Origin of the sequence: Nonomuraea sp. B5E05, from assembly GCF_039880665.1 — a bacterium.
GTDB lineage: Bacteria > Actinomycetota > Actinomycetes > Streptosporangiales > Streptosporangiaceae > Nonomuraea.
Genome location: NZ_JBDPMJ010000023.1, coordinates 55,169 through 110,257 on the forward strand (window position 1 = coordinate 55,169; position 55,089 = coordinate 110,257).

The 55,089-nt window shown below is 70.1% G+C and carries 57 protein-coding genes and 1 pseudogene (2 of these 58 only partly in view); 25 read left to right on the plus strand and 33 right to left on the minus strand.

Annotated features, from left to right (window positions below; translation table 11 throughout):
- Together ABGB01_RS33835 and ABGB01_RS33840 are read left to right on the plus strand one after the other, a co-directional pair.
- Positions 1–204: the end of a GNAT family N-acetyltransferase gene (locus tag ABGB01_RS33835; protein WP_347777648.1), read on the plus strand. It extends 264 nt beyond the left edge of the window; 204 of the gene's 468 nt are visible here — the last part of the coding sequence; the start codon falls outside the window, past its left edge; its stop codon occupies positions 202–204.
- Between the two features lie 255 nt (positions 205–459).
- Positions 460–2,166 carry a BCCT family transporter gene (locus tag ABGB01_RS33840; protein WP_347777649.1) on the plus strand — a complete coding sequence of 569 codons (1,707 nt, stop codon included), beginning with the start codon at positions 460–462 and terminating at the stop codon, positions 2,164–2,166.
- A 76-nt stretch (positions 2,167–2,242) separates the two neighbouring features.
- Here the strand turns inward: ABGB01_RS33840 and ABGB01_RS33845 are convergent, their stop codons facing one another.
- The 4 genes from ABGB01_RS33845 to ABGB01_RS33860 form a co-directional block, all read right to left on the minus strand.
- Positions 2,243–4,744: a polysaccharide lyase family 8 super-sandwich domain-containing protein gene (locus tag ABGB01_RS33845; RefSeq protein ID WP_347777650.1), complete on the minus strand. Its 2,502-nt coding sequence runs from the start codon at positions 4,742–4,744 to the stop codon at positions 2,243–2,245.
- A gap of 95 nt (positions 4,745–4,839) precedes the next feature.
- Positions 4,840–5,493, minus strand: coding sequence for a hypothetical protein (locus ABGB01_RS33850; protein WP_347777651.1), 654 nt, complete (start codon positions 5,491–5,493; stop codon positions 4,840–4,842).
- Entirely contained in the window at positions 5,490–7,028 is a 1,539-nt protein-coding gene (locus ABGB01_RS33855; protein WP_347777652.1) for a hypothetical protein, read from the minus strand. Before ABGB01_RS33855 ends, ABGB01_RS33850 begins: the two co-directional genes overlap by 4 nt.
- Positions 7,025–7,342 carry a hypothetical protein gene (locus ABGB01_RS33860; protein WP_347777653.1) on the minus strand — a complete coding sequence of 106 codons (318 nt, stop codon included), beginning with the start codon at positions 7,340–7,342 and terminating at the stop codon, positions 7,025–7,027. Before ABGB01_RS33860 ends, ABGB01_RS33855 begins: the two co-directional genes overlap by 4 nt.
- A 188-nt stretch (positions 7,343–7,530) precedes the next feature.
- Between ABGB01_RS33860 and ABGB01_RS33865 the strand changes: the two are divergent.
- The 3 genes and pseudogenes from ABGB01_RS33865 to ABGB01_RS33875 form a co-directional block, all read left to right on the plus strand.
- Positions 7,531–7,746 (plus strand): annotated as a pseudogene (locus tag ABGB01_RS33865) (zinc ribbon domain-containing protein); the annotation flags it as partial.
- A gap of 86 nt (positions 7,747–7,832) precedes the next feature.
- Positions 7,833–9,629 (plus strand): sugar-binding domain-containing protein, encoded by a 1,797-nt coding sequence (locus ABGB01_RS33870; RefSeq protein WP_347777654.1) that lies wholly within the window; start codon positions 7,833–7,835, stop codon positions 9,627–9,629.
- 52 nt (positions 9,630–9,681) lie between these two features.
- Entirely contained in the window at positions 9,682–9,969 is a 288-nt protein-coding gene (locus ABGB01_RS33875; RefSeq protein WP_347777655.1) for a hypothetical protein, read from the plus strand.
- 15 nt (positions 9,970–9,984) lie between these two features.
- Here the strand turns inward: ABGB01_RS33875 and ABGB01_RS33880 are convergent, their stop codons facing one another.
- The 4 genes from ABGB01_RS33880 to ABGB01_RS33895 are packed head-to-tail and all read right to left on the minus strand — an operon-like array spanning position 9,985 to position 13,237.
- Positions 9,985–10,689 (minus strand): helix-turn-helix domain-containing protein, encoded by a 705-nt coding sequence (locus ABGB01_RS33880; protein ID WP_347777656.1) that lies wholly within the window; start codon positions 10,687–10,689, stop codon positions 9,985–9,987.
- The gene (locus ABGB01_RS33885) at positions 10,686–11,951 is read right to left on the minus strand and encodes a cytochrome P450 (RefSeq protein WP_347777657.1); all 1,266 of its coding nucleotides are present in this window, start codon (positions 11,949–11,951) and stop codon (positions 10,686–10,688) included. Before ABGB01_RS33885 ends, ABGB01_RS33880 begins: the two co-directional genes overlap by 4 nt.
- Positions 11,952–11,973: 22 nt before the next feature.
- Complete coding sequence (locus ABGB01_RS33890) at positions 11,974–12,738, minus strand: alpha/beta hydrolase (protein WP_347777658.1); 765 nt, start codon at positions 12,736–12,738, stop codon at positions 11,974–11,976.
- Positions 12,739–12,748: 10 nt separating this feature from the next.
- Complete coding sequence (locus tag ABGB01_RS33895) at positions 12,749–13,237, minus strand: ATP-binding protein (RefSeq protein WP_347777659.1); 489 nt, start codon at positions 13,235–13,237, stop codon at positions 12,749–12,751.
- Positions 13,238–13,909: 672 nt separating this feature from the next.
- On the opposite strand from ABGB01_RS33895, the gene ABGB01_RS33900 reads away from it, so the two are divergent.
- Positions 13,910–14,329, plus strand: coding sequence for a DoxX family protein (locus ABGB01_RS33900; protein WP_347645710.1), 420 nt, complete (start codon positions 13,910–13,912; stop codon positions 14,327–14,329).
- Positions 14,330–14,457: 128 nt separating this feature from the next.
- Here the strand turns inward: ABGB01_RS33900 and sigJ are convergent, their stop codons facing one another.
- From sigJ to ABGB01_RS33925, 5 genes are all read right to left on the minus strand, one after another.
- A complete protein-coding gene (gene sigJ / locus ABGB01_RS33905; RefSeq protein ID WP_347777660.1) occupies positions 14,458–15,393 on the minus strand; it encodes an RNA polymerase sigma factor SigJ in 936 nt (311 codons plus the stop codon).
- 208 nt (positions 15,394–15,601) lie between these two features.
- On the minus strand, positions 15,602–16,270 hold the full coding sequence (locus ABGB01_RS33910) for a lytic polysaccharide monooxygenase auxiliary activity family 9 protein (RefSeq protein WP_347777661.1): 669 nt from the start codon (positions 16,268–16,270) through the stop codon (positions 15,602–15,604).
- 267 nt (positions 16,271–16,537) lie between these two features.
- Positions 16,538–18,043, minus strand: a complete 1,506-nt coding sequence (locus ABGB01_RS33915) for a tripartite tricarboxylate transporter permease (protein ID WP_347777662.1) — start codon at positions 18,041–18,043, stop codon at positions 16,538–16,540.
- A gap of 20 nt (positions 18,044–18,063) precedes the next feature.
- Positions 18,064–18,525: a tripartite tricarboxylate transporter TctB family protein gene (locus tag ABGB01_RS33920; RefSeq protein WP_347777663.1), complete on the minus strand. Its 462-nt coding sequence runs from the start codon at positions 18,523–18,525 to the stop codon at positions 18,064–18,066.
- Position 18,526: 1 nt separating this feature from the next.
- Positions 18,527–19,549 (minus strand): tripartite tricarboxylate transporter substrate-binding protein, encoded by a 1,023-nt coding sequence (locus ABGB01_RS33925; RefSeq protein WP_347777664.1) that lies wholly within the window; start codon positions 19,547–19,549, stop codon positions 18,527–18,529.
- A 168-nt stretch (positions 19,550–19,717) separates the two neighbouring features.
- Here ABGB01_RS33925 and ABGB01_RS33930 point away from each other — a divergent pair, with 168 nt between their 5' ends.
- Positions 19,718–20,401, plus strand: coding sequence for a response regulator transcription factor (locus tag ABGB01_RS33930; protein ID WP_347777665.1), 684 nt, complete (start codon positions 19,718–19,720; stop codon positions 20,399–20,401).
- 6 nt (positions 20,402–20,407) lie between these two features.
- Entirely contained in the window at positions 20,408–21,937 is a 1,530-nt protein-coding gene (locus ABGB01_RS33935) for a HAMP domain-containing sensor histidine kinase (RefSeq protein WP_347777666.1), read from the plus strand.
- 47 nt (positions 21,938–21,984) lie between these two features.
- Here the strand turns inward: ABGB01_RS33935 and ABGB01_RS33940 are convergent, their stop codons facing one another.
- The 6 genes from ABGB01_RS33940 to ABGB01_RS33965 all read right to left on the minus strand — a co-directional run bounded on the left by ABGB01_RS33940 (position 21,985) and on the right by ABGB01_RS33965 (position 27,153).
- Positions 21,985–22,959: a TAXI family TRAP transporter solute-binding subunit gene (locus ABGB01_RS33940; protein WP_347777667.1), complete on the minus strand. Its 975-nt coding sequence runs from the start codon at positions 22,957–22,959 to the stop codon at positions 21,985–21,987.
- Positions 22,960–23,028: 69 nt separating this feature from the next.
- Positions 23,029–23,199, minus strand: a complete 171-nt coding sequence (locus ABGB01_RS33945; protein WP_347777668.1) for a hypothetical protein — start codon at positions 23,197–23,199, stop codon at positions 23,029–23,031.
- Positions 23,200–23,387: 188 nt separating this feature from the next.
- On the minus strand, positions 23,388–23,567 hold the full coding sequence (locus ABGB01_RS33950; RefSeq protein WP_347777669.1) for a hypothetical protein: 180 nt from the start codon (positions 23,565–23,567) through the stop codon (positions 23,388–23,390).
- A gap of 14 nt (positions 23,568–23,581) precedes the next feature.
- On the minus strand, positions 23,582–24,670 hold the full coding sequence (locus tag ABGB01_RS33955) for a hypothetical protein (RefSeq protein WP_347777670.1): 1,089 nt from the start codon (positions 24,668–24,670) through the stop codon (positions 23,582–23,584).
- A gap of 64 nt (positions 24,671–24,734) precedes the next feature.
- Positions 24,735–25,712: a hypothetical protein gene (locus ABGB01_RS33960; protein ID WP_347777671.1), complete on the minus strand. Its 978-nt coding sequence runs from the start codon at positions 25,710–25,712 to the stop codon at positions 24,735–24,737.
- Between the two features lie 103 nt (positions 25,713–25,815).
- Entirely contained in the window at positions 25,816–27,153 is a 1,338-nt protein-coding gene (locus tag ABGB01_RS33965) for a glutamate-cysteine ligase family protein (protein WP_347777672.1), read from the minus strand.
- Positions 27,154–27,476: 323 nt separating this feature from the next.
- Here ABGB01_RS33965 and ABGB01_RS33970 point away from each other — a divergent pair, with 323 nt between their 5' ends.
- The gene (locus ABGB01_RS33970) at positions 27,477–28,223 is read left to right on the plus strand and encodes an alpha/beta hydrolase (RefSeq protein WP_347777673.1); all 747 of its coding nucleotides are present in this window, start codon (positions 27,477–27,479) and stop codon (positions 28,221–28,223) included.
- A 57-nt stretch (positions 28,224–28,280) separates the two neighbouring features.
- Complete coding sequence (locus ABGB01_RS33975; protein ID WP_347777674.1) at positions 28,281–28,691, plus strand: HIT family protein; 411 nt, start codon at positions 28,281–28,283, stop codon at positions 28,689–28,691.
- Positions 28,692–28,711: 20 nt separating this feature from the next.
- Here ABGB01_RS33975 and ABGB01_RS33980 read toward each other — a convergent pair whose 3' ends face one another.
- Positions 28,712–29,251 carry a sugar nucleotide-binding protein gene (locus ABGB01_RS33980; RefSeq protein ID WP_347777675.1) on the minus strand — a complete coding sequence of 180 codons (540 nt, stop codon included), beginning with the start codon at positions 29,249–29,251 and terminating at the stop codon, positions 28,712–28,714.
- 85 nt (positions 29,252–29,336) lie between these two features.
- Here ABGB01_RS33980 and ABGB01_RS33985 point away from each other — a divergent pair, with 85 nt between their 5' ends.
- Positions 29,337–29,780, plus strand: coding sequence for an SRPBCC domain-containing protein (locus ABGB01_RS33985; RefSeq protein WP_347777676.1), 444 nt, complete (start codon positions 29,337–29,339; stop codon positions 29,778–29,780).
- Between the two features lie 28 nt (positions 29,781–29,808).
- Here the strand turns inward: ABGB01_RS33985 and ABGB01_RS33990 are convergent, their stop codons facing one another.
- Together ABGB01_RS33990 and ABGB01_RS33995 are read right to left on the minus strand one after the other, a co-directional pair.
- A complete protein-coding gene (locus tag ABGB01_RS33990) occupies positions 29,809–30,762 on the minus strand; it encodes a DUF3500 domain-containing protein (RefSeq protein ID WP_347777677.1) in 954 nt (317 codons plus the stop codon).
- A 122-nt stretch (positions 30,763–30,884) separates the two neighbouring features.
- A complete protein-coding gene (locus ABGB01_RS33995) occupies positions 30,885–31,730 on the minus strand; it encodes an alpha/beta fold hydrolase (RefSeq protein WP_347777678.1) in 846 nt (281 codons plus the stop codon).
- 77 nt (positions 31,731–31,807) lie between these two features.
- Between ABGB01_RS33995 and ABGB01_RS34000 the strand changes: the two genes are divergently transcribed.
- Positions 31,808–32,701, plus strand: a complete 894-nt coding sequence (locus ABGB01_RS34000; RefSeq protein ID WP_347777679.1) for a helix-turn-helix domain-containing protein — start codon at positions 31,808–31,810, stop codon at positions 32,699–32,701.
- Between the two features lie 87 nt (positions 32,702–32,788).
- Here ABGB01_RS34000 and ABGB01_RS34005 read toward each other — a convergent pair whose 3' ends face one another.
- The gene (locus tag ABGB01_RS34005; RefSeq protein ID WP_347777680.1) at positions 32,789–33,301 is read right to left on the minus strand and encodes an Lrp/AsnC family transcriptional regulator; all 513 of its coding nucleotides are present in this window, start codon (positions 33,299–33,301) and stop codon (positions 32,789–32,791) included.
- A 106-nt stretch (positions 33,302–33,407) separates the two neighbouring features.
- On the opposite strand from ABGB01_RS34005, the gene ABGB01_RS34010 reads away from it, so the two are divergent.
- Positions 33,408–34,586, plus strand: coding sequence for an MFS transporter (locus tag ABGB01_RS34010; protein ID WP_347777681.1), 1,179 nt, complete (start codon positions 33,408–33,410; stop codon positions 34,584–34,586).
- A 21-nt stretch (positions 34,587–34,607) separates the two neighbouring features.
- Here the strand turns inward: ABGB01_RS34010 and ABGB01_RS34015 are convergent, their stop codons facing one another.
- Positions 34,608–34,928, minus strand: coding sequence for a hypothetical protein (locus ABGB01_RS34015; RefSeq protein ID WP_347777682.1), 321 nt, complete (start codon positions 34,926–34,928; stop codon positions 34,608–34,610).
- Between the two features lie 34 nt (positions 34,929–34,962).
- Positions 34,963–36,162, minus strand: coding sequence for a hypothetical protein (locus tag ABGB01_RS34020; protein WP_347777683.1), 1,200 nt, complete (start codon positions 36,160–36,162; stop codon positions 34,963–34,965).
- Positions 36,163–36,345: 183 nt separating this feature from the next.
- Here ABGB01_RS34020 and ABGB01_RS34025 point away from each other — a divergent pair, with 183 nt between their 5' ends.
- From ABGB01_RS34025 to ABGB01_RS34055, 7 genes are all read left to right on the plus strand, one after another.
- A complete protein-coding gene (locus tag ABGB01_RS34025) occupies positions 36,346–37,155 on the plus strand; it encodes a trypsin-like peptidase domain-containing protein (protein WP_347777684.1) in 810 nt (269 codons plus the stop codon).
- 25 nt (positions 37,156–37,180) lie between these two features.
- Positions 37,181–38,170, plus strand: a complete 990-nt coding sequence (locus ABGB01_RS34030; protein WP_347777685.1) for a MoxR family ATPase — start codon at positions 37,181–37,183, stop codon at positions 38,168–38,170.
- Between the two features lie 3 nt (positions 38,171–38,173).
- Positions 38,174–39,058, plus strand: a complete 885-nt coding sequence (locus tag ABGB01_RS34035) for a DUF58 domain-containing protein (protein WP_347777686.1) — start codon at positions 38,174–38,176, stop codon at positions 39,056–39,058.
- Between the two features lie 43 nt (positions 39,059–39,101).
- On the plus strand, positions 39,102–40,052 hold the full coding sequence (locus tag ABGB01_RS34040) for a VWA domain-containing protein (protein ID WP_347777687.1): 951 nt from the start codon (positions 39,102–39,104) through the stop codon (positions 40,050–40,052).
- Positions 40,053–41,111: a VWA domain-containing protein gene (locus tag ABGB01_RS34045; RefSeq protein ID WP_347777688.1), complete on the plus strand. Its 1,059-nt coding sequence runs from the start codon at positions 40,053–40,055 to the stop codon at positions 41,109–41,111.
- Between the two features lie 40 nt (positions 41,112–41,151).
- Positions 41,152–41,415, plus strand: a complete 264-nt coding sequence (locus ABGB01_RS34050) for a hypothetical protein (RefSeq protein ID WP_347777689.1) — start codon at positions 41,152–41,154, stop codon at positions 41,413–41,415.
- Between the two features lie 430 nt (positions 41,416–41,845).
- A complete protein-coding gene (locus ABGB01_RS34055) occupies positions 41,846–42,670 on the plus strand; it encodes a DUF899 family protein (protein WP_347777690.1) in 825 nt (274 codons plus the stop codon).
- Positions 42,671–42,942: 272 nt separating this feature from the next.
- Here the strand turns inward: ABGB01_RS34055 and ABGB01_RS34060 are convergent, their stop codons facing one another.
- Together ABGB01_RS34060 and ABGB01_RS34065 are read right to left on the minus strand one after the other, a co-directional pair.
- Positions 42,943–43,347 (minus strand): RNA-binding S4 domain-containing protein, encoded by a 405-nt coding sequence (locus ABGB01_RS34060; RefSeq protein ID WP_347623549.1) that lies wholly within the window; start codon positions 43,345–43,347, stop codon positions 42,943–42,945.
- Between the two features lie 38 nt (positions 43,348–43,385).
- Positions 43,386–44,069 carry a DUF899 family protein gene (locus tag ABGB01_RS34065; protein WP_347777691.1) on the minus strand — a complete coding sequence of 228 codons (684 nt, stop codon included), beginning with the start codon at positions 44,067–44,069 and terminating at the stop codon, positions 43,386–43,388.
- Between the two features lie 203 nt (positions 44,070–44,272).
- Here ABGB01_RS34065 and ABGB01_RS34070 point away from each other — a divergent pair, with 203 nt between their 5' ends.
- Both ABGB01_RS34070 and ABGB01_RS34075 read left to right on the plus strand, forming a co-directional pair.
- Complete coding sequence (locus tag ABGB01_RS34070; RefSeq protein WP_347777692.1) at positions 44,273–45,691, plus strand: FAD-dependent oxidoreductase; 1,419 nt, start codon at positions 44,273–44,275, stop codon at positions 45,689–45,691.
- Positions 45,688–46,992: an MFS transporter gene (locus tag ABGB01_RS34075; protein ID WP_347777693.1), complete on the plus strand. Its 1,305-nt coding sequence runs from the start codon at positions 45,688–45,690 to the stop codon at positions 46,990–46,992. The genes ABGB01_RS34070 and ABGB01_RS34075 overlap by 4 nt, the downstream gene beginning before the upstream one ends.
- Here ABGB01_RS34075 and ABGB01_RS34080 read toward each other — a convergent pair.
- Positions 46,958–47,941, minus strand: a complete 984-nt coding sequence (locus ABGB01_RS34080) for a sugar-binding domain-containing protein (protein ID WP_347777694.1) — start codon at positions 47,939–47,941, stop codon at positions 46,958–46,960. The genes ABGB01_RS34075 and ABGB01_RS34080 overlap by 35 nt on opposite strands.
- Positions 47,942–48,053: 112 nt before the next feature.
- Here ABGB01_RS34080 and ABGB01_RS34085 point away from each other — a divergent pair, with 112 nt between their 5' ends.
- Positions 48,054–48,764: a TetR/AcrR family transcriptional regulator gene (locus ABGB01_RS34085; RefSeq protein ID WP_347777695.1), complete on the plus strand. Its 711-nt coding sequence runs from the start codon at positions 48,054–48,056 to the stop codon at positions 48,762–48,764.
- 13 nt (positions 48,765–48,777) lie between these two features.
- Here ABGB01_RS34085 and ABGB01_RS34090 read toward each other — a convergent pair whose 3' ends face one another.
- On the minus strand, positions 48,778–49,641 hold the full coding sequence (locus ABGB01_RS34090; protein WP_347777696.1) for an NmrA family NAD(P)-binding protein: 864 nt from the start codon (positions 49,639–49,641) through the stop codon (positions 48,778–48,780).
- Between the two features lie 109 nt (positions 49,642–49,750).
- Complete coding sequence (locus tag ABGB01_RS34095; RefSeq protein ID WP_347777697.1) at positions 49,751–50,626, minus strand: helix-turn-helix transcriptional regulator; 876 nt, start codon at positions 50,624–50,626, stop codon at positions 49,751–49,753.
- A 177-nt stretch (positions 50,627–50,803) separates the two neighbouring features.
- Between ABGB01_RS34095 and ABGB01_RS34100 the strand changes: the two genes are divergently transcribed.
- Positions 50,804–51,847: an alcohol dehydrogenase gene (locus ABGB01_RS34100; RefSeq protein WP_347777698.1), complete on the plus strand. Its 1,044-nt coding sequence runs from the start codon at positions 50,804–50,806 to the stop codon at positions 51,845–51,847.
- A gap of 222 nt (positions 51,848–52,069) precedes the next feature.
- On the opposite strand, the gene ABGB01_RS34105 is transcribed toward ABGB01_RS34100, so the two are convergent.
- The 3 genes from ABGB01_RS34105 to ABGB01_RS34115 all read right to left on the minus strand — a co-directional run bounded on the left by ABGB01_RS34105 (position 52,070) and on the right by ABGB01_RS34115 (position 54,011).
- Entirely contained in the window at positions 52,070–52,804 is a 735-nt protein-coding gene (locus tag ABGB01_RS34105) for a dienelactone hydrolase family protein (RefSeq protein WP_347777699.1), read from the minus strand.
- Positions 52,801–53,391: a hypothetical protein gene (locus ABGB01_RS34110; protein ID WP_347777700.1), complete on the minus strand. Its 591-nt coding sequence runs from the start codon at positions 53,389–53,391 to the stop codon at positions 52,801–52,803. Before ABGB01_RS34110 ends, ABGB01_RS34105 begins: the two co-directional genes overlap by 4 nt.
- Positions 53,392–53,585: 194 nt before the next feature.
- Complete coding sequence (locus ABGB01_RS34115) at positions 53,586–54,011, minus strand: peptidase inhibitor family I36 protein (RefSeq protein WP_347777701.1); 426 nt, start codon at positions 54,009–54,011, stop codon at positions 53,586–53,588.
- Between the two features lie 250 nt (positions 54,012–54,261).
- Between ABGB01_RS34115 and ABGB01_RS34120 the strand changes: the two genes are divergently transcribed.
- Positions 54,262–55,089 carry the 5' portion of a helix-turn-helix transcriptional regulator gene (locus ABGB01_RS34120; protein WP_347777702.1) on the plus strand. 3 nt of this gene lie beyond the right edge of the window, so the window shows 828 of its 831 coding nt (coding positions 1–828); the start codon lies at positions 54,262–54,264; the stop codon falls past the right edge of the window.

Sequence of the window (55,089 nt, forward strand, 5' to 3'; positions counted from 1 at the left end):
TGGGTGATCGGCACGCCGTGGCAGGGGCGCGGCCTGGCCAAGGAGGCGGCGAAGGCGTTGGTTGACCGGCTGGTGGGGCAGGGGACAGGCACGATTGTCGCGCACATCCATCCCGGCCACGCGGCCTCGGCCGCCGTCGCCACGTCCGCGGGTCTGCGATCGACCGGACGGTGGCACGACGGAGAGATCCGCTGGGAACGCTGAGCGCGCCAGGACGTCCCTAACGAAGGAGTCACGGGCGTAGATCACCGTGATATCAGAGGACGCTTGATCATGAACAAAGGTTTACGGCGTTTGACCGATTGTAATAGTTTTTTTGGTCGTTCGAAGATCATTCGGTAACGTCGTGTAAGCAGTCCGTACGCATCCGAGACGGACGCGTGCTCGAACACGGACGCGTACACGAGAGAAGGCCGAGAGGAACTCGTGGAACAGCAACCACAGGACACCGGAAAAATCATGGATACATCGGGAGGAGTCAAAGCCGCCCTTCCACCCCGTACGGACTGGGTGGTGTTCGGGGTGGCCGCTGCGCTGGCCCTTGCCTTCGTCATCTGGGGAGCGATCGCCACCGACACGCTGGAGGGCGTGTCGACCTCCATGCTCGACTGGACGATGCACAACCTCGGCTGGGCATTCGTGCTCGCCGCCTCGGGCTTCGTGGTGTTCGTGCTCTGGCTGGCGTTCAGCAAGTACGGCAAGATCACACTGGGTCAGGAGGGCGAGGAGCCCGAGTTCAGGACGGTGTCCTGGATCGCGATGATGTTCAGCGCGGGCATGGGCATCGGGTTGATGTTCTATGGGGTGGCCGAGCCTCTCACGCACTTCGCCGAGCCCCCTCCCGGCACGGTCGAGGCCACCGCGGCCCCGGCCACGCGCATGGAGACCTCGCTGGCCACCACGCTCTTCCACTGGACGCTGCATCCCTGGTCGATCTACGCCGTGGTCGGCCTGGCCATCGCCTACGGGTGCTATCGCCGCGGCCGGCGGCAGACGATCAGCGCGGTGTTCACCCCGCTGATCGGCGAGCGGCACGCCAACGGAGCCGTGGGCAAGGTCATCGACATCCTGGCCATCTTCGCTACCCTGTTCGGCTCGGCCGCCTCGCTCGGCCTCGGCGCGCTGCAGATCGGCAGCGGGGTCAAGGAGGTCGGCTGGATGACGGAGGTCGGCGAAGGCCTGCTCATCGTGGTCATCGCGGTGCTGACGGCGGCGTTCGTGTTGTCGGCGGTCTCCGGCGTGGAGAAGGGCATCCAGTGGCTGTCCAACACCAACATGGTGCTGGCGCTGGTGCTGGTCCTGTTCCTCTTCCTGGTCGGCCCGACCGTGCTGATCCTCAACCTCATCCCCACCTCACTCGGCTCGTTCGTCGGTGACCTGGCCCAGATGGCGGCCCGCACCGAGGCCAGCGGCGGTGAAGGGGTCGCCGCCTGGCTGTCGGGCTGGTCGGTGTTCTACTGGGCGTGGTGGATCTCCTGGACGCCCTTCGTCGGCCTGTTCATCGCCCGCATCAGCCGGGGCCGCACCATCCGCCAGTTCGTCGGCGGCGTGATCCTGGTGCCCAGCGTGGTCAGCCTGGTCTGGTTCGCGGTCTTCGGCGGCACGGCGATGAGCCAGGAGGCCGGAGGCGCGGGGCTGACCAGCGAGGCCACCGCGGAGGGTCAGTTGTTCGCGCTGCTCAACGAATATCCCCTCGCGGGCGCCACGACCCTGCTCGTGATGATCCTGGTCGGCATCTTCTTCGTCTCCGGGGCGGACGCCGCCTCGATCGTCATGGGCACGCTCTCGCAGCGCGGGACCATGGAGCCCAGCCGGGCCGTCGTGATCGTCTGGGGCGTGCTGACCGGCGCGGTCGCGGCCATCATGCTGCTGCTCGGGGGCGGCGGCGACGCGGCGCTCACCGGACTGAAAAACCTGACCATTCTGGCCGCGGTGCCGTTCATGGTGGTGATGGCGCTCATGTGCGTGGCGCTCACGCGTGACCTGCGGCACGACCCGCTGATCCTGCGCGGGCAGCGCGGCGAGGAGGCCGTGGAGTCGGCCGTCATCACCGGCCACGAGCTCTACGACGGCGAGTTCGAGCTCGCGATCGTCAGTGCCAACGGCGACGACGCCGAGGGCGCCGAGGACGCCAAGGCCGCCGGCGGCACGCCGAGCGAGAAGTAGGTCCACCGAAGAAACGACGCCTCCCGGTGGCGACCGGGGGGCGTCGTTTTCTCATGGTGATGCGCTGACCACCCCGTCAGCGCAGGGTGGCGGTGAAGGTGCGTCCGTGGGCGTGGCGGGTCGCCGCCCGGACCTGGGTGCCGCCCGGCACGCGGCGCACCGTCACACCCTCGTCGGCGGTGTCCAGGCGGAGAGGCCGGCCGCGCAGGACGACCGTGACGTGGTCGCGTTTCATCGTGGGGTCGGACAGGGCGACGACCGTGCGCTCGCCGCTGCGGACGATGACCGCGGCGGGGCCGTCGATGAGCAGGCGCTCCGCGTGGCGCGGGCCGCCGCCGAAGACGTTGGCGGCGACGATCCCGAGCTGCTTGTGCTTGACCGCCTGCACGTTCCGGTCGTTGGCCAGCACGGTCAGCGGGCCGTCCGCGTAGCCGCGCAGCCGGGCCTCCGTCGCGTTCGGGACGAGGGCGTAGGCGACGGCCGAGACCCCGCCGGCGGCCGGATGGGCGATGGAGGCGGTGAAGACGTTCTTGGTCACACCCGTGTCGGGATTGTTCGCCCGCACGACTCTGCGGCTGCGGGTCACCGTCTCCAGCCCGGCGGCGACGGGCTGCCGGGTGAGGAAGGCGTATCCGACCGACGTGCGGCGGGTGTCGTTGGCGTATCGCAGCCAGCGCGGCGGCGAGGTGTCGCCCGCCCGCCAGGACCCGCCCCGCCAGCCCTCGCCGGTCAGCACGACCGTGTCCCCGGGAGCGGCGATGCGGCTGTCCACGGTGGTCACCGCGGCGCGGCGGTCCTGGCCCGAGACGTCCGCGGCCAGCACCACGATCTCGTCGTCGAACATGAACCACGACTTGGTCGCGCGGGCGTTGCGGTAGACGACGAAGTCGTCGGGCAGGACGCCCTGCTGCTTGGCGGTGTAGGCGGCGTCGTCCGACTGCACCATGCCGGCCACGCCGTACGCGCCGAGCGTGGCGCCGCCGGAGAAGGTGTTGCCCGCCAGGGGGAAGTAGACGTAGGTGTTCTGCGACTCCGAGGAGGAGGTGAAGTTGAGCGGATGGTCCGGGTTCTCGTACCAGAACCGGCCGTACAGGTCGGGGACCGTGCGCCGCTCCTCCTCCGGCGCGGTGATCCCGGCCAGCCGGTACGGCGAGACGGCCGTGTAGTAGTCGACGCCGAAGACCTCGCGCTGGTCCTCGCCCGAGAGGTAGAGGTAGTAGGCGCCGTCGCCCTGGAACCAGGGCATGAGGTTCTCGCCGTTCATGTACTCGTACTTGCTGATCCGGTCGGAGCTGCGCGCCAGCGCGAAGGCGTAACCGGGGCGGCGGTGCACGGTCCTGTCCATCGAGTTGAACGCCACCGAACGCTCGGGCGGGTTCAGATCGGTGGCCGGGATGGCGGAGTCGGCGCGGATGGCCGCGTAGCGGGCGATGCTGACCGGGGAGACGAACGTGCCCGTGTCGGCCTCCGGCAGGAACTTGACGTATTTCTTCAGGGCGAGCGCGCCGTCGCCCTCGACGTGGTCGGCCAGGTCGGCGATGGCCTCCACGATCACCTGGACGTCGGAGTAGCCGGTGTTCGTCCGCGAGACCGCCCGCCCCTTGACGATCTCCATCATCCACCCCTCGAAGATCAGCGGGGCGAAGCCGTCGGAGATCCAGCGGTGGACCACGCCGGCCAGGTCGGAGCCGCCGCTCGTCGCGCCTTCGAGCGTCCTGAGGGTCTGCACCACGCGGGTCAGCAGGGCACGCCCGTAGGAGCCGGTGTAGGCGACGGAGTGGTGCTGGATGAAGGAGCCGTCGTGGTAGTAGCCGTCGGTGACCCCGTGCTGCAGGTCGTAGGGGTCGATCGTGGCGAAGACGGTGGCCTGGTCGGAGATGGCCTTGGAGACGCGGGCGTCGTCGCCGGTGAGCGCGCCCTGCAGGATGCGGTTGCCGGTGATGTCGGCCAGGTTGGCCCCGGTGTGGAAGCGCGAGTCGAGGTCGACGTCGCCGTCCTTGCCGTTGCGCAGGTAGGCGTCCATCGAGGCGATGTACGCGGCCGTCAGGTCGGGGCGTGTTTCCCGTACCCGCTCGTCCAGCAGGACCAGTGTCCTGCTCACGTGGGTGGGGATGCCGATCTCCCAGCTGTGCCAGTTGCCGTAGTAGCCCTTCGACTGGTCGCCGAAGTAGCGCTCGTGCAGCCACTGGAGCCCGTCGACGACCCGGCGCTGGACGGCGGCGTCACCGTCGAACTCGCCGCCGGGGCTGCGGGTCGCGAGCGCGATCTCGTACAGGTACTGGTAGGCCGAGCGCAGGTTGGCGTCGTCGGTGCCGAGCGCCAGGCCGGCGAACAGCTCGCCGTCGCCCGCCTGGTCCATCGCGGCAAGCCGCCGCCTGGCTGTGTCGAGCATCGCCGCCAGCTTGCCGGCGACCTCGGGGCGGGCGTTGACCTCCGCGGTCCCCGCGAAGGTCGCCACGGTGTTGGCGAGCAGCCGTGCGTGATCGGTCGCCGACGCGGCGGCGGCGCGCAAGGGTGCGGCTGCCATCGCGAGCAGGCCGGCGGCCGGGAGGAGGGAGAGGACCTGACGACGGGACATGTGCGGCACTGCGGGCTCCATGCCGTTGGGGGGTATGCCGGGCTCACCCTACATGATCTAGTTTTCCCAGCCCAGACCGCACGCGTGACCGGACGTCACCGTACGTTGCCCGATGGTTCGCGGGCGCTTTCGCCCATGACCACCGGTGGGCCGTCGGTGAGCTTCTTCGACGGGAGGTCGCCGGACTCCACGCAGTTCCGCCCCGCGGGCAGGGCCTGCGGCCGGTCGGGGAACAGGTCGGTGACCGGCTCGTGCGAGCTCGGCGCGCGCATCTCGATGGTCATCTCGACGTCGCCCGGCAACTGCCCGAGCCCCTGGGCGACGGCGAAGTAGGACACGCCGTCCACGACCTTGTAGGCGTGCGCGGCGAACGACCACGCGTCCCAGGCGCCCTCCGTCGGCGGGTCGGGGTCGTCGGACCTGCGTGGCGGCAGGCACACCGTGGCGTAGACCGTCCAGCCGCCGTCACGCAGTTTCCGCATGCCCTTCGCGGCCTGCCGCCGCGCCTCGCCGGCCGGATCCGCGGCCGGGCCGTCGGCCAGTACCACGGTCACCGTGCCCCGGGTGGCGGGCAGGTCGTCCGACTTCTGGAACGCGACCCTGCGGGCCGGCTCCTTGACGGCCTCGCCGACGAACGGCTGCGACAACATGACGTCGAGTTGCGCCTGGTCGGCGCGCGTCGTGGCGTCGGAGGCGGCACATCCGCTCAGCAGCACGCAGATCGGCACCAGCAGGAGCCGCCGGTTCATCGGGGGGTCACCACACCCTGGACGTGGTCGTAGCCCAGGGCCGAGACGTTGCCGTTGCGGAAGTCGTCTTCGCTGACGCGGGTCATCTCCCCGCTCGGGTTGTAGAAGACCAGGTTGCCGCCCTCGTGCCCGACGAGCAGCACGTAGTGGGCCGGGTAGGAGTCGCCGATGAGGACCGGCACGGTGTGACCGGCGTCCACTGCGCCGACGGCGTCGTTGAGCGCCGGGTTGACGGAGCCGGCGTCGGTGTCGTCGACGATCCGCCAGTCGTAGCGCGTGCCGAAGGAGTCGGCGTGCTCGTTCATCTCGTCGCTCAGTCCCCAGGGGGAGGTGCCCAGGCCCTGCGGCCACACGGTGTTGGTGGAGTCGTGGATGCGGTTCTGCTCGTCGGTGAACCTCTCCCGGAGCTCGGCGGCCGACAGCGGGTTGCCCTTGTCGTCCGTGGTCAGGCTCAGCGCGTACAGCGGGTCGTTCATGGCGCGGGCCACCATGATCGAGGTGGAGCCGCAGGTCGCCTGGTTCTGCTGCTCCAACTCGACGCCGTTGACGAGCACCGTGCCGCTGCTCGCCGGGTCGACCAGGCTGAGGTGCTCGCGCAACCAGCTCTCGCTCTTGCCGCGGATGGCCGAGGCGAAGGTGGAGATGTCATCGACCGAGTGGCCGGCCGCGAGCGCCTTCATCAGGTAGGCGCGTTCCGCCTCGGAGCCGGCGTCGTCGAGCAGGCGCTGCATGCGGGCGCGGTCGTCGTCCGACAGCGCCTCCATCTTCTCGGCGGCCCTGGCCAGCTGCGCCGTGCTCAGGATGCCGTTCTCCTCCTGCGCGGTGCCGTCGATGCCAGCGGCCGCCAGCAGCACCGCGTCGAAGGCGTCGATGTGCGGCGACCGGACCGCGCCCGCGCGTGCCTTGCCCTGCACGTCGCGGAGCCCGCGCTGCAGCGTGTCCACCGCGGTCTGCAGGTCTTCGAAGACCCTGATGGCGCCGGTGATGGCCCCGACGGCCCGGCGGATGTCGTCGGCGATGCCGCCGTCGCCGTCGAACGGCCACACGGTGTTCCACATGTTGCGCACGATGTCCTGGGCGCTGTTGAGCTCGCCCACCGCGTCGAGCAGGTCCTGCCGGTGCTCGCCGAGCCTGCGTTTCAGCCGGCGGAGCTCGTCGGCGTATTCCGTCAGCAACGTGTCCGCCTTGCGCATGGCGGGCGCTGCCTGCTGCAGCAGGTCGTCGGTCGCCTTGAGCGCGGCGAGCGCCTCGGTGGCGGCCTCGCCCTTCCACACCGACGGCACCGAGACCTGCGTATGGTCGAGGTCGGTTGCGGCCGTGTCGATGGCGCCAGCCATTCTGCGGAAGGCCCTGCCGAGGTCGTCGATGCCGTCGGGATCGCCGGGCACGTCCCTGAGGACCGAGCTCAGCGTGTTGATGGTGCTGATGACCTCGCCGATCATGGTGACCGGGTTGGCGATCGTCGCGAGGACGCCGACGCCCTGCTTGAGCCGGTTGATCGCGGTCGAGACCTGCAGATAGTCGTCCGAGGTCATGGACGGTCACCGGAGGCGGGCGTCTGCCTGGACCGGAGGTAGTCCTCGACCGACTCGAACCCCTCGGCTGACGCGCGCGTCGCCAGGCACCACTTCTCGAGCACCTCGCGATAGACGGTGAACTCCTTCTCCCAGACCTCGCGCACGCCGGTGATGGCGGCGGCCGGGTCACCGAGCTCGAATTCGGGCTCGGGGGAGTCGACCTTCTCCTTCCAGTCACGGCGGGCGATCCGGAGGTCCTCCGCGGTGTCGCAGACGACTCCGGCTCTCTTCTTGATCCCGCTGTAGGCATACAGGGCACCTGAAGAGCTCATGGTTCCTCCGGAGGTCAGCACCTGTGCGGATGGGAAGAAAACGCACAAATGAGGCATACGTGACCAGGGCTGAGAAATTTTACAGTTCATCTGCCGTCTGCACTATGGCCATGCGTCTCTCCATGTGAGACGCCTGGCCGTGCGGCGCTCTCGTACGGCGAACTGCCCGATAAGTTTGTCCGGCCAAGTCCATGCCGCTGAACGTCCGGTCGTGGGAGTGCCCGTGCGGCGCGGTCCACGACCGGGATGTCAACGCGGCGATCAACATCCTGGCCGCCGGACGGGCGGACAGGCTAAACGCCTGTGGAGCGCGGGTAAGACCGGGGCCTGCCCCGGCACAGCGCGACGAAGCAGGAAGCCTCAGAGGTGCCGCATCCTCACAACGGGGGATGGCCGGATGTTGACTCCGGTCGGCGGGAGTGTGGCACACTCTGCTACGTAGCAAAAAGTTTTGTTTTGTCAGTTTTTGTGTTTTCCGGAAGGTTGACAGATGCCGAGTTCCGCCGTGCCCCGACCGGAATACCCCCGCCCGCAGATGGTGCGGCAGGACTGGCTCACCCTCAACGGACCATGGCAGTTCGAGATCGACGGTGGAGACTCCGGCCTTGAGCGTGGCCTGCGCGAACGTGAGCTCTCCGGGACGATCACCGTCCCCTTCGCGCCGGAGTCGGAGCTGTCCGGCCTCGGGCACACCGACTTCATGGAGGCGGTGTGGTATCGCCGCACCGTGACGATCCCGGCCGCGTGGGCGGGCCGGCGGCCGCTGCTGCACTTCGGCGCCGTCGACCACGACGCCACCGTGTGGGTGAACGGCGTCGAGGTGGCCCGCCACCGCGGCGGCTTCTCCCCGTTCACGGCCGACCTGTCGGCCGTAGCGCGCCCCGGCGAGGACGCCACGATCGTCGTACGCGCCCGCGACCCCCGCGAGGGACCCCAGGCGCGGGGCAAGCAGTCGACCCGGTACGCGAACTACGAGTGCCTCTACACCCGCACGACGGGAATCTGGCAGACCGTGTGGCTGGAGCCCGTCCCCGACGTGCACCTGCGCCGCCCGCGCATCACCCCTGACGTCGCGACCTCCTCCTTCACCGTCGTCACCCCGCTGTCCGGCAACCGCCCCGGCAGCTCGGTCCGCGTGACCGTCGCCGACGAGGACGGCGCCGTCGCCACCGCGACCGCCCGAGCCGACGCGGACCTCGCCCCCTCCCTGCGCCTGGAGATCCCGCAGGACCGGGTACGCCCGTGGGAGCCGGGCGACGGCCACCTCTACGACGTGAAGGTCGAGCTGCTCGACGACGGCGGCGCCGTCACGGACACCGTCGACAGCTACGCAGGGCTGCGCTCCATCGCGATCGACGGCAAGCGCGTCCTCATCAACGGCCGTCCCGTGTTCCAGCGGCTCGTCCTCGACCAGGGCTACTACCCCGACGGCCTCATGACCGCGCCCAGCGACGCCGCGCTGCTGCGGGACATCGAGCTGGCGCTGGCCGCGGGCTTCAACGGGGCGCGCCTGCACCAGAAGGTGTTCGAGGAGCGTTTCCTCTACCACGCCGACCGGCTGGGCTACCTGGTGTGGGGGGAGTTCGGCGACTGGGGCGCCCACGACGGGCGCGAGCAGCGGCCGACCGCGTCCTTCATCACGCAGTGGCTGGAGGTCCTGGAACGGGACGTCTCACACCCGTCGATCATCGGCTGGTGCCCGCTCAACGAGACCCGGCAGCCGATCCACGACCACGTCTCCCAGCTCGACGACGTCACCCACGGTATGTTCCTGGCCACGAAGCTCGCCGACCCCACCCGCCCGGTCATCGACGCGTCCGGCTACAGCCACCGGGTGCCGGAGACCGACATCTACGACTCGCACAACTACGAGCAGGAGCCCGCCGCCTTCGCCGACCTGATGTCCGGCCTGAAGAGGGACGAGCCGTTCGTCAACGACGCCGACGGCCGGCCCATCTCCGTGGCGTACCGGGGGCAGCCGTACTTCGTCAGCGAGTACGGCGGGATCTGGTGGAACCCCGAGCTGGCCGGGACCGATCAGCGGGCGGACCGGCAGACGTCCTGGGGATACGGGCAGCGGGTGCGGACCGAGGACGCGTTCCACGCGCGGTTCGCCGGGCTGACCGAGGTGCTGCTGGATGATCCGGACATGTTCGGATACTGCTACACGCAGCTGACCGACGTGTTCCAGGAGGAGAACGGCATCTACCGGTTCGACCGGACGAACAAGCTGGACGTGGAGCGGGTGCGCGAGGTCCAGACCCGGACCGCCGCCTCCGAACGCTGACCTCAACGCCGGCTCAACACGTCCTCAACGCGCGCGTACGGATACTGCCGTCATGAAGATTCTCCAAGCGGTATCCGTAGCCGTTCTCGGGGCCGGCCTGGTGCTCACCGGGGCCGGGCCGGCCTCCGCCCAGACCGCCGGCACCGCGCCGGCCTGCGTCGGGCGGTCGCACGCCGACCTCGGCGGGTTCGCGTTCGTCAAGAACCGCTCCTGCGGCAGGGCCGTACGCGTGAAGATCGTCATCAGGCTCGGCAAGGACTCGCCCTGCTGGACCCTGCAGCAGGGGCAGATGCGCCGGCACAACTACTGGGGGAAGTACCAGAAGGTCGTCACCTGCTAGTCAGGGCGGCCGGCCTCAGAGGAACCGGGAGATCTCCCTCGCGGCGTTGAGCACGATCGGGGCGATCTCGCCGGCGTCCCGCTCCCCGATGGTCACCATGCCCACACTCGCGTGGGCCGGGCGTCCCGCGACGGAGATCGGGGCGGCGACGCCCCAGGCACCCGGCTGCAACTCGCCTTCGGTGACCGAGTAGCCGGCGGCGCGGGCCTGCGCTATCTCGGGGCGCTCTCCCGGGCGGGGCGGGCGGCCCGCCAGGATCGCGATCCCCGAGGCGGCGCGGTTCGAGGGGTGCCGGGTGCCCGCGCGATAGGTGACGTGGATCTGTGAGGCGCGCGGCTCGGCCACGGTGAGCACGACCGCCTGGCTCTCGTCGATGTCGAGCACCGTGATGAACGCGGTGGCGTTGCAGGTGTCGGCCAGCACCTGCAACGCAGCGGAGGCCGCGCTGCGCAGCCGGTGCTGCACGGCGGCGTTGAGCTCGACGATGCCGAGGCCCAGGGTGAAGCGGTTGCCGACCCGGGCGGCCAGCCGGTGGTTGCCGAGCGCGACGAGGTGACGGGAGACCGCGTTGCGGTGGATCCCGGCCAGCTGCGCGAGCTCGGTGATGGTCAACCCGTCCGGATGGTCCTTCAGGATCTCCAGCAGCCGCAGGCCGGTGTCGATCGTCTTCGACACCGCCGTGCCCGTCGTGCCCGCCGTGCCGGGCTGGTCGGCGGTCATTCGGCGCCCAGCCTGGGTGCGGGGGTGTAGTGCAGCGGCAGGTGCTTGACGCCGCCGATGAAGTTCGACACCAGCCGCTCGGGAGGCCCGGCGAGCCGCACGTCCGGCAGCCGCCAGAGCAGCTCCCGGTAGAACGTGCGCAGTTGCAGCCGGGCGAACCGGGCGCCGAGGCACACGTGCGGCCCGTCCCCGAACGAGACGTGGTCGTTGGGCCGGCGTGCGATGTCGAAACGCATCGGGTCGGGGAAGCGCCGCTCGTCGAAGTTGGCCGCGCCGTGGAAGACGACGACCTTGTCCCCTGCGGAGATGGGCTGCTCGGCCAGCACCACGTCGCGTACGGCGGTGCGGCGGAAGCTGAGCACCGGCGGATGCCAGCGCAACATCTCCTCGACGGCCGTGTCGAGCAGCTCCGGGTCGTCGAGCAGCCGGCGATGCTGGGCCGGATGGCCGAGCAGCGCGGCCAGCCCGCCGGGCAGGGCCGACCGCACGGTGTCGTTGCCCGCGATGACCAGGAGGAAGAAGAACATCGACAGCTCGGGGTCGGTGAGACGTTGCCCGTCCACCTCGGCCGTGGCCAGCGCGGTCATGAGATCGTCCGCCGGCTCCCGGCGCTTGCGGGCGGCGAGCGCGTGGGCGTACTCGAACATGTCCTTGAGCATCGCCGGGGAACGGGGGTTGACCGGTTTGCCGTCCGGGCCGCGCTCGACGGTCGCGTGGTCGGGATCCTGATAGCCGATCACGCGGTTGGTCCACTCCAGGATCAGGCCGCGGTCGGCGAGCGGGATGCCGAGGAGATCCGCGAGGTTGTGGATCGGGTAGTCGTCGGTCACGTCCACCGGCATGTCGCACTCGCCCCGCTCGGCGATCTCGTCGATGAGCAGCCGGGCCCGCGTCGCGATGCCGGCGGCGAAACGTTCGACCCGCCTGGGGGTGAACACGCCGGAGACGATCCGCCGGAGCCGGCCGTGATCCGGCGGATCGAGGTTGAGCATCATCCGCCGGATGAACGACAGGTCGGCCGGGTCGGGGTCGCGGATCTGGGTGGCGCCGAGCCAGGAACTGAACTCGCCGGGCGACCGCAGGACGCGCACGACGTCCGCGTGGCGGGTCACCGCCCAGAACCCGGGCCCGGCCGGCCAGTCGCCGACCTCGTGCTCCTCCTGCCAGTGCACGGGGTGGTGGTCACGTAGCAGGCGGTACGTCTCGTGCGGGATGCCCTGTGCGTAGATACGCGGGTCGAACACGTTGACCGTCGTACTCACGGGCAACCCTCCAAGGGATCGGTCAGGCGGCCAGGAAACGTTCGATGGCCGACACGAGGGCCAGCGGCGTCTCGTCCATCGCGTAGTGGCCGGCGTCGGCGAAGGTCAGCAATTCGGCGTCGGTGTACCACTGCAGCCAGGTGCCCCGCATGACGTCGGCGGAGAGCGCGGGGTCGTGCTCGCCGGCGATGACGAGCACCGGCGTGGCGGAACCGGACACCTCGGTGTGGAAGTCGGTCTTGGCCCATGCGTCGAGGTACGCACGGTAGGCCGTCACCGTGGAGTTGCCCAGCGAGCCGGCCACCATCTGGTCGAGCCACACGCCGGGAAGCCGGTTGCCGGTGGTGAGGTCGATGATGGCGCGGCGGTTGGCGGGCTCCTCGGCGGACCCGGAGAACAGCGCCCAGCTCTGGTCGTCGAACGGCACGCCGGAGGCCGGCACCGGGGAGATGCCGACGAGCTTGCTCACCCGCCCGGGCGCGTCCAGCATCACGCGCTGCATCGCCGTCCCGCCCATCGAGTGACCGACCAGGGAGAACGTCTCCCAGCCCAGCTTGTCGGCGAGCGCGATCACGTCGCCGGAGATCTCGGCGAGGGAGTACTCGCCGGTGAGGTCGCGCGCCTCGCCGTACCCCCGGTAGTCGGGGAAGGCGTAGCTGAACGCGTCGCCGTCCAGGTAGGGCTGGATGTTTTTGAAGGAGGTGCGGTCGCCGAACCAGCCGTGCAACACGATCACGTGGTGCTGCCCGGAGCCGGTGACGTCGTGGGGGAGGACGACGGGGGCCATGGTGTTCTCCTTAGCGTTCGGGGCAACCGGATGGGTCGGCGGGCGGCATCTCGCTCGCGGGCTGGGCGCCGCCGTGGCACTGCAGGCTGAACCAGACGTACTTGCCGTTCTCGTGCTGGACCGCGCCCCACTGGTCGGCCTGCGCCTCCACCAGGAACAGGCCGCGCCCGCTCTCGGCGAAGAAGTCGGGAGCCCGGCGCGTGGGGAGGGTCGGGTCGTGGTCGCAGACCGCCAGCCAGATCGTGGTGGCTCCGGCCCGTACGTTGATCCTGATCCCGGAGGATCCGCACGGTGGCGGGGCGGCGTGCTGGACCGCGTTGGTGACCAGCTCGCTGGTCAGCTCGGCGATCGTCGCCTCGTTCGCGGGGGAGAGCGGCATCTTCCAGGAGGTGAGCATCCCCGCCACCCAGCGGCGGGCGATGGATGAGGCGATCGGCGAGCAGGGCAGATCGCACCAGCGGGAGAGCAGCCGGGTCGTGGAATCGGTGAGCACGTTCACGGCGCGCTCGCTCTCGCCGGCAGCAGATGGCAGGTCAGTGCGCCGCCGATGCGGGCTCCCGGTCCCACGCCGCCCTCCATGGGGCGCTTGGGGGTGCGTCCGGCCTCGGGTTTCAAGGGATCAATCGCGAACACGGCGTGGGCTTCTCCCGGATGCCCAAATAATGGGCGCGGTGGTCAAAAAACGGGCGTGCAGCGAGGAAAGCATCGGCCGGAACAGGGCCGATGTCAATGCGATTGACAGAAAAAGTCGATCATTCGTCACGACGGTTGCGAAAGCTCTGCCGTGATGTCCCCTTTGCGCTGAAATGCCGCATGTCTTCGCCTGGGCCGGGCACACGTCGGGCGCGGAACCGGCCATCGGTCCCGCGCCCGCCTCTGTGCCCCGGCGGCGGCTCACCGCCGCTGGGTGATCTCCTCTGCGGGTTCCTGTACGGGCTCCCGTTCGGGCTCCCCGGCCGTGCGACGGCCGGGCCGGACCCGTGCGCGGATGAAAGTTTCACGGGCCGGAATATTCACGAAGGAAGTGTCCGGCCATTTGGCGCGCATATCGGGCGTTCGCCGGCGGACCCTTCGGCTGGCATGTAGTTGACATTTGTACTGGTTTTTGGAGAACCTATTTGGGAGCGCTCCCACGATTGGTTCCGCACCTTCCTCTTGAAAGGACACATCGGTGGATTCACTGCTCAAGAATCAGGGGCTCTTCCTGGCTCTGTACCGGATCGTGATAGGGCTGCTGTTCGCCTGCCACGGCGCGGCGACACTCTTCGGCGTGCTGGGCGGTCCGCAGGGCGCGGTGCCCGGCATCGGCCAGTGGCCCGGCTGGTGGGCGGCGGCCATCCAGCTGGTCGGCGGCGTACTCGTCATGCTCGGCCTGGGCGCGCGTGCCGCCGCCGTCATCTGCTCAGGCAGCATGGCCTACGCCTACTTCTTCGTCCACCAGCCACAGGCGCTCTTCCCCATCCAGAACGGCGGGGAGAAGGCCGCGCTCTTCTGCTGGGGTTTCCTGCTCGTCGCCGTCCTCGGCCCCGGACGCTGGGCGCTGTCCACGCTGCTGGCCCCCTCGCGCCCTCTCGCACACGAAAAGAGATGACGACGGCGGCCTTGCATACATTCCTATTGTCATTGCCGGCACGGGAGCTATTCCTGGCCGCCGGAATTCCTCGCGCACGCGAAAACCCGTCCGGGTGATTCAGATATTCACCACGACTCGGCCTTCGGTCAGATTTCTGTCCAAGGCCGGAGCTTTTCCGGATTGAGCACGGCCCAGATGCGCTTGATCCGGTCGCCTGCGACGTCGAACGCCATCACCACGACGGTGGCGCCGTCCTGCCGGGCCACCAGCCCGGGCCGGCCGTTGACCGTGCGCTCCAGGATGGTCACGTCGGGCGCCAGACGGGCGATCTCGACGAAGCGCCGTGCGAGGCGCTCGCGGCCCTCGATCGGGCGGAGCACGGCGTTGACGACTCCGCCGCCGTCGGCGGTGCCCGTGACGTCGGGGTCGAGGAGGTTGACGAGGGCGTCGATGTCCTTGGCCTCCCACGCCCGCTTGAAGTCCCTGACGATGCCGGCCTGCCGGGCCGCGGGCGCCGAGGGCGGTTGTGCGGCGCGGATGCGGCGGCGGGCCGAGGTGGCCAGCTGGCGGCAGGCCGCCTCAGTGCGCCCGACGATCCCGGCCACCTCGGCGAAGGAGTAGCGGAAGACGTCGTGCAGGATGAACGCCACCCGCTGGGCGGGAGTCATGGATTCGAGCACGACGAGGAAGGCCATGTTGACCGACTCGTCGAGGGTGACCCGATCGGCCGGGTCGGTCCCGGCGGCGCCCGGCCGGTCGGCGCTCCACTCCGACTGCTCGGGCAGCGGCTCCGGGATCCATTCGCCCACATAGCGCTCGCGCCGGGCCCGCGCCGAGCCGAGCAGGTCGAGGCAGATGCGGCTGGCGACCGTCGTCAGCCAGGCGCCGGGGGAGTCGATGGCGTCCTGCTGCTCCCGGGACATGGCGTACCAGCGGGCGTACGTCTCCTGCACGACGTCCTCCGCGTCGGCCAGGGAGCCGAGGAGCCGGTAGGCGAGATTGATCAGGTGACGCCGCTCGCTCATGATCGCGCTCAGGCCCGGATCGGGCCGGGCGTGTGCCGGCTCGGATGGCGTGGTCATGGTGCCGCGGCTCCCTCGTTCGCATCTGTCCTTACCCGTTCGACGAGACACGGCACCGAACTGTGAGGGTGACGCGCCACCTTGCGTTCCGCGGGCCTGCGGCACAGCCCGCCGAGCGACCGTACCCCCGTGCCCCCGCCGGAGTCACCCGGCGGGGGCACGTGCGGTGCCGGTGTCGGGCCCGTCAGTGTGCCGGGCCGTCGGGCTCTCAGGAGAAGGTGACGTCGCTGCAGATGTAGTACGCCTGGTCCATGTGCGAGGCCTGCCAGATCGTGAAGACGATGTGGCGTCCGCTGCGGCCGGGCGCGCTGGCGTTGAAGGTGATGTCCTGGCTCGGGGCGTAGCTGCCGGTCTCGCGTACGAGTTCCAGGTTGCCCCAGGTGAGCGGCTGGGTGGCGGGGTTGAAGCCCTGGCGGGTGACGTAGACGCGGAAGTAGTCGGCGCCGTGGCTGGCCTGGTCGTACAGGTGGAGCTGGAAGTCGGTGCCGATGGCGGTGGTCTTCCACTCGCCCACGGCGTCGAGCGAGTTGTAGCGGCCGCCCTCGGTCCGGCCCCCGCTGCAGAGCTGGCCGTCGGGGACGGCTGCCTGGTGGTTGCCGCCGACGTTGTTGCGGTAGAGGCCGTTCCAGTTCCACATGGCGTTCGGGTTGTCCTGCCAGGCCTGCCAGCACATGGGGTCTTCCTGCTGCATGGCCGGGTTGAGATGGTCGTCGCCCCAGCGCAGCCAGCAGCCGTAGTTCCGGGAGGCGGGGTTGATGATCGACCCGTGGGCCGAGGCGGACTGGGCCCACGGCAGCAGGCAGAGCAGGGCCGCGGCCACGATGGTGAGGACACGAAGCGCCCGGCGGGTGGGTACGGCGGGCTGGTGTGGTTGCATTGTGCGTTCTCCGTCTGTCCGGTATCGGTGGTCCGGGATGATGGGAGCGCTCCCAACCGTCGCTGTCACCTGTCGACGTGGAGGCGGCGGTTGACTGCTACCTTCACGGTCAGCCTTGTCGGCTGTCAACACGGGTGTGCTCGTACGGGGCGCTCGCGTGTCCCCGTACGAGCCGTGAGCAGCGTGGATGCCTCGGCCGGCCATCTGGCGTGTATGAAATTTCATGAAAGACAGTGCGGGCGAACCCGCCGCCGGAGGTCGCCGAGCCTAGTCGTCCTCGGTGAACACCATTTCGCGGCGCCTGCGGATCGTCGGGAGGACGGCGACGACGAGCGCCGCCAGAGCCACGGCCAGCAGCACCGCGGAGATCGGCCGGGTCAGGAAGACCGACGCGTCGCCGCGGGAGATGATCATCGCCCGCCGCAGGTTCTCCTCGAGCAGGGGTCCGAGGACGAAGCCGAGCAGCAGCGGCGCCGGCTCGCAGCCGCACTTGATCAGGATGTAGCCCAGGAGCCCGAAGAGCACGATCGCGTAGACGTCGAACGCGTTGAACCCCAGCGAGTACGTCCCGATCGAGGCGAACAGGATGATCATCGGGAACAACACCTGGTACGGGATGCGCAGCATGCGCACCCACATGCCGATCAGCGGCAGGTTCAGCAGCACGAGCAGCACGTTGCCGATCCACATCGACGCGATCAGGCCCCAGAACAGCGCGGGCTCGTCGGTGATGACGTTCGGGCCGGGGGTGATGCCGTGCACGATGAACGCGCCGACCATCAGTGCCATCACCGGATGGGCGGGCAGCCCGAGGGTGAGCAGCGGGATGAACGACGTCTGCGCGGCCGCGTTGTTGGCCGACTCAGGGCCGGCGACGCCCTCGATCGCGCCGTGCCCGAACTCCTGCGGCCGCTTTGAGATGCGCTTCTCGACGGCGTACGAGGTGAACGAGGCCAGCACGTGGCCACCGCCGGGCAGGACGCCGAGCGCGGCCCCGAGACCGGTGCCCCGCAGGATCGGGCCGACGATCCTGCGCCGGTCCTCGCGGGTGGGCCAGAGGTTCTTCACCTTGCTGACGATCGCCGTGCGGGTCTGCTCGTTCTCCAGGTTGCGCAGGATCTCGGCCACGCCGAACATGCCGACGGCGACCGACACGAAGTCGATGCCTCCGTACAGCTCGCGCTGTCCGAAGACGAACCGGGGCGTGCCGGTGTAGATGTCCTGGCCGACCGTGCCGAGCAGGACGCCGAGGAAGATCATCGCCAGAGCCTTGATCGCGTTGCCGCGCGCCAGCGCGATCGACACGATCAGGCCGAGCAACACCAGCGAGAAGTACTCGGCCGGGCCGAACTGCAGCGCGACGCGGGCCAGCGGCGGGGCGGCGACGGCGAGCGCGACGGTGGCGATCGTGCCCGCGATGAACGATCCGATCGCGGCGGTGGCCAGCGCCGGGCCGGCCCTGCCCTGCCGGGCCATCTCGTGCCCGTCCAACGCGGTGACCGCCGCCGACGACTCGCCGGGCAGGTTGATGAGGATGGCGGTCGTCGAGCCGCCGTACTGCGCGCCGTAATAGATGCCGGCCAGCATGATCAGCGCCGTCACCGGCTCGAAGTTGAACGTGATCGGCAGCAGCATCGCCACCGTCGCCGTCGGCCCGATGCCGGGCAGCACGCCGACCGCCGTTCCGAGCAGCACACCCACGAAGCAGTAGAGGACGTTCTGGATCAGGAGGGCCGTCGAGAAGCCCAGGGCGAGGTTGTCGAGAAGTTCCATGCCTCAATCCGGATGTCGCGTCAGAACCCCAGCCACGGGCCCCAGAGCGGGAGCCGCAGCTGGAGCCCGACGACGAAGATGAGCGTGCCGGCCACGGTCAGCCCGGCGGACACGGCCACGGCCGTGAGCAGCCGTACGCGCGAACTGGCCAGCGTGGTGAGCAGGGCGGTCACCGCCGACGCCGGCACGAACCCGAGCCCCCGTACGGTGAATCCGAAGAACACGAGCGCGAGCGTGATGACGCCGACCGCACGCCAGGGGATCCGCCCGAACACGATCGCCTCGCCGGCGATGAGCCCCTTGATGACGATGGCCAGGCCCAGCGCGGCCACGAGCATGCCGACCAGCAGCGGGAAGGCGCCGGGGCCCATCCGCAGGGGGGTGCCCAGCTCGTAGCCGAGCGACCCCACCACGAACGCGCCACCGAGCAGGATGAAGATTCCCCCGGCGAGGACGTCGGGGAAGGAGCGGCGGCGCTCCACCTCAGGAGGCCTTGACGCCGGCGTCGGCGATGACCTTGCCCCAGGTGCCGAGCTGCTCTTCGAGCTTGGTCCTGTGCGCCTGCGGGGTCGCGCTCTCGGCCGGGACGGGCGCGGTGCCGAGCTTGGCCATCTGGTCGATGACCTTCTGGTCGGCCAGCGCGGCCTTCAGCGCCTCGGACAACTTCTGCACGACGTCCTGCGGCGTGCCCTTCGGGACGTAGAGCCCGTGCCACACGCTGACCTCCAGGCCGGGCAGCCCGGCCTCGGCCGTGGTGGGCAGGTCGGGCAGGCTCTTGACCCGCTCCGGCGTGGTGACGGCGTACGCCTTGACCTCACCCGCGGTGATCTGGCCGCTGGTGTTGGTCGTCTGGTCGCACATGAAGTCGACCTGGCCGCCGACGAGGTCGGTCAGCGCCGGGCCGGTGCCCTCGTACGGGACCTCCTGGAGCTTGACCCCGGCGGCGGTCTGGAACAGCAGGCCGCACAGGTGGGACGCGGCGCCGATGCCGGCGTTGGCCAGCGTGACCTTGTCGGCGTTCGCCTTCACGTGGGTCACGAGGTCCTTGAGCGTGGCGGGCGCGAAGTCCTTGCGGGCGACCACCGTCATCGGCACCTCGGTGACGAGCCCGACCGTCTCGAAGCTCTCCAGCGGCTGGTAGCCCAGGTCCTTGTAGAGGGCGGGCGCCGTCGACATGCCGATGTGGTGCATGAGCACGGTGTAGCCGTCGGGTTCCGCCCGCGCGACCTCGCCGGCGCCGACCGTGCCGCCCGCGCCCTCGACGTTCTGCACGACGATCTTGCCGCCGAGCTTGGCGGCCATCGGTTCGGCGATCAGGCGGGTGACGGTGTCCGTCGGGCCGCCCGCGCTGAACGGCACGACGATCGTGATGTTGTCGTCCGGGTAGCCTCCGCCGGCGTCGGCGGTGCCTCCACCTCCGTTGCCGGAACACGCGGCGATGAGCGAGACGACGCCGATCGTGGCGATCATCCGCGCGGTGGCCCGGTATCTGCTGGACGTTCTCATGTCGAGGCCTCCTCGTCAGCGCATTCGCATCCGTGGTGAGTGCGCGGCCTCAGTCTGGGCTGGCAGGGGCGCGGATAGTGTCAGAGGAATCCCAAGGAATGCGCAGGACGTCAGAGAAATCCCAAGAACGGGCTAACGCGGGCGTTTTACCGGGTCGTACAATCCACTATGCGGATCACCATCATCGAGGATGACGACCGCGTGGCGCGGGGTCTGGTGACCGTCCTGGCTCAGGCCGGGTTCGAGGTCCACCGCATCGCCACCGCCGCCGAAGCCGTGCGCGCCGACCCCACCGACGTGGTCCTCGTCGACCTGGGCCTGCCCGACGGCGACGGGCTCGACGTGATCCGCAAGCTGCGCGACCGCCCGGAAACCGCCGTCATCGCCGTGACGGCACGCTCGGAGGAGCACGAGCGCGTACGCGGCCTGCGCGCCGGCGCCGACGACTACATCGTCAAGCCGTTCGGCATCCCCGAGCTCCTCGCCAGGATCGACGCCGTCCTGCGGCGCACCCGGGTGGCCCGCGCCCTCAGCCACCCCGACGAGCCCCTCGTCCTCGGCCCGCTGCGGATCGGCGTCGGCACCCGCGAGGTCACCGTCGACGGCGCCCCCGTGACGCTGACCCGCAAGGAGTTCGAGCTGCTCCTGCTGCTGGCCAGGCGGGCCCCCAACGTGGTGAGCCGCGACGTCATCCTCGACCAGATCTGGGGCGCCACCTGGGAGTCCTCCAGCCGCACCCTCGACACCCACATCGCGGCGCTCCGGCACAAGCTCGGACCGGGCGAGATCATCCGTACGATCCACGGGGTCGGCTACCGGCTCCTGGCCGACCGGCCGGAGCCGGCCGGCTGACGCGCCATGCACCGTCGCCTGCTCGTCGTCCTGGTGCCTCTCGCGGTGCTGCTCGTCGCGGCGCTCGGGGTGCCGCTCAGCGTCACCGTGGCCGAGCGGGAGATCCAGGAGACGTACGTCGACCGGCTCAACGACGTCGGGCGGTTCTCGTCGCTGGCCGAGACCGCGCTCTCGACCGGGCGTACCGAGGCGCTCCAGCAGGAACTGGCCCGCTACCACGAGCTGTACGGCATCCCCGTCGCGGTGATCGACACCTCGGGCACGGTGCTGCTCGGACCCGCGGACGCCTACCAGGAGGCGGCCCGCGAGGAGCCGGCGCTGCCCCGCATCGTGACCGCGGCGCTGGCCGGGGCGAGACCCGAACCCTCAGGGGAATGGGCGCCCTGGGACGACTCCGCACTCGTGGTCGCCGAACCCGTGGGCCGGGACAGCGAGGTCGTCGGCGCCGTCGTGACGATCTCCGACCTGTCGAAGACGCGCTCCCGCATCCTCGCGCGCTGGGCCCGGCTCGCCGCACTCGGGCTGCTGCCGCTGATCGCGCTCGTGGCCGTCGCCTGGCCGGTGTCGGCGTGGGTGCTGCGGCCGGTGCGCGAGCTGGACGCGGCCAGCTCGCGCATCTCCCAGGGCGACCTCACGATCCGCGCGGACGCCGAGGCGGGCCCGGCCGAGCTGCGGCGGCTGGCGGAGTCGTTCAACACCATGATGGACGCCGTCGAGAACGCCGTGCAGCGGCAGCGGGCGTTCGTGTCCGACGCCTCGCACCAGCTGCGCAACCCGCTGACCAGCCTCCGGCTCGCGGTCGAGAGCCTGGAACCGCACCTGGGCCCGGCCGACGGGGCCGGGGCCGGCGACGGGCGTCAGGTGTACGCCGTCGCCGTCGACGAGCTGAAAGCCATGCAGCGCATGCTGAACTCCCTGCAGGCCAGCGCGCGGATGGAGAGCATACGGACGGCGTCGCCGGTGGACCTCGACGCGGTGCTGGCGACGCGGGTGGACCGGTGGCGGGCGCTGACGGAGAACGCGGGGCAGACGCTGACGGTCGACGTGCCGCCGGGACTGCGGCTGCTGGAGCCGTCCGGAGGGTTGGGCAGCATCCTGGACGAGCTGATCAGCAACGCGTTGCGGCTGTCGGACGCGCGTGCGGTGCAGGTGACCGCCCGGGCCGATCCCGGTGCGGCCGGCGGCCCGGGTGGCGGGCCCGGCGGCGGCTCCGGGGCCGGTGGGGTGGTCACGATCGCCGTCCGTGACGACGGGCAGGGGATCGACGCGTCCGAGCGGGTCCAGGCGCTACGGCGGTTCTGGCGCTCGCCGCGGCACCAGAACGTGCCGGGGACCGGCCTCGGACTGGCGATCTGCGCCGACCTGGTGGGGGCCGCCGGTGGCGAGTTGCGGCTGGAGGACGGGTTGCCGCGCCCGGCCGGGTCGGGGCACGGATTCGCCGCGGTGGTCGTGTTGCCCGCCGTGCCTCGGGTGGCGTCGTCGCCGGACGCGCCGGCTCCTGCCCCCGCCTGGGACTCGCCTGCGACCTCCGCGTGAGCCTCGCCTGGGACCCCTGATTCCCCCCGCCGGAGCGGCGCTCGGGATCAGCGCTTGCGGTCGCGGAACCAGGCGGCCGCGCCCGGATGGAGCGGGATCGACGCGGTGGAGATCCCGGTCCGTACGTTGATCTGCCACGCCTCGGGTACGGCTTCCGGACCGGCCCCTGCGGCGTCGGGCCCGCCGGAGGTGATCGTGCCGGTGTGCGTGAAGATCGTGTCGGTGATGGCGTGGACCATGTCGTCGGGCAGGTCGTTGCGCGCGAGAAGCACGTTCGGGACGGCGAACGTGCGGGTGGCGGGGACACCGGCGTAGGCGGTCGCGGGGATCATGGCCGGAGTGTAGGGACCCGGGAACGCCGTGAAGAGCGCGGGCGCCTGCTCGTCCAGGTGGATCAGCCGGATCGCGTGTTGCCGGGCCAGCTCCGTGATGGCGGGTGTCGGGACGCCGGTCAGGGAGAACATCGCGTCGATCTCGCCGTCGCGCAGCGCCGCCGCCGACGCGGCCTGGCTGAGGTAGCGGCCGTCGGCGTCCACCGGCCCGGACTCCAGGACCCGCAGGGAGGTGAACTCCGTGCCCGAGTCGTGGGCGCCGAGGGAGACCCGCTTGCCCTTGAGGTCGCGGAACTCCTCGATCGGCGAACCGGCCATGACCACGAGGTGCAGGTGGCTCTCGTAGAGCCGGCAGATCGCCGAGAGCCCCTCGGGAGCGCTGCCGTCGGCCATGATCAGCGCGTCCAGGCTCGTCAGCCCGAGTTGCACCTCGCCCGCCCGCAACATCCGGATGTTGTCGGTGGACGCCCCGCTCGGCACGGTGCGCACCGTGGCGCCCGGCACCTGCTCGGAGATGTGGCCGGCCAGCGCGCCGCCGATGCGCCGGTAGACCGCCCCGGCCGGCCCGGTGGCCAGCCGCAGGTCGACCTCGTCGGCTTCGGGCTGCCGGCCGCACCCGGCGAGCAGCCCTCCAGCGGCCAGGAGCACCGCCCGCCGGCTGGGCCGCGGCTCCGGGTTCAGCAGCACCATGCCCGCGATGATACGGACGCTCGCCTTCGTGCTCGGCGACTCCGTCTGGAAACCGCACCCACATGGACCTCAGCCGAGGAGCGTCGTCAGCCCGTCGTACTGGATGCGGGCGGTCACTCCCAGTTCCGTGCTGCCACGCCAATCCGCGCCGAACTCCGATTCGGCGATCAGCCAGCCGTCATACCCCACACGCTCAAGCGCCCGCAGGATGGCAAGATAGTCGAGCTCTCCGTTGCCCACCTCGGTGCCGCCGCCGGTGACGCGCTGCTCGATCCGGTACGCGCCGAGGTACGCCGGCGGCTGTTCTCCGCCATGTTCGACGCGCTACGCATCGAGAGGGCGGCACTCGCCGACATGCCCGTCATAGGCGCCGCGACCCTGGCTCTCAGGGAGTTCTTCGCCGCCCCTTTGGAACATCCGCATCGCCCCTAACATGACGCCCGAGGCATCCGCGAGAGCGCGGTGTCCCCTTTGATAAGAGCCAGGCGCACGGTGGCGAACCCGACGGTCACGAGCACCACGAGCACCGGCCCGGCGTGCACGATCGGCAGCACGGGACCGGGCACGAGGGACGACAACGCGTACCCGGCCAGGGCGGCGGGCGCCACGGGCGGCCGCGAAGCTATCCCCTCACCAGGGTGGTCAGATGGGAACCCGCCTGCACCTTGGCCACCTCGTCGGCGAGCAGCCTGTCGTTCAGCAATTCGAAGTGGTCGTCTCTGCACAGGCCGAAGACCTGGCCCATGTTCTGCCGTCTGGCTCTGGCGTAAATTTCGTTGAAATGGTGATCGTAGTGAACGGAGAACAGGATCTTGATCTTCGGGTTCATGGCGTGCAGCCTGCCGATGCGCTGGAAGAACAGGTCATACCGGCCATCGCCCTCCCAGTAGTCCCACCAGTCCTCGGCATGTCGCTGGATATGCGCCAGGTTCTTCTTGCTGATCTTGTGGAGATATTCCGACATGTTGCGGAACTCAGTCAGGTTCTGCGGGATGCGAGCGACCTCTTTGAGCTCCGCCAGAGGGTCGGACGGATTCATCGTGGCGAACGCCCCGGACACGACCATCGACGAGTGATTGATGTTGGGATCCAGTAGCAATATGGCCGAGACATGTGGATCTCGTGTCGGATGGGCCTGCCAGAATTCGCTCAGCCTGATGATCATGTCGGCTCCTAACGAGAAGCCGACGAGAACCATCTTCTTCTGCGGATACTTCCTGCGGAGGCTGTTGAGAGCGCCGTTGACGAGTTCCACGTGGGTGGTGAGGCCCACCGGCCGGTATCGCTCGTCCCGCGCCTCGTCGGTGTTGAACCCGAAAAGGGTCAGCGCCGCCGTGTGCTCCCGCGCGATGTTCATATAGGGCCGGAAGTCGTTCGCGTCGAGCCCGAGCCCGGGCAGGAGCAACGCCAGGGTCCTGGAGCCGGTGGCACGTTCCAGATAATGCAGCTCGCGTCCGATCACCGCCTCGTCGTCGGGGAGGTCGTCCTCGAAATCGTCCATGTGGATGTCGAAGGACTGGCTGAGAATGCTCCGGTTTCCCTGCCTGCGCCGCTCCACCATGCCGCGCACTTGCCAGGTGGCCGCGCACAGGATCACGGCGAGGAGCGGAACGGTGAAAGACGCAGCCGTCATGTTCACCCACATCCACTCGATCGCCTTCCTGGCCTCGTCGCTGTAGATCCCGATGACCACGCCGACGGTGGCGCCCACTCCGCCGATCAGTACGCGGTATCGCCGGAACAGGCTTGGGAGGGTCTTGCGCCCGTCGATGCTCTCAGCCACCTCCGGCCTGCCTCCGCCCGCCGATGACGACGGGCAGATCCGTCCCCACCGTGACCGTACCGAGAAGGTGAGCGTCGCCGGCCTCCGCCAGGTGCAGTGGCGACGGGTGTCCGACGAGCCGGCCCCGCACCCGGCAGCCCGGGCGGAGAAGGGCGTGGCTGGGGTTCATGGTGAGGAACAGTCCCGGGGAGGTCATGTTCTGCATGACACATCGCTCGATGGCTGCCTGAACGTGTTCGCCGTACTGGAAGAGAACGAAGTTGCACGTGATGACGTTGAACCGGTTCGCGCGAATGAACTCGGCCAGCCGAGGCAGGTCGAGCATGTCGAGTTCGCGGATCACGACGTCGCCCTCCACGTCCGCTGTCTGCTCGAAGGACCACAACAGCTCCTCGAATCGCTCCTCGTAGTACGGCGACGGACCGTAGCAGGCGCGTACCCAGTCCATGGTGGGCAGCGGGTGTGCGTCGACCCCATAGCGAACGGCCAGCGGTATGACGTGATAGTCGGGGGCCCATGGCTCCCACGTGAGGTCCGCGGCGAACCGATCGTAAACGGTCTTGTTGTTGAGCTGGCGAGGTAAAATCCCGATTCCCGTCCCCAGGTCGAGAAAGCGCACCTCGTCAATTCCGTGTGCGGCGGCGAACGCTCCGATGAGCAACTGCGGCACCAGGAAGCGGCGGGCGCCCGTGAAGGAGTTCGACCGTCCAAGCAGTTCCTTGGCCAGCGTCTCCTCGTTCCGCCCGACCAACTCGACAAGGGCGTGCACACGCGCCGTCGCATCACCGGGCACGTCGAACAGGGCTGTCGTCCCGGGCTCACGCAGGGCGATGTCGCGGACCGCGGCGCTGATCAGCGTGATGAGGTGGGCGTCACTGATGCCCGGCCGGGCAGCCCATACGGCGTACAGCAGGCGGTGGAAGGCCGGATCTCCAGCGTCGAGCACTCCGCCGAACGCCTGGTGGAGCACGGACCATCCATGGTGGCCCTGCTGATGTCGTTGAATGGCCGTGAGAGTACGGCCGAATTCTTCTCGCCGCTCGCGGAACACGGTGCTCCCCTCGGGTCGCAGACTACGGAGAAACCTCTCTTACCGGGGCATCCGGCTGGGCAGTGGTCAGCACCCTCCCGTGCCTTCCGTGGGCGGGTCCCGCCGGCGACGACGCCGTCCGCTTTCTGCCGGGGGTTTCGACGCGGCGTCCCCGGGCACCGGCGACACGGTCATCCGCCGGACACCTCAAACGGAACGTGTAGGTGTCGGCGAACTCCAGCACGATCGAACGTGCCCAGGCAGGCACGTCGAGCCGGTCCATCGCCTCGATGACGGCCACCATGCAGTGCCGGGCGGCGCCAGCCAGACGCCGGTCGTTCATCGCGTCCCGGGCGGCGGTCGTCCAGTCGGCTCTCAGGACGGGCCGAAGCAGGGATTCGACGATCCCTACGGCCTTTTCCGAGGCGTGCCGGTCGTCGAGCAGCGTGCTCACCGTGACGATGGGCACCACCCAATTGTCGCCTTCCTGGGCGTCGATCATCCTCAACTCCAGATAGCCGCGCGGACGAACCGGAGGAATCACTGATCGGAGGTGACTGCGCAGATCGTCGGAAGAGACGGGCCGCGGCCCCGCGCCACGCAGCCAACTTCGCATGGTGAGGTCGATGGGCGGATCCTGCAGGGTGCGCGTGTGCGGTTCTTCGATGCTCACCACCCGGGCGTCCAGCACATATTCCGCCCATCCCTCCCGGGGGTCCCCTTGGAGAGGGAGCGGGTTCGTACGGGTGGGATCTGTTCTGAATCTGAGCATTTGTCGCCCGGAGCGGCCTGCCACGCCGGCATCGACCGGAGAGTTGGCGAACATGGCTGTGAACACAGGCCCGAGGCTGTTGGCCAGCCACCACCGGCGTCTCCAGCCGCGCCAACCCGATGATCTATCGCCTGCATCGATATTTACCTGGGCAGAAGCGGCATTGCACATCATGATGCGGCCATTAGGCCCATATCGGTCATAACTCCGCTCCAGTGCTACATATCGAGGTATGTCGACTACGCGGACCGCTGGGCGATCGTCCAGCCCTTTCCCCACCAGGCACAACCCTGAGTTCGTGGCCGCGCATCGGAGAAGCGCCAGATCGCAGGCCGTCGCTTCGAGACATTCCGCGAGGGAGTCGGCGGGGGCGGTGCTCAGCTCGAGCTGTCCACCCGGTTCGACCGATATATAGCCCTTACCGGGCAGGGAATCGACATCGATTTTCAGAATCGCTTGCATCTCCGCGAGCCCGACCCGCATGTCGGGTGAGCCGCTGCGGATGACCAGCCACTCTAACTCGGCACCTACCCGGCCTACATGAGCACGCGAGAACGCATTGTTGTAGATCCATTCCTTCGCCGCGAACTCCGTCATCGTGCTGCTCACGCACCACCTCTTCCCCGTGCCCTCGCCAAGAGCGCGGCGGCCTTATGCAAGTACGTGCCGAATGGAGTTATCCCGTGTAGCCTATTAAGCCAGCAGGGGTTCTAGCTGTCCATAGTAATCCAGCACCGTATGGACCACTAAAGTCCCGCTCAAATCCCCCATAAGGGACAGTCAGCTGTGGTCGGCCGTAATGCCAAAGATCGCTCCGACGTTCAACTCAAGCCTTGGAAGCAGCGATGAGAACCGAACTCCTCACTTCTCCGGTAAGTGATCAATCGGGACAGCAGTTGACCTATATTGAAAGATCTTCACCCTCCTCGGCCATGGTGATATTCCTGCACGGGCTTGGTCTGGACGCCGACGACTATCGCGATTACCTAGAACACCATGACGAGCATCACAGCATCGCGATAACCCTCTTTGGTTTCGAGGCGAGGACATCCGTTTCTGGTCGGCCGATTTCGCTGTCCGACCATGTCCGGATGGTCGCCGAGCTGATCAGCGAGCTCAATGTCAAGAATCCCGGTAAAAGAATCCACCTGGTCGGGTTCTCGCTGGGTGCAGATCTGATTCTCCGCCTCGCCGAACACTGGCGGGCGGACCCGTCATCGGCTCCGCCGATAGCGGAGACGCTGCTCCTCGACCCGAACGTGAACCAGTCGACGATGACCATCTCGAAACTGTTCGCCGAGGCAGACCGGGCAGATCCGCTCTCGGTCTTCAAGGAGCTGATCTGTCTGTCCGCGGACCTGGAGCTGTTCCGCACACTCTGCTCATACCTTCTCAAGATCTCGAAGAAGGACTTCGCCCAGCTCTGGCAGCTCTCCCGCGACATGCTCGACTACTGGGACCCTGACGGCTACACCCAGATCGGCGCGCGCCTGGCAACGCTCGCCGGGGTCTCCGGAGAGGTGCGGGTCGTGTTGTCAGCCCCGTACACCGAGCACCGGGCCTCCCTCGAGAAGGCGATCCGGCACGAGCCGCGCATCTCGGTTGAGCTCACCGACCTGGGACACTTCGACCTGATCAGCGAGGATTCCCTCTCACGTCAGTTGCACTCCGTTCGCTGAAGCACCCTGACCGTCCGCGGAGCCATGGCACGGCCGGCGGGATGCGACGATCGGCGGGTGGACACATGTGTCTTCTGCGAGATCGTCGCCGGGCGGGCTCCCGCCTACCGGGTGATGGAGGACGAGCACGCGGTCGCGTTCCTGGACCGCGCCCCCGCCGCGGCGGGCCACACGCTGATCGTGCCTCGCAATCATGCGCGGGATGTGTGGGAGCTGCCGGAGGACGCCTGCGCCGAGGTCGCCCGGCTGGTGCATCGGGTGAGCGCGCTGCTGCGGGTGGCGCTGGCTCCCGACGGATTGTCGGTCACCCACGCCACGGGGGAGGCGGCCGGGCAGGACGTCTTCCACTTCCACGCGCACGTCGTCCCGCGGTGGCGGGGTGACGGCGTGAGGCTGATGTGGGAGACCCGGCGAGCTTCGTCCCAAGAGTTGCAAGAGGTGCTGGAGCGGGTGACCGCGGCTCGGTGAGCGGTTCCGCCGCTGTCACGTCATCTCAGGAACTCCCGTGCGCCCCGCAGCCGGGTCCGGAGCCGCCGCTGGGTCATGCCGCACTCCAGGCGCACGTCTACCGGGCCGGGCACGCCGGCGTCCGCTCTCCGGGCGGAGGGCAGCCGGTCGGCGTCGAGGCCGTCGCGCCGGGCGATGAGCCGCCCCAGCTCGTACCGGCTCACCGCGTCGGCCCCGGCGACGTGGTGGGTGCCGTGGTGGCCGGAGACGGCGAGTTCGAGGAGCGCCGCGGCGAGATCGGCTGCCGTGGCGGCGGCCAGGGCCACGTGCGCGGCTCCCGTCGCCGTGGTCGCCCAGTCCGTCTGCCGGTAGGCGGCGTTGATCACGACCTCTGGCCGGCGTGCCGAGATCAGCGTCCCGACGTCCTCTCTCCGGCGCACGTCGAGCGGCGACCATGCGACGCCTTCCGTCTCTCCTGGCCGGGAGAGGTAGGTCGCGGCGACCTCGTGTCCGGCGGTGGAACACTGCCGGGCGAGTTCGCCGCCGAGCAGGCCGCTGCCGCCGACGATGAGGAACCTCATAGCGGGCCACCATAAACGATCCTCCCTGTACCAAGATCGTTCGTGCGGGTAGGGTGTGGACCCCCAAGACACCGCGAGGTGAGGCGTGCACCAGATCCGAACGGAGATCCACATCGCGGCATCTCCCGAGCAGGTATGGCAGATCCTCTGCGATTTCGACGCCTATCCGGAGTGGAACCCGCTGGTGCCGAGGATGCGGGGCGCCGCGGTGACGGGCAGCCGGCTGTCCCTGCCGACCGCCCTCTGGCCCGGTGGCCCCGTCGTCATGCCTATGCGCGCGACAGTGGAGGACGCGACGCCGCCGCGGCGGCTGGCCTGGCGTACCAACATGATCGCGCGGGGCGTCGCCAGCTCGGTGCACGCTTTCGAGCTGTCCCTCGACCAGGAGCGTGGTGGCACGCACGTGCGTCACCAGGAGACCGTCACCGGGGCGGCCGCTCCGGTGATGTGGCCGATGTTGCGCCGGTTCGAGCCGGTGTTCGAGCAGCTCAACCAGGCGCTGAAGAGCCGGGCCGAAGCGTCGTCCTAGCTCTCGCCGGCACCAGTGCGCGGGGCGGTCAGTGGTGCTCGGCGTAGTGGCGCGCGAGCAGGTCCTCGCCCCAGTCGTTACGCAGGTCACGCCACACGGAGTGGATGTGGTTGGCGTCGTCCTGGGTGTTGTCGTACTCCAGCAGGAACGTGGGCCCGGCGACGCAGTAGTAGTGGCCCTGCCCGCGCTGGTCGGATCCCATCCAGGCGAACGTCACCTGGTCGAGGCCGGCGTCGAGCACGTCGCGCCAGCAGGTCTCGCCGTACCAACCTGGGGCGCGGTCGAAATAGCGGCGGATCAGCCGTTCGAGCAGATCCTTGGACGACGTGGACATGTCGGCACGGGACAGCCCGCGGGGTACGCGGCCGGGATCGGCCGCGGGGTCGTTGCGGGTGAGGACGTCGTCGGGGGCCACCTGGCTGGTGACCGCGATCGAGCGCTGGTGCGGCGCGAGGTCGGCGAGCAGCGCCCGGCCCAGCTCCTCCTCTTCGGCGAGCAGCCGCAGACCCCGCTGCGGCCCGGACAGGACCATGGCCGGCTCGGCGCCGAGGAAGCTCGGCGTGACGGCGACCGCGTCGCCGGCGACCGTGATGTGCACCGCGAGGTGGTGGCCGTTGACCCGCCACGTCCACGGGTCCGCTCCTCCTGGGTCGCCGAAGACCCGGAACCAGTAGCGGTCGCCGTCGATCTCGTCGACGCCGGTCGCCAGCCGGCGCCGGATGCGTTCGAGCTCGATGACGCCTCTCGCCGTGCGCGCACCGGCCACGCCGCAGCCGGCGTCGAGCAGGGCGAGCGCCAGCTCCTGCTGCCCGGAGGTCATCTCGGCCAGCGGCAGTCCCGGACGGGGCCCCGGCAGATAGGACCACTCGGTGCGCTCGGGCGAGCCGAACGCCGCCGTCGCCGCGGCCCTCCGCTCGGTGTCGAGTGAGCCGAGGAAGCGCAGCACCGCCTGGCGCATCGTATGGACGTCATGGGCACTCATGGAAGCTTCCTTAACGGGAGGAGGGAGCCGTGAAGGTCAGAACACGGTTTCTGACGCCACGAACCGCAACATCCTGCAATCTAAACGACAGCAAGGTGGTACGGATCGTCGATCGTCCCCGTTCAGTCCGCCCGCGCGGCGTGGATCGCGCTGAACGCCAGGAGAGGGGCGGCGGTCCGTGCCGGATCCTCCAGAATGGGCGTGTGCCCGAGACCGGGCAACATCTCGATCCTCGCTCCGGGGACGACGCGGTAGCCGGCGGCGGACGAGGACCGCCATCGACGGTCGCCTTCGCCGAAGATCACCAGCAGCGGCTTGCCGAGCGCCCTCAGCCGATCCGGCAGCGCCCGCTCCTCCAGGTAGGCGCGGGTGGCCTGCATCGTGGTGGTGAACGTGTGGTAGGTCATGCTGCGCACCTCGTCCAGGAACTCGTCCGGGATCCGGTAGCCCGCGCGGCTGAACGCAGGGCCCGCCAGCCGGCGGATCTGCTCGTTGGCCGGCGGCCACTGGGAGGGCCCGATCGCGGCGGTCTCCGGTGCGATGAAGGCGTCCAGGCTCGGGCCGGTGTTGATGAGCGCGAGCGCGGTCACCAGGCCGGGTCGCTGCTCGGTGAGGGCGGTGGCGACCGCGCCGCCGCTGGAATGGCCGGCGACCAGGGCACGCTTGACGCCGAGCCGGTCCAGTGCCATGCCGACCCGGCGTCCCTGCTCCGGGAGCGCGTAGCTGCGGTCGGCGGGTTTGGCTGACCGGCCGTGCCCGAGCAGGTCGATCCGGATGACGCGATGAGCTCCGGTCAGCATCGGAACCAGCGCGTCCCACGAGCGGGTCGAGGAGGCGGACCCATGGATGAGCAGGAGCGTGGGTGCGTCGCGGGGGCCGTCCTGGCACACGTGGATGTCGCCGTCGTCCAGGGACAACGTCGTACGCTCCGTGGCCTCGGCGTGCGGTCTGCCGTCAGGAATCGTCATGGTGCCACTGTGGCCGCCGGTACGCACCGGTGGATTGGACGAATGTTCCCCTCAGCCGGCTCGCCTAGCATGGGACGGTGCGGACGTTCGTCCACGGCGCGGCGGTGTGGGGCGTCGCGCGCCCACGGAGGCCCAGCCGGGTGGCCGGTGTCACCATGGCCGGGTTCCGGGCTCATGACCTGAGCGCGCTGCGCATGATCCCGCACCCGGCCGTGACCCTGATCGTGGAGTTCGGCGCCGGTTCGCCCGTGGTGGACCATGCCGCCGGGCGGCTGCGGGGCAGCGTCGCCGCCGGGCCGGGGATCGGGGCGGGAGGCGCGGTCTGGGCGTGGGGCGAGCACGTGGAGTGCGTGCAGGTGCGCCTGTCTCCGGTGATCGCACGCGCGGTCCTCGGCGTCTCCCCGGCCGAGCTCGACGGCGCCGTGGTCTCCCTCACCGACCTGTGGGGCCGTGCGGCGTCACGGATCCGCGAGCGACTGGGCGAGGCCTCGTCGTGGCAGGAGCGTTTCGCCCTGGTCGACTTGCTGATCGCCCGCCGGTTCGCGGCTGGAGTGCCCGTGGACGGGGAGGTGGCCTGGGCCTGGAGACGCGTCGTCGGCGGCCGTGGCGTCGTCAGGATCGACGCGCTCGCGGGGGAGACCGGCTGGAGCCGCAAGCGCCTGTGGTCGCGGTTCCGCTCGCAGCTCGGCCTGCCGCCCAAACGCGCCGCGAAGCTGGTCCGCTTCGACCATGCCGCCCACCGTCTCGTCGCGGGTGAGGGCGCGGCCCTCGTCGCGGCCGACACCGGCTACGCCGACCAGTCCCACCTGCACCGCGACGTCGTGGAGTTCACCGGGGCGACCCCGGCGACCGTGGCCGGAGAGCCGTTCCTCGCGGTCGATCCTCTCGCCTGGTCCGCTCACGTCGCGGAAGTGCTTGGGTCCGGTCGCCGGCCGTCGCCGGACACCGGCGCCCAAGATCGAACCATTTGACCTCCGATGGGATCACACTTGATGACCATAAGTCCGCCGACTCGTAACATGTTCGTGGACATCATCATCATGATGATCTCGGTGGGTTCAGGCGCGGTCACCCGGGCGGTGGCGGGTCCAGCCCTGTGAGGCGGTCACCGGACGGCCACGCGCGGGCTGAGGTTCGACGGTGCGGCCCTCGTACGGCGTCGAGAGCACGACATGGGAGTTCATCTCGCCGTGCTCGCCCAGCCGTTCGAGCAGCCCTTCCAGGTGCGGCATCGAGGCGACCCGCACCTTGAGCATCGTGCACCAGCTGCCGCTCAGCTTGTGCACCTCGGTGACCTCGGGCAGGTCCTCGGCGGCCGTGGTCTTGAGCAGGCAGCGGCCGTGCGCACAGCGCATCTGGACGAAGGCCGTCAGCGGCTGCCCGGCGCTCGCCGGGTCGATGCGTGCCTGGTAGCCCGTGATCACCCCCGAATCCTCCAGCCGCCGTACGCGTTCGGCCACGGCGGGCGCCGAGAGGTTGACGCGCTGGGCGAGCCGGTTGAAGGAGAGCCGCCCGTCGCGCTGGAGCTCGCCGATGATGCGCCAGTCCGTCTGATCCAGCGGTCTGTCCATGTGCAAAGCCTCGCACGCCGGATGCTTTGCGATCCAAAGGCGCACAGCCCTGAAATCCGTTGTTCGCCCATTCATCGGCGGATGCGGCGTTCCTATCGTGAAGGCCATGGTTGTGGAGGCGCAGGCGGGCCGGGCGACCCGCACAGGACGGGCGATGGCGGCGCTGTGCTCGGGCACCGCGCTGATGAACGCGGCGATGGCGGTCGCGAGCGTGGCGGGCACGCTGGTCGCGGGGGACCGGCTCGGGACGGGCTGGGCGGGCGTGCCGGCCACGGCGGGCATCATCGGGACCGGCGCGGGCGCGCTCGTACTGACCCGGTTGACGAACCGCGCGGGCCGGCGCGCGGCCCTGGTCACCGGCTACGTCATGGCGGCGGCCGGAGCCTGCCTGGCGGTCGCCGGGGTCGTCGCGGGCGACATGATCGGCCTGACCGCCGGGATGGCGCTGCTCGGGCTCGGCAACGCGGGGGCGCAACTGTCACGGTACGCCGCCGCCGAGCTGCATCCGGCGCATCGCCGGGGGTCCGCGATCGGGGTCGTGGTGTGGTCGGCGGCCTTCGGAGCCGTCGGCGGCCCGCTGCTGCTCGACGCGTCCGGCGACACGGCCACGGGGATGGGGCTCACGTCGCGGGCCGGGCCGTTCCTGCTGGCCTCGCTCGCCTGCGCGGTGGCGGCGCTGGCCTCCGTCGCGGCGCCCGCGCGGGCGGGCTCCGCCGCCGCGCCGCGCATGTCCTTACGGCGGCTCGCCCGCACGCCGGCCGCGCGGTCCGCGCTGGTCGCCATGGTGGCGGCGCAGGTCGTGATGGTCGCGGTGATGACGGCCGCGCCGCTGGAGATGCACCTGCACGGCGACGGGCTGGGCGCGGTCGGGTTGACGCTGTCCGCGCACACGCTGGGCATGTTCGCGCTGTCCCCGGTGACAGGCCGCCTGTTCGACCGTTTCGGCGCCCGGCCGGTGATGCTCGCCGGGCTGCTCCTGCTGGTCGTCTCGGCGGGATCCGCCGCCTTCCCGTCGGTACGGCCCGTGGCCCTTTTCCTGCTGGGCTACGCCTGGAACCTGTGTTTCGTCGCCGGCAGCGGCCATCTGGCCAGTGACCTGCCCGAGTCCGAACGGCTGCACGTCGAGGGCGCGGTCGACGCCGCCGTCTGGACCGTCGCGGCGGGCGCCGGCCTCCTGTCCACCGTGATCATGTCCGCCGGAGGGTACGGCGCACTCACCGCGACGGCCTGCGCCGTCGCTGTCCTGGCCACGCTCGCGCAGGCGCGCCCGCGGTGGGGCCGCTGAGCTCGGGGGCATCGGACACACTCAGATATCCTCGATGGCCGCCTCGCTGGCCCGCTCGGCACGCCGGTGGGTGTCGGAGTGCTCGATGATGCCGTCGGCCACCCGGCCGAGATGCTCCACGAGCGACGTGTACGCCTGCGGCATCACCCGCAGCAGGTCCGCGTACTCGGCGTCGAACCCGGCGCTGGGCTCCATGGCCTCGCTCACCGGGTGCATGCCCGCGCCGGCGAACGTCCGCTTGGCCAGGTCGTCGAGCCGCCCGGCCACCTCCCGGACGGCGTCCGAGGCGGCTCGGAGACTGGTGTGGTCGACTTCCTGATCGTCCCTGCGTGCGCGAGCCATGCGCAGATCCTAGTCAGGGCGCGGCGAGCACAGCTCACCAGTCAGGCGCTGCGACGTCCAGTACGGGCTGCAGGAAGCGGAGATCCCATCGCCGCTCGAACTCCTGCTCATAGCCGGCGGACCGCGCCCACTCGCGCAGCGCCTCGCGGCCCGCCTCGTCCCCGATCCGCCGCGTCGCGTCGGCGGTCAGAGGGGGCAGGTCCTGCTCCCGCCGTCGCTCGTTCTCCTGCTCGACGGCGGCCTGGTACGCGTATCCGTAGCTGCTCTCCCAGCCCCAGGACTCACCGCGGGCGGCCGCCAGTTGCACCCGCATCTCGTGCGCCTTCACCTCCCCGTCGACTTCCTCCTCGATGGCCGCTTTGATGTACTCCTCCCGTCCCATTGTGAGCGGGTTGGGTTTGCCCTCGTTGCGTGCGTGGTTCACCTCGTGGACGAACGCCTCGGCGAGCTCTTCGGGTGTCCGGCCCGCGACGTCCAGGGCGAGTACGTCGACCTCGTCCATGTAGGCTCCGTCGGCGCCCAGGAGACTGTCGTCCTGGTAGATCACGGTGATGCCGTGGTCCTTCGCCCAGGCGAGCGCCGCCCTGCCCGCGGGCGTCTCGCGAAGCACCTCCTCGGTCAGGCGCTGTGCCTCCTTGTCCGACCGCATCAGGTCGAGGTCCCACAGGCTGGAGACCGAAGTGATCACCGGAGCCGTGTACGCGGGTATCAGCCAATAGCCGATCACCCCGGCTCGGTGGAGTGTGTCGCGGACGACCAGCTCCACCTGCTCCCGGAACTTCTTCCGCATCTGCGCCAGCGTGCGACGCGCTCCCATGACGCGGGCGTACCGGATCACCGTGCTTGCCGGGCCCGCCGCGAGAGCGGCGAGCAGCGAGGCGGCCAGGATCGCCACGACGTAGACGACGTACGCCTTCCACATCACCCGGAGGATCACGATCGCCATCGTCCCCAGGCCGGTGAGCAACGCGCCTCTGCTTCCCTCCTCCAGCCGGCGTCCGAGACCGTTCTCGTCCTCCCAGTGAGCCTGGAACGCTGTGACGTCGCCGCCCTTGTTGGCCGTCCAGGCGTGCCGCGCGGCCGCCTCGACCTCGCCGGAGGACCTGCGCAGTTCGAGGCCGAGATCGACCCACGAACGGGCGGCCTTCATGCGTTCCTCCTCGTCCGGCAGACCGAGGGGCGCCACGTCCTTGACGAGGTCGTACACGCCGGCCAGATGCGGGGGAAGTTCCACTTTTGGATCCTGACGACGGGTCTGCGGTGAGAGCAGAACAATATGCCGAATGGCGGTGGCCTGGGAGGAGCAAAGGAGCCGGGGCCCAGCCGACGGCGGTCCCGGCGCGGCAGAAGTCCGTTCTCATGGAGTTCTCAGGCGGACTTTGTAGCACTTTCGCCTGAAATTTATGACTATGGGGCGATGGAGCGCGTGCCGCAGGAGGCCGGTGCGGCCGAGGCTCAGCAAGCTCGACGAGCCGTGGCCGGAAAGGCCCGGCGGATGGTCACCGGGGGCGGCGTCCTCGTCGTCGTGGCGTTGCTGGCGTACTGGGTGGGGAGCGGCAGGGGGAACGGCGACGAAGCCGCGCCCAGGCCGAGCCCGACGCCGACGCCCAGCGCAACGCTCGCGGTGCCGGACCTCTTCAAGAGAGTCGGGCCCTCCGTGGTGGTCATCCAGGCAGGGAAGTCGCTCGGCACCGGGGTGATCGCGGCCGACGACGGGACGATCCTGACCGCGTACCACGTCATCAAGGGCACGAAGAACGTCAACCTGACGTTCGCCGACGGCACCAAGGCCAAGGCCGCGGTCGCCTCGTCGAACCCCGAACGCGACATCGCGACCCTCAAGCCCGCGAAGCTGCCGGAGATCGTCGTCCCGGCGACGCTCGGCGGGGGCGTGGCCGTGGGCGCGCCCGTCGTGGCGATCGGCAACCCGCTGGGCCTGACGTACAGCGTCACCACCGGCGTCGTGTCGGGCCTGAACCGCAGCGCCGCCCGGAACGCGGAGGAGGGCGACCTGAGCGGGCTCATCCAGTTCGACGCCTCCGTCAACCCGGGCAGCTCCGGCGGCCCGCTCCTCGACGCGCGCGGCCTGGTCGTCGGGATCGTCGTCTCGATCGCCGACCCGGGAGGCGACGAGGCGTTCGCCGGCATCGCGTTCGCCGTGCCGATCGGCGTGGCCCTGGGCGGCACCGAAGGCGACGGCCCGCCGGGCGACGGGCCCGAGATCTGATCGAAGCCTCAGGAGAAGGAAGCCCATGACCTCGACCAAGCCCACCTCGTCGGCCCACCCGCTCGAACACGTGCTGTTCGAGGTCAAACGGACGATCGTCGGGCAGGACGTCCTGCTGGAGCGCATGGCCGTCGCGCTGGTCGCCGACGGCCACCTGCTCGTCGAGGGCGTGCCGGGCCTGGCCAAGACGCTCGCCGTGCGGTCGCTGGCCGCCGCGATCGCCGGGAGTTTCCAGCGCGTCCAGTTCACCCCCGATCTGGTGCCCGCCGACCTCGTGGGCACGCGGGTCTACCACCAGCACTCGGGGGAGTTCAAGACCGAGTTCGGCCCGGTGTTCGCGAACCTGCTGCTGGCCGACGAGATCAACCGCGCCCCCGCCAAGGTGCAGAGCGCCCTGCTGGAGGTGATGCAGGAACACCAGGTGACGATCGGCCGCGAGACCTTCCGGGTGCCCGAGCCGTTCCTCGTCATGGCGACGGAGAACCCGATCGAGTCGGAGGGCACGTACCCGCTGCCTGAAGCGCAGGTCGACCGTTTCATGATGAAGGTGGTCGTCGACTATCCGACGCAGGCCGAGGAGCAGGCGATCGTCGACCGGGCGTTGCGCCCGCCGGAGCCGCCGCAGGCGATGGTGACGGCCGACGACCTGGTCGCGATGCGGGCCCGCGCCCAGGAGGTGTACGTCGATCCTTCGATCGTCGACTACGCGGTCCGGCTGGTCTCCGTGACCCGTTCCCCCGCGACCGCCGGGCTCGGCGAGCTGGAACGGTACGTCACCTACGGGGCCAGCCCGCGGGCGTCCATCGCGCTCGTCACGGGCGCACGGGCGCTGGCGTTCCTGCGCGGCCGCGACTACGTCCTGCCGCACGACCTGGCCGAGCTCGCGCTCGACGTGCTGCGCCACCGCCTCGTCCTGTCGTACGAGGCCCTCGCGGACGACGTCGACGCCGACACGATCATCACCAGGGTGCTCGGCGCGGTCCGGGCCCCCGACGTCGTCCTGCAGAACCGCTGAGCCATGGCCACCGCCCCCGACAAACTCCTGCTCCGCCTGGAGTGGAAGGTCGTCCGCAGGCTCGACGGCCGGCTCCAGGGGGCCCACCGCACCACGTACCGCGGCTCCGGGATCGACTTCACCGGGTTGCGCGCCTACGCCGACGGCGACGACGCCCGGCACATCGACTGGAACGTGACCGCGCGGCTGGACGAGCCGCACGTCCGCGTGTTCACCGAGGACCGCGAGCTGACGGTGTGGCTCGTGCTCGACCGGTCGGCGTCGATGGCGGCGGGCCGGCCGGGACGCGGCAAGCACGACGTGCTGGCCGAGCTCGCGCTCGTCCTGACCCGGCTGTTCGGCCGGGGCGGCAACCGCGTCGGCGCCCTTCTGTTCGACACCGGGATGGTGCGTGTCGTGCCGCCGGGCACCTCACGGCGGCACGCGCTGCGGATCGCCGCCGAGCTGGAACGCACCTCCGGGACACGCGGCGGCAGCACCACCGACCTGGCCGAGATGCTCGACGCGGCCGGACGGCTCGCCCGCCGCCGCGCCCTCGTCGTCGTGCTGTCGGACTTCATCGGCGACGGCGACTGGGAACGCTCGCTCCAGCGCCTGGCCCGGCGGCACGAGGTGGTCGCCCTGCGGATCGTGGACACCGCCGACGACGTGCTGCCAGAAGCCGGGCTGATCGTGGTCGAGGACGCCGAGACGGGCGAGCAACTCGTCGTCGACTCCGCCGACCCGCTGCTGCGCGTACGGTTCCGCGAGGCCGTCGACGACCGCGACGCCCGGCTCGCGGCGGGCATGCGCCGGGCCGGGGTGCCCGTGCACCGCGTCGACACCGACCGCGACCTGGCCGAGGCGCTCGTCGAGGTCGTCGCCCGGACCCGGGACCGGCGGACATGACCGAGCCCGCCGGGCGGCGCACGATGTCGGGGAAGGAGACCTCATGACCCTGTCCTCCCCGCTGCTGCTGGTCGCCGGGCTGCTCGTGACGGCGGCGCTCGCCTGGGCGGCCGTCGTCTCGGCGCGTCGGCGGACGGCGGCGCTGGCCGCGGCCGGGGTGGCCATGGCGGGCGGCCGGCGGGCGTACCTCGGAGCCGGGCTGACGATCGCGGGCGTCGGCGTGCTCGCGATCGCCACCGCCGGACCGGCGGCCATGGTGCCGGTGCCGCGGACCGCGGGCACCGTCATCCTCGCCATCGACGTCTCCAACAGCATGGGCGCCGGCGACGTCGCGCCCAACCGGCTGGCGGCCGCGCAGCGGGCGGCCCGCGCGTTCGTGGCGGCACAGCCCGACAGCGTCGACATCGGCGTCGTCGCGTTCGAACGGGGCGCGCTCACCACCGCGCGGCCCGACGCCGACCACTCCGTCGCGCTCAAGGCCATCGACCGCCTCAGACTCACGGGCGGCACCTCGCTGGGTGCGGCCATCACGGCGGGGCTGTCGGCGATCACCGGCAAGCAGGTGGCCGTCGGCCGAGACGGCGAAACACCCGACATCGGCTACTGGCCGTCGGCGACGATCGTGATGTTCTCCGACGGCCAGAACCAGGGTGGCGACGTCGAACGGGCCGCCGAAGTGGCCCAGCGGGCAGGCGTGCACATCCACACCGTCGGGGTCGGGACCACGGCCGGGGCGACGGTGCAGGTCGACGGCTACCACCTGCAGACCTCGCTGGAGGAGGAACCCCTGACCGTGATCGCGCAGACCACGGGCGGCGCCTACCATCCCGCCTCCGACGCCGCGCGGCTCGACGGGATCGCCGACACGATCCATCTCCGGCTCACCGTCTCCGACGAGCCGCTGCCTCTCGCCGGCGGGCTGATCGGGCTCGCCCTCGTGCTGCTCACCGCGGGAGCGGCGCTCACGGTGCTCCGATCCGGACGGGTGATCTGAATGGTGTTCTCGTGGCCGTGGGCGCTGCTGTCCGTACTGATCATCCCGCTGATCTTCGCCATCCGGTGGTGGGCGCGGCGGCGCCGGCGGCGGGCCGCCGTGCGGGTCACCTCGATCGCGCTCGTACGCAGCGCCCTGCCCGGCCGTACCCGCTGGACGCGGAAGATCCCCCCAGCACTGTTCGTCGCCGGGCTCGTGCTGCTCGTGGTCGGCGCCGCGCGGCCGCAGGCGTCGGTGCCGGTGCCGCAGACGTCGGCGACGATCCTGCTGGCGCTCGACACCTCCGGCTCCATGTGCTCCACGGACGTCGACCCCAACCGCATCACCGCCGCGAAGAAGGCCGCCGCGGAGTTCATCGAGTCGCAGCGGGGCGGGCCGCGCATCGGCCTGGTCACCTTCGCCGGCAGCGCGGGTCTGCTGGTGCCGCCAACCGACGACACGGAGTCGCTGGTCGAGGCGCTGGACGGCCTCACCGTGGGCCGCGGCACCGCGATCGGGCAGGCCATGCTGACCTCGATCGACGCGATCGCGGAGGTCGACCCGTCGGTCGCGCCCACCGGAGCGAACCCGCCCGGCGGCGGGTCAGGTTACGCCGGCGCCGCGATCGTCGTGCTCACCGACGGCGCCAACACCCAGGGAGTCGACCCGCAGACCGCCGCGCAGGAGGCGGCGCTGCGCCGCGTCCGCGTCTTCCCCATCGGCTTCGGCAGCACCGACCCGGCCCCGATGGTCTGCGAGAACTCGCAGTTCGACGGCCGTGGCTGGGGCAGCTGGGGCGGCTTCAGCGGACGCGGCGGGTTCGACAGGGGCCGCAACATCCGCATGCTCGACGAGCCCGCGCTCAAGCAGATCGCCGAGACCACCGGCGGCACCTACCACCGTGCCGAGAACGCCGACCAGCTCCAAAGCGCCCTCGACGCCCTGCCCGGCACCTTCACCGTCGTCACCCAGCGGGTCGACACGGCCGCCGCCTTCGCCGCCGGCGGCGCCGTCCTCATCACCGCGGCCCTGTCCCTCTCCCTCTGGTGGAACCGTCCCCGTCGCCCGGTTGCAACTTAGGTTGCCTAGCAGTCTGCAACCTCAGTTGCCTAAGCTGGCGATGAAGAAGCGTGACCTGGTGGCCACCATGCTGGATGTGGACGTCTCCAAGTTCGACGCAGACTTCGACCTGACCGTGGCCGACGATGAAGTCGCCACAGAGCTGGAAGCCACGCTCTTGACGCGTCTCGCGGCGAGGATCGTCAGGATGAAGGCGGTCGAAGCAACGCAAGCGACGGTGGCTGATCTGGCGCGAAGAGGTTACGTTCACCGCGATATCGGTTACCTGCTGGGCAGCACGTCCAGGCCGGGCGGGGCAGAATGACCACATATTCGGGTTTGGCGCATCGGTGCGTTCGCGAGTTGATGCGAATGGATACTCGTCGCACTGCTTCGGATAGTCGCCTGATGACGCATATCCAGGCCACATGCGATTGCATTTCGTGTTCGTGGCGTCCTGATACGAGGCCGCCTGTTTCTTGGCTCTATTGTGCAGATTTCCGGTATTGGGTGAACCGCTGATATCGCATCCGCCGAGGCTCTTTCCTAGGATATCTGGCCAAGTCTGTCCATCGGGATCCACGCAGGCGTTCCAGTAGTGCTGATAGGCCTGTGTGATATCCCATTCCTTGAGGGTTTTTCATCCTGCGGCGCGAGGATGATGAGGGCCATCGGGGCCCGATTGGGAGCCGCAACGACCCGCGTGCCCTCGGGGAGGCACCACGCACGGTCACGACTGAATCCAGGAGACGATCATGAACGATGATTCGAAGAACAACGACACCTCTGCGCTGCCGCCGGTCGTCGACCGGGACACCTGGCAGGCCGACGTAGATGCGCTGCGGGTTCGGGAGAAGGCCCATACCCGCGAAGGTGACGCGATCGCGGCGGCGCGCCGGCGCCTGCCCATGGTGGAGGTGGATGCCGGCCTTGAGCTGATCGGACCGGACGGGCCGGTGACCCTGCTGGACGCGTTCGAAGGACGTCGACAGCTCATCGCCTACTACTTCATGTGGTGGCCCGGCCGGCCCGCGCCCGAGCAGTGCGAGGGCTGCACGTTGTTCCTCAGCCAGGTCGGCGAGCTGTCCTACCTGCACTCCCGTGACATCACCTACGCAGTGTTCAGCCAGGGCCGCAACACCGCGTTCGGCCCGGCCGATGCCCAGGTGTCCTACGACGAAAGCGTCCGCTATCGCGACTTCATGGGCTGGGACATGCCGTGGTACTCGGCACAGCCCTCCCTTGACGCGCTCCTCGTCGGTCGCGAGCTCGGCCTGATGCACCTCGTGTGCTACGTGCGGGAGGGCGACCGCGTCTTCGAGACCTACTGGACGTCGCGCCGCGGCGTGGAGGCGATGGACTACAGCTACGCGCTCATGGACCTCACCGTGTACGGGCGCCAGGAGCCGTGGGAGGACTCGCCCTCCGGCTGGCCGCAACCGCAGGTTGACAGGGAGTCGGCACACATGCGGACCAACGGACGCCCCACCGCCCAGTGGCCGCGAATCCATACCGGACACTCCGACGACCTCGGAACCGCGGAGACTGGAACAGCGCCCATGCCTCGCAACTGTCACTGATGCCCGCACAAGAGAATCTTTGCCCTGTGGTGATGTGACGCGCCGGTTGGAGGCCGGGCCGGGCGGCGTGGTGTCGCCAGGATGTGCGGGTGGCAGGACGAGTACGCGTTCGCGGTATCGATGACCACGAGGGCCGGCGCCTGCTGCGGATCGTCCACAGAGGCAGGGGTCGGTGGTGACGTGGCGGCGGGCGCAGATGGTGCTGCTGTCCACACAGGATGGCGATCGACAAAACCGCTGATGGTGCCGGTGCGCCGGCTGAAGCAGGTCCGTCACTCCCGGCGGCCCCGCCCCTCCGGCGCCTGGCGGCCGAGGAGCTTCTCGATGCTGCGGCGCTCGCGTTTGGTGGGGCGGCCCGCCCCACGAGCGCGTACGGCCACCGTCACGGTCTCCTCGCGGGGAGGCGGCGGAGGGCTCTTGTCGACGTAGCACTCGGCTGCCACGGGGGCGCCGACGCGCTTGGTGATGATCCGGGAGACGACCACGATGCGTTCGCGGCCCTCGTGCCGCACCCGGATCTCGTCACCGACGCGGACGGCGTGCGCGGGCTTGACCCGCACCCCGTTGACCCGGACGTGACCGCCCCTGCAGGCGTCGGACGCGATCGAGCGCGTCCTGGTCAGCCGCACCGACCAGATCCAGCTGTCCACCCGGGCACTCACCTGCTCGCCTGCCACCCCGACACTCTACTGAGCCGGGCGGCACCGCGGCATGCTCAGGTGGGGCCGTAGCGGGCGGCGATGTCCTGGGAGCTGGGCCACCGGCTGTAGGTGGGCGACTGGGGCCAGCCGTCGGGCGAGTCCTGCCACTCCTCCTGCCGCCCGTACGGCAGCAGGTCGACCAGCGCGAACGTGTGGCTGAGCTGCTCGGTGCCCCGGCCGCTGGTGTGCCAGGTGCGGTAGACGGTGTCGCCGTCGCGTAGGAACACGTTGACGGCGAAGCCTTCGCCGGGCCCCGCTCCGACGTCGGCGCCGAACGGGCTGTTCGCGGTGGAGTACCAGGTCATCGTGTTCCCGACCCGCCGCTTGTAGGCGAGTGCCTCGTCGATGGGGCCCTGGGTGACGACGACGAACCGGGCGTCGTAGTCGTCCAGGAACTCCGTGCGGGTGAACTGCGAGGTGAAGCCCGTGCAGCCGTGGCACTGCCATTCCTCGCCCGGGAACCACATGTGGTTGTAGACGATCAGCTGCCGCTTGCCGTCGAAGACGTCCGCCAGCCGGACCGGTCCGTCCTCTCCTTCGAGGACGTAGTCGGGCATCTCCACCATGGGCAGGCGGCGGCGCTGGGCGGCGATGGCGTCGAGTTCCCTGGTCGCGGCCTTCTCCCGGGCACGCAGCGCGTCGAGTTCCCGCTGCCAGGTGCCGGCGTCGACGACGGGTGGAAGCGCATTCGTACTCATGGTCCCTCACTGTCATGTGCGTGGTTGTCCGTGTTCAGGAGATAGACCTGCCCCGGGCGCGGAACTCATCGCCGGCCGGAGGCAATCAGACGTGCATCGCGTGCAAAACGTGCGTCGTGCACGTTCGTGCAGATCCGTTGACCATCCGTTCATGCGCAGGTCACAGTGGCGCGACACCCCGAGCACCGGAACAAGGAGTGCCTGTGACCACCCTCCACTACACGCGCGACATCCCGATCAGCGATGCCACCGACGTCCTCGTCGTGGGCGGCGGGCCCGCGGGCCTCGCGGCCGCGATCGCGGCCGCGAGGGCCGGGGCGTCCGTACGGATCGTCGAGCGGTTCGGCTTCCTCGGCGGCAACCTGACCGCCGGGCTGGTCGGCCCGTGCATGACGTCGTTCTCGCTGGACGGGAGCACGCAGCTGATCCGCGGCGTCTTCGACGAGTTCGTCCGCAGGATGGAGGCCGCCGGTGGAGCGGTCCACCCTTCGCGCACCAGGGCGGGCAGCCAGTACTCAGGGTTCATGGTGTTCGGGCACGAAGCCGTGACGCCGTTCGACCCCGAGGTCGCCAAGCAGGTGGCGATGGAGATGTGCCTGGAGGCCGGGGTCGAGCTGCTGCTGCACAGCTTCGTCGCCGACACCGTGGTGGCGGACGGGCGGGTCACCGGCGTCGTCGTCGCGAACAAGAGCGGCCTGGCCGTGGTGCCCGCCACGGTCACCGTGGACTGCTCCGGCGACGGCGACGTGGCGGCACGCGGGGGCGCCGCCTACGCGTACGGCCGGCCGGGGGACGGCGAGGTGCAGCCGATGACGGTGTTCTTCCGGGTGTCGAACGTCGACGACGCCAAGGTCCAGGCCTACCAGGACGCGCACCCTGACGAGCTGTTCCCCTTCCAGGGCGTCGTCGAGCGGGCCCGGCGGGAGGGCCGGTTCCCGATCCCGCGCCGTGGGGTCCAGATGTTCAAGACGCTGGAGCCGGGCGTCTGGCGGGTCAACACGACGCGGGTGCTCGGCATGAACGGCACCGACGTCGGCGACCTGACCCGCGCCGAGGTGCTCGGCCGGCGGCAGGTGAGGCAGCTGATGACGTTCTTCCACGAGAATCTGCCCGGCCTGGAGGAGGCCAAGCTGCTCGACACCGCCGCCACGGTCGGCGTGCGCGAGAGCAGACGTATCGTGGGCGAATACGTCCTGACCTTGGAGGACCTCGTCGACGGGAGGCATTTCGACGACGTCATCGCCGTGGCCGGCTACCCGGTCGACATCCACAGCCCGGTCAGCGGCGACGGGCCGTTCGAGGACGGCATCCCGCCGACCGCCAACATCTACGAGATCCCGTTCCGCAGCCTGCTCCCGGCGGAGCTCGACGGCGTGCTCGTGGCGGGCCGGTGCATCTCCGCGACCCACGAGGCGCTGGCAGCGGTGCGGGTGATGCCGCCGTCGTTCGCGATGGGCGAGGCCGCCGGGCTGGGCGCGGCGATGGCGGTCGCCGCCGGTGTCGCGCCGCGGCGGGTCGACGTGCCGGAGCTCCAGCAGCGGCTGCTCGACCAGGGCGCCTACCTCGGCCCGCGCGCTGAGCGGCTCCCGGCCGCGAGCGGCCGGTCGGGAGGCGAGCGATGATCCGCCGGGTGGTCTCCGCGAGCACGATCGGGACCGCGCTCGAATGGTACGACTTCATGTTGTACGGCACCGCCGCCGCGCTCGTGTTCGGCAAGGTGTTCTTCCCCGAAGGCGACCCGCTCGCGGCGACGCTGGCCTCGCTCGGCACGTTCGCGGTCGGTTTCTTCGCCCGCCCCATCGGCGGCCTGCTCTTCGGCCACCTCGGCGACCGTCACGGACGCCGGTTCGTGCTCGTCGTGACGTTGACGGTGATGGCCGTCTCCTCGACGGCGATCGGCCTGATCCCCGACTACGCTTCGATCGGCGTCGCCGCCCCGGTGCTGCTGGTCCTGCTGCGGGTCACGCAGGGGCTCGGCGCCGGCGCGGAGTACGCGGGCGGCGCGCTGATGGCCGCCGAGCACGCGCCCCCGGGCCGTCGCGGGCTGTTCGCCGCAATCCCGCCCACGGGCAACGCGCTCGGCGTCATCCTCGCCGCCCTGGTGTTCACCCCGTTCACGTGGCTGCCCGAGGACGCGTTCCTCAGCTGGGGCTGGCGCGTGCCGTTCCTCGTCAGCATCCTGATCCTGCCCGTCGGCCTCTACATCAGGTCACGGGTCGACGAGACGCCGGCGTTCACGGAGACCGTCGAGGCCGGCGACCGGAGCAGGGCGCCCCTCGTCGCGGTGTTGCGGGAGGCGCCGGGCTCGCTGGTGAAGAGCTTCCTGGTCAGCGTCGGGCCGAACGTCGCGACGTACATACCGAGCGTCTACGCGCTGTCGTACGTGACCGACAACGTCGGCCTGGCGGCGGCGGTCGCCACCGGCGGCCTGCTCGTGGCCAACACGATCAAGCTCGTCACCCTGCCGCTGTCCGGCGCGCTGTCCGACAGGTTGGGGCGCAAGCCGGTGTTCATCGCCGGGGCCACGCTGTGCGCGGTCGCCGCGTTCCCGTTCTTCTGGTTGCTCGACACCGGCAACACGATGCTGGTCTGGCTCGCCATGGTCGTCGTGCTGACGTTCGCGAACGACCTGATGCTGGGCTCGCAGGCGTCGATGTTGCCGGAGCAGTTCCCGACCAGGATGCGGTTCACCGGGGTGGCGGCAGCCAGGGAGCTGGCCGCCGCCGCGGCGGGCGGCACCCTGCCGTTCATCGCGGCCTTCCTGACCGCGCGCACGCAGGGCACGTGGGCGATCTCGGCGCTGATGGTCGTCATGTGCGCCATCGCGGTCGCCGGCGCGCTCGGGGTCAGGGACGGCCGCAGCATACCCTTCAGCAGCGGAAGCGGCGTCAGGGATACCGCTCCAGCAGAACGTGGGCGGTGATCTCGTCGACGACGAGCTCGGTGACGTAACCGCCGTTGAGGGCCGCGTGCAGGGCGTCCACCTTGTGGTCGCCCGACACCGCGCAGATCCGGTGCTTGATCTGGCGGAAATGGTCGAGGTCCGGCCCGCTCGTCCTGGCGTTGAACCTGACGCCGTCGTGTGACCCGTCCGGCCGGTAGAACGAGGTGGCGATGTCGCCCACGGCGCCGTCCTCCGCGAGCGAGGCGAAGTCGTCCTCGTCGAGGAAATAGCCGCTCAGATAGGGGCTGCTGGGCATCCCGTCGGTCACCGTGCCCAGGCTGAACAGCGCCGCGTCGGCGCTCTGCTGCAGCTCGACGACCCAGCGCACGCTCCGCTCGCGCAGCAGCAGCTCCCTGGTGTGCGCCGAGTCGAAGAACAGCGGCACGGGAAACTGCTGGACGTAGGCGCCGAACGCCGACCCGAAGGCGGACAACATGGCGCCCGCGTAGTGCATGCCCGTCGTACGGGCGTTGCCGAGACCGTTCAGCTGCACGATCTGGCAGTTGGTGGTCTCCTTGGGCACCAGGCACCGGCTGATCGCGTTGACCATCGTGCCCCACGACACGCCGATGATCATGTCGGAGTCGAAGACGGAGGTGAGCAGCCGGGCCGTGTGGACGGCGCACCGTTCGAGCCGCTCCACCGTCGACGCGGTCGTGGGCACCGGCACCACGTGCGCCTGCACGTCGTAGCGGCCGGCGAGCTCCGCCTCGCTCCGCGTCGAGCGGGTGCGGGGCGGCATCACGCGGATCTCGACCAGGCCCACGTCGCGCGCGTAGGCGAGCAACCTGGACACGGTCGAGCGTGAGGCGCCGAGTTCCCTGGCGATCGTGTCCATCGTGACGCCGTGCAGGTAGTACTTCCGCGCCGCCCACAGCGCGTCCTCCACGCGGTGGTCGACCGAGGGGCGTTCACCTTCGACGGACATACGGCCTTCCTACAGCGGCGGGCCGCCGACCGGCAAGCGTCGCTCCAGGTGAGAGGGCCCACGCGGAGCAGCGCTGAACCATCGATACGGCCTGAGCGGTATCGTTGCCCCCATGTCGAGGAGCACCGTGCCGGAGGGGCGCGAGCTGACCCGCCAGCGGGTGGTCGAGGCCGCGGCCGGCCTCCTGGCCCGCGAGGGACGCGAGGCGGTCACCACCCGCGCGGTCGCGGCGGCGGCCGGCGTGCAGCCCCCCGCGATCTACCGCCACTTCCACGACATGGACGGCCTGCTCGACGCGGTGGCCGAGCATGGCTACGCCGCGTTCGTCGAGGCCAAGCGCGCCGTCCCCGCCCCCGACGACCCGGTCGAGGACCTGCGGGCGGGCTGGGACCTCGCCGTCGAGTTCGGGCTCACCAACCCGGCGCTCTACGCCATGATGTACGGCGAACCCCGGCGCGGCACCGAATCGCCCGCCCACAAGGCCGGCATGGAGCTGCTCCTCGGGCGCATCCGCCGCATCGCCGCCGCGGGCCGGCTCCGCGTCGACGAACCGCTCGCCGCCGCCCTCATCCACGCCACCGCCCGCGGGGCCGTGCTCACCTGGCTGTCACTCCCCGAGGACCGGCGCGACCCGGCCCTGCTGACCGCCATGCGCGAGTCCATGGTCACCGCCGTCACGACGGAGAAGCCGGCCGTACGCGACCCGGGCCCCGCCGGCGCGGCCCGGGCGCTGCGCGCCGCGCTGCCGCAGCAGAGCACGCTCAGCGAGGCGGAGCAGCACCTCCTCGGCGAGTGGCTCGACCGGCTGGCCGCCGACGGGTAGGCCTCTTCGCCGCTCAGGCGCCGGGCAGGTGCTTGCGCACGACGGAGCTCAGCGGGGTGGGTTCGTGGCCCAGCAGACCGGCGAGGGCCGGGTCGACGGTGGCGAACTCGCCGGCGCGGGCGGCGACGAAGATGTCGATCAGCTGGCCCGCGTACTCGTCGGGCACGCCGTGCTCCGTCAACTGCCACCGGAACCGGTCGTCGGGTGTGACGGCCCTGGTGACGGTCCGGCCGGTCACGTCCCCCGCGATGGCGGCGACGTCGTCGAAGGTGAGCGCCTGGGCCGCGGTGAGCGGGGGAGTGGGGCCGTCGAAGCGGCCCTCGTCGGCCAGGATGGCGGCGGCCGCGTCCGCGAGGTCCTCGTGTGCGGTCCAGCTGACCGGCCCGTCCGCGGGGAGGGCGATCTGGTCGGAGCGCATGGCCTGGCTGAGGAAGCGCACCACGGTGGAGGCGTAGAAGCCGTTGCGCAGCGAGGTGAACGGCACGCCGCACGCGCGCAGCGCCTCCTCGGTCGCGGCGTGATCGCGGCAGGGCTGGAAGTGTGAGGAGGCGCCGGCGGCCATGTGGCTGGTGTAGAGGACGCGGCGGGCGCCCGCCGTGACGGCCGCGTCGATCGCGGCGCGGTGCCGGCGTACGGCCTCGTCGCCCATCGCGTCGATCGAGACGATCAGCACCTGGGTGGCGCCCTCGAAGGCGTGGGCGAGGCTGCCGGGGTCGGCGAAGTCGCCGTGCCGCACGCGTACGCCCTGGTCGGCGAAGGCCCGAGCCTTGCCGGGGTCGCGCACGCTGACGCCGACCTGGGCGGCGGGGAGGCGGGTGAGCAGGCGCTCGACGATCTGGCGCCCGAGCAGTCCGGTCGCGCCGGTCACGATGATCATGTCGTACTCCAGTGATCCGTTCCGATGGAAACGCTGAAATCGTATCACTGATATTATCGATGGAATCAATGATAGGTATCGCTGATACCGGCGTGGGCCCGCGGACGGTTCATCGTGGTTCCGCGGACGGTGAGGAGGGCTGAGGAGCGGCGGGGGCGGTCAAGCTGCTCAGCAGGCGAAGCGCGTCGGCGGTGGGGGAGCCGGGCTCGACGTTGTAGACGCACAACGTCTGGTCGGGGTCGCCGGGAGGCTGGAGGGTCTCGTACGAGAAACAGAGCTCCCCGACCTCCGGGTGGTAGTAGCGCTTGGTGCCGTAGGTGCGGCGCAGGACGCGGTGGTCGTTCCACCAGGTGGTGAACTCGGGGCAGCGCAGGGTGAGCTCGCCCACGAGATCGGCCAGCCGCCGGTCGTTCGGGTAGCGGCCCGCCTCGAAGCGGAGCATGGCGACGGTCTCGGCGGCGATCCGCGCCCAGTCACCCACGCGGTCGCGGGCGACGGGGTCGAGCAGGTAGTAGCGGGCGAGGTTGCGCTGGGTGGCGGGCAGAGCGTCGAAGTCGGTCAGCACCTCATGCGCCAGCCGGTTGGCGGCCAGGATGTCGGTACGCCGGCCGACCACGAACGCGGGCACGTGCTCCAGCGTCTGGAGCATGAGGTGGAGCCCCGGCCGCACCCGCTGCGGAGCCGACGGCGCGCGGCGCGCGGACGCGGGCCGGGCCAGCAGGTCGATGAGGTGCTCGCGTTCGGCCGGGTCCAGCTGGAGGGCGCGCGCCAGAGCCTCGACGACCTCCGGGGACGGCGTACCGGCGCGGCCCTGTTCGAGCCGGGTGTAATACTCGGTGCTCATCCCGGCGAGGCGGGCGACCTCGTCGCGGCGCAGCCCCGGCACCCGCCGCGCACGACCGTCCTCCGGCAAGCCCGCCCGCTCCGGGGTGATCCGGGCGCGCCGGGAGCGCAGGAAATCGGCGAGTTCGCTCCTTCTGTCCATAGCATCATTGTCCTTTCGCCGCCGGGGAACGCCCGCGCCTGGGTGGCCCTGTCCGTACCTGCCTCGCCGGTACCTGCCCGCGCAGGGCCTGGTCGGAGCCGTTTCCGAGGGCTGTGGGGTGGTGTGCTGGGTATGGGCCCGACGGGGTCCGGTTCAGCCGTTCCGAAGGGGTTCACCATGTCCACGGAGACTTACGCCAAGCCGCTGACCGTACGAGCCGCCCAGGTCACCGAACCCGGCGGCGGATTCAGCGTGGTCGAGCGCGAGCTGCCCGAGCCTCAGCCGGGCCACGTACGGCTGACGGTCGAGGCGTGCGGCGTCTGCCGATCCGACGCGGGGTTCGTCAACGCGGGCTTCCCCAACGTGACCTTCCCGCTGGTGACCGGCCACGAGATCGCCGGACGCGTCGAAGCCCTCGGCGACGGCGTCGACAACTGGAACGTCGGCGACCGGGTGGCGGTCGGCTGGTTCGGCGGCAACTGCGGCACCTGCCCGGCCTGCCGCAGGGGCGACTTCATCCACTGCGCCCGCATGCAGGTCCCCGGCTGGACCTACCCGGGCGGCTACGCCGAGGGCGTGGTCGTACCCGTGTCCGCGCTGGCCCGTATCCCCGACGAGCTGAGCGCCGCGGAAGCCGCGCCCATGGGCTGCGCCGGCGTGACCACGTTCAACGCGCTGCGGCACAGCGCGGCAGGGCCAGGCGACCTCGTCGCCGTACTCGGCCTGGGCGGGCTCGGCCACCTCGGCGTGCAGTTCGCCGGCAAGCTCGGCTTCGAGACCGTGGCCGTCGCGCGGGGCGCCTCCAAAGCCGAGGCGGCCAAGAACTTCGGCGCCCACCACTACATCGACAGCACCGCCGGCGACGTGGCCGAGCAACTGCGGGCCCTGGGCGGGGCGAAGGTCGTACTCGCCACCGCGGCCAGCTCGCAGGCCATGAGCGCCGTCATCGACGGGCTCGGCGACAACGGCGAACTCATCGTGCTCGGCGCCACCCCCGAACCCATCCAGGTCAGCCCGTTCCAGCTCATCTCATCCAGCAGAACCATCCACGGCCACCCGTCCGGCACGGCACGGGACGTCGAGGAAACCCTGCACTTCGCCGCCCTCACCGGGGTCCGCGCCATGATCGAAACCCGCCCTCTGGACGACGTCGCGGCCGCCTACGACCGCATGATGACCGGCGAGGCCCGCTATCGCATGGTCCTGACCACCGGCAAGTAACCACCACCCGGGGTCCTGTGGGGAAGCGACAAGCACACCGGCTCGCCGCCTCCCCACCGGTTGCCCACCTCCAGGGGGCACGCCGCCACCAAGGCTGCGGTGGAGCATGACTTCGATGCTTACCAGGGGAGACGCCGACCGCACGGCGATCAGCTCCGCACCGACACCTTCCGCACCGACACCTTCCGCACAGCCTTACCTGGTGAACAGTCGGCGCCGAGGTCACTGCCGATCAGCGACGTGTCTGTCGAAGAAGGACAGGGTGCGCTTCCAGGCGTCGTCCGCCGCCGGGCGTACCAAACCGTGGCGGAGCGGGAACAGCGCGAGGCGCGCGATCGGGTGGTGGCCGTCGGTCATGAAAGAGTGGCCGGCCTCAGGGTAGATCGTGACATCGTGGTCGACCCCGAGTGCCCGCAGGTGCTCCCGCAACCGTTCGCCGTGCGAGCGGAAGCCCCTGTCGCGGCCGCCATAGGAGGCCACGACCGGGCAGACCGAGGCCAGTTCCTCCTTGCGGCGTGGCACCGCGCCGTAGTTCACCGCCGCCGCCCGCACACCGGGTGGCGCGCCGGCTGCGTAGGCCAGGGCGAAGCCCGCACCCATGCAGAACCCGATCACGCCGAGCCTGCTGCCGTCGACCTCTTCGCGGCCCGCCAGCCATCGCCGGGTCGCGTCGATGTCGGCGGTGGGGCCGTCGAGCCTTCCCGTCGCGAGCTGGTGCATGACCCGGGCCAGGCACCTGACTCTGGAGCCGTGGCTGTAGAGGTCGGGTAGGACCGCGACGTACCCGTGTTCGCCGAACAGCCGTGCCACCTCCAGCATGTCCGGTTCGACGCCGTAGATCTCGTGCACGATGACGACTCCGGGCCATCCTTGCGTGGGTGCGGACCCTTCCGGCATCGCCACCGCCGCTGCCAATGAACCGCCGTCCGCGAGCGGGATGCGCACGTTCTGCGTCATGGGGACTCCCGTGATCGGACGAGGTGACGTTCCCGCTTACGTTCGTATCTGTGGGTAGTGAGCTGCTCGGCGTTGCGCAACAGCCGGTCCCGGGCCTGCTTCAACGCGGTGAACCTCGCCGGAAAACGGACGATCAGCTCCTCCTGGAACCGGGTCTCGGCCGCGGACCTGACGGTGACGTAGCCGGTGGTCCGCTTGCACCGGGCGTCGCTCACCGCGACCGCGCGTTCCCTGGGGGAACTCGCGGGGGAGTCGAGCCGCCACACCGGATCCTGCAAGGCCGCGAGCGGGTCGGGGTAGGTGAATCCATGCGTTCTCATGCACCTGCTCCACGCCCGGGTCACCGCCACGACGGCCGGGTCGCTCTCGGAACGCACGACCGAGCCGGAGTCCAGCGCCGACAGCCACGCGAAATCCGCTTCCGGGACCCCGTCCCACAGCCGGTCGTCCGCCTCGCGCGAGCACGCATGGTCGACTGCGGTGGTCGGCGACGCGCGCACGAGCGGGCCGGGCACGTGGTAGCCGTGGCGTTCGGCGTCCCCGACGTCCGTGATGCCGTACCGGCGCATGTTCCGCTCCAGCCGCACGCCTGAAGCCGGTTCCGAGCCCCGATCCGCAGCACCCGTGCAGAAGCCCCGTGCGGCCTGTATCGCCACCGCGTCAGACGGGGTCAGCAGGTAGCCGTCGAAGGGCAGGGCGAAGCCCGGCGTTGGGGCGCTGCGCGAGAGAACCATCAAGGCGAGCGCGCCCAGAACGACGCCGGGCCACCGCTTGACCGCCACTAGCAGGTGAACTTGGCCGAGCTGGCCCGGTTGTCGCCGATCCCGTAATTGCTGAGACTCGGAAGCTTCTGCCCCTTGCGGATGAACGTCGTGGCCGCGCCCGAATAGCCCGGATGCTGATAGATGGTGACCACGCAGTTGGTGTTGTTCCTGACCGAGCTGGTCTCGTTGTCCATGCCGTCGTCGGTGACCTTACGGTTGCCGTCGATCCAGACGTTGTCCCGGAAATCCTTGTCGGAGGTGTAGAGGTTTCGCCAGTGATCGGTGTTCCCGCTGTTGTAGTTCTTGTTCTCGTACAGACAGAACGCCGTGCTCGCGCAGGTTCCGCCGGGATCGGCGCCGGCCGGTGCCGGGCCTGTAACGGCGAAGGTCACTGCCGCGGCGGCGGCTCCCAGAATGACCCTGCTCCAGTTCGGAAGTGACATGTTTCCCCCAGGTTGGCATTCGTACGTGCTTCACGATCGTCAATGCGGCGGCTGGCTCGAGGCGTCGAGGGCGGCGGTCTGGACGGTCCCACCGGACAGCGTGCCGACGGTATTCAGCCCTCATTCTCTGAGGAGGATCGGGAGAAGTCGTTGACTCTGGGTCCACGCGCATTGGCGTTCGGTCGCGGGTCCGCCCGAATGGGGTTCGCGTGCGCGGATCGGCACCGGCCCGGTCGATTATGGTGAGGCCGTGGCTTCCCTCCAGCATCGCCGTGAGCAGCTCAAAGAATTCCTGCGGGCCAAGCGGGAGGCGCTCTCGCCGGCCGCGGCCGGCTTGCCCGAGGGTGGGCGCCGCCGCACTCCCGGACTGCGCAGGGAAGAGGTGGCCGTGCTCGCCGGGGTCGGGGTGTCCTGGTACACCTGGCTGGAGCAGGGGCGTGACATCAAGGTCTCGGACGCCGTACTGGACGCGGTCGCTCGCGCGTTGCGGCTTGAGGAAGCCGAGCGGCGCCACCTTTACGTTCTGGCGGGGTTGAACCCGCCGGAGCCTGGCGGGCGGCCGGGCGCGCCGGCGAGCGGGCAACTGCGCGCGGTGCTAAATGCCTGGATGCCCAATCCGGCACACGTGCTCGACCGGCACTACAACCTGGTGGCGGCGAACGACGCGTCCAGGTGGATCTTCGGATTCGACGACGACGTCGAGAACTGCATGGTCGCGTTCTTCACGCACGCTACCTACCGCAGCCGGTTCACCGAATGGCACGAGTTCGCGCCCGACATGGTGGCCGACTTCCGCGCCGCCGCGGCACGTTATCCGGACGATCCGGTGTTCGGGCGGATCGCCGGGGAGTTGTCGGCGGCGAGCCCGGAGTTCGCCGAGCTCTGGGCACGTGCGGATGTCGGTTCCAGATCCCAGGGGATCAAGGCGATCAGCCACCCCGAGGCCGGTGACCTCACCTTCGAATACAGCCTGTTCCGGCTGCCGGATCGCGCGGACCTCAACGTGGTGCTGCACACCCCTCACCCGGACACCGACACCAAGGAGAGGGTGGAGCGCTTGTCGATGTCAGGGACCGGC

What these genes read in the sequence shown, in the direction of transcription:
- ABGB01_RS33840 (WP_347777649.1), top strand. Translation starts at nt 460, where the DNA reads ATGGATACATCGGGAGGAGTCAAAGCCGCCCTTCCACCCCGTACGGAC.
- ABGB01_RS33845 (WP_347777650.1), bottom strand. Translation starts at nt 4,744, where the DNA reads ATGTCCCGTCGTCAGGTCCTCTCCCTCCTCCCGGCCGCCGGCCTGCTC.
- ABGB01_RS33850 (WP_347777651.1), bottom strand. Translation starts at nt 5,493, where the DNA reads ATGAACCGGCGGCTCCTGCTGGTGCCGATCTGCGTGCTGCTGAGCGGA.
- ABGB01_RS33855 (WP_347777652.1), bottom strand. Translation starts at nt 7,028, where the DNA reads ATGACCTCGGACGACTATCTGCAGGTCTCGACCGCGATCAACCGGCTC.
- ABGB01_RS33860 (WP_347777653.1), bottom strand. Translation starts at nt 7,342, where the DNA reads ATGAGCTCTTCAGGTGCCCTGTATGCCTACAGCGGGATCAAGAAGAGA.
- ABGB01_RS33870 (WP_347777654.1), top strand. Translation starts at nt 7,833, where the DNA reads ATGCCGAGTTCCGCCGTGCCCCGACCGGAATACCCCCGCCCGCAGATG.
- ABGB01_RS33875 (WP_347777655.1), top strand. Translation starts at nt 9,682, where the DNA reads ATGAAGATTCTCCAAGCGGTATCCGTAGCCGTTCTCGGGGCCGGCCTG.
- ABGB01_RS33880 (WP_347777656.1), bottom strand. Translation starts at nt 10,689, where the DNA reads ATGACCGCCGACCAGCCCGGCACGGCGGGCACGACGGGCACGGCGGTG.
- ABGB01_RS33890 (WP_347777658.1), bottom strand. Translation starts at nt 12,738, where the DNA reads ATGGCCCCCGTCGTCCTCCCCCACGACGTCACCGGCTCCGGGCAGCAC.
- sigJ (WP_347777660.1), bottom strand. Translation starts at nt 15,393, where the DNA reads ATGACCACGCCATCCGAGCCGGCACACGCCCGGCCCGATCCGGGCCTG.
- ABGB01_RS33910 (WP_347777661.1), bottom strand. Translation starts at nt 16,270, where the DNA reads ATGCAACCACACCAGCCCGCCGTACCCACCCGCCGGGCGCTTCGTGTC.
- ABGB01_RS33915 (WP_347777662.1), bottom strand. Translation starts at nt 18,043, where the DNA reads ATGGAACTTCTCGACAACCTCGCCCTGGGCTTCTCGACGGCCCTCCTG.
- ABGB01_RS33925 (WP_347777664.1), bottom strand. Translation starts at nt 19,549, where the DNA reads ATGAGAACGTCCAGCAGATACCGGGCCACCGCGCGGATGATCGCCACG.
- ABGB01_RS33930 (WP_347777665.1), top strand. Translation starts at nt 19,718, where the DNA reads ATGCGGATCACCATCATCGAGGATGACGACCGCGTGGCGCGGGGTCTG.
- ABGB01_RS33935 (WP_347777666.1), top strand. Translation starts at nt 20,408, where the DNA reads ATGCACCGTCGCCTGCTCGTCGTCCTGGTGCCTCTCGCGGTGCTGCTC.
- ABGB01_RS33940 (WP_347777667.1), bottom strand. Translation starts at nt 22,959, where the DNA reads ATGGTGCTGCTGAACCCGGAGCCGCGGCCCAGCCGGCGGGCGGTGCTC.
- ABGB01_RS33970 (WP_347777673.1), top strand. Translation starts at nt 27,477, where the DNA reads ATGGTGATATTCCTGCACGGGCTTGGTCTGGACGCCGACGACTATCGC.
- ABGB01_RS33980 (WP_347777675.1), bottom strand. Translation starts at nt 29,251, where the DNA reads ATGAGGTTCCTCATCGTCGGCGGCAGCGGCCTGCTCGGCGGCGAACTC.
- ABGB01_RS33990 (WP_347777677.1), bottom strand. Translation starts at nt 30,762, where the DNA reads ATGAGTGCCCATGACGTCCATACGATGCGCCAGGCGGTGCTGCGCTTC.
- ABGB01_RS33995 (WP_347777678.1), bottom strand. Translation starts at nt 31,730, where the DNA reads ATGACGATTCCTGACGGCAGACCGCACGCCGAGGCCACGGAGCGTACG.
- ABGB01_RS34005 (WP_347777680.1), bottom strand. Translation starts at nt 33,301, where the DNA reads ATGGACAGACCGCTGGATCAGACGGACTGGCGCATCATCGGCGAGCTC.
- ABGB01_RS34010 (WP_347777681.1), top strand. Translation starts at nt 33,408, where the DNA reads ATGGTTGTGGAGGCGCAGGCGGGCCGGGCGACCCGCACAGGACGGGCG.
- ABGB01_RS34015 (WP_347777682.1), bottom strand. Translation starts at nt 34,928, where the DNA reads ATGGCTCGCGCACGCAGGGACGATCAGGAAGTCGACCACACCAGTCTC.
- ABGB01_RS34025 (WP_347777684.1), top strand. Translation starts at nt 36,346, where the DNA reads ATGGAGCGCGTGCCGCAGGAGGCCGGTGCGGCCGAGGCTCAGCAAGCT.
- ABGB01_RS34030 (WP_347777685.1), top strand. Translation starts at nt 37,181, where the DNA reads ATGACCTCGACCAAGCCCACCTCGTCGGCCCACCCGCTCGAACACGTG.
- ABGB01_RS34035 (WP_347777686.1), top strand. Translation starts at nt 38,174, where the DNA reads ATGGCCACCGCCCCCGACAAACTCCTGCTCCGCCTGGAGTGGAAGGTC.
- ABGB01_RS34040 (WP_347777687.1), top strand. Translation starts at nt 39,102, where the DNA reads ATGACCCTGTCCTCCCCGCTGCTGCTGGTCGCCGGGCTGCTCGTGACG.
- ABGB01_RS34045 (WP_347777688.1), top strand. Translation starts at nt 40,053, where the DNA reads ATGGTGTTCTCGTGGCCGTGGGCGCTGCTGTCCGTACTGATCATCCCG.
- ABGB01_RS34050 (WP_347777689.1), top strand. Translation starts at nt 41,152, where the DNA reads ATGAAGAAGCGTGACCTGGTGGCCACCATGCTGGATGTGGACGTCTCC.
- ABGB01_RS34055 (WP_347777690.1), top strand. Translation starts at nt 41,846, where the DNA reads ATGAACGATGATTCGAAGAACAACGACACCTCTGCGCTGCCGCCGGTC.
- ABGB01_RS34065 (WP_347777691.1), bottom strand. Translation starts at nt 44,069, where the DNA reads ATGAGTACGAATGCGCTTCCACCCGTCGTCGACGCCGGCACCTGGCAG.
- ABGB01_RS34075 (WP_347777693.1), top strand. Translation starts at nt 45,688, where the DNA reads ATGATCCGCCGGGTGGTCTCCGCGAGCACGATCGGGACCGCGCTCGAA.
- ABGB01_RS34080 (WP_347777694.1), bottom strand. Translation starts at nt 47,941, where the DNA reads ATGTCCGTCGAAGGTGAACGCCCCTCGGTCGACCACCGCGTGGAGGAC.
- ABGB01_RS34085 (WP_347777695.1), top strand. Translation starts at nt 48,054, where the DNA reads ATGTCGAGGAGCACCGTGCCGGAGGGGCGCGAGCTGACCCGCCAGCGG.
- ABGB01_RS34090 (WP_347777696.1), bottom strand. Translation starts at nt 49,641, where the DNA reads ATGATCATCGTGACCGGCGCGACCGGACTGCTCGGGCGCCAGATCGTC.
- ABGB01_RS34095 (WP_347777697.1), bottom strand. Translation starts at nt 50,626, where the DNA reads ATGGACAGAAGGAGCGAACTCGCCGATTTCCTGCGCTCCCGGCGCGCC.
- ABGB01_RS34100 (WP_347777698.1), top strand. Translation starts at nt 50,804, where the DNA reads ATGTCCACGGAGACTTACGCCAAGCCGCTGACCGTACGAGCCGCCCAG.
- ABGB01_RS34105 (WP_347777699.1), bottom strand. Translation starts at nt 52,804, where the DNA reads ATGACGCAGAACGTGCGCATCCCGCTCGCGGACGGCGGTTCATTGGCA.
- ABGB01_RS34115 (WP_347777701.1), bottom strand. Translation starts at nt 54,011, where the DNA reads ATGTCACTTCCGAACTGGAGCAGGGTCATTCTGGGAGCCGCCGCCGCG.